The organism is Enterobacter sp. RHBSTW-01064, assembly GCF_014103035.1.
Lineage (GTDB): Bacteria > Pseudomonadota > Gammaproteobacteria > Enterobacterales > Enterobacteriaceae > Enterobacter > Enterobacter mori.
On the sequence record NZ_JABXOU010000002.1, the window covers coordinates 169,379 to 225,639 of the forward strand.

A 56,261-nucleotide genomic window follows, 5' to 3' on the forward strand; every position below is an offset into this window, starting at 1 on the left:
GGAGCATTGCCGGATGCAGGCTGTCATAGATACTCGCGACGCGCGTGTTATTACGATCAACGGCCAGTATGTACTGCGTTAAATCGTTGGTCCCGACGGAGATAAAATCAACGCGGTTTGCCAACTGCGGCAGCATAAAGACCATCGACGGCACTTCGAGCATCACGCCAATACGTGGTTTAGGGATCGCATAGCCGATCATCTCTTCCACTTCGCGGCCCGCGCGTTCGATCAAGCGTTTTGCTTCGTCGATCTCGTCAATGCTGGTGACCATCGGCAATAAAATGCTGAGGTTGCCCGTTGCCGCATTTGCACGCAGCATGGCACGAACCTGGATCAGGAAGATCTCCGGTTGGTCGAGCGTGATGCGGATCCCGCGCCAGCCCAGACACGGGTTTTCTTCACTGATTGGCATGTACGGCAGCTGTTTATCCGCCCCGACGTCAAGCGTGCGCAGCGTGACCGGCTTGTCGTTAAACATCTGCAGCATCCCCTGATACTGCGCCACCTGCTCCTCTTCTGACGGGAAGCCGCTTTGCAGCATGAACGGGATTTCAGTGCGGTATAAGCCGATACCGTCGATGCGGCTGCCGAGCTTCTCTTCGTGCTCGGGGCTTAACCCGGCGTTGAGCATGACTTTGATCCGCTCACCGCTTTTGAGCTGCGCGGGCAGGTTGACGTCATCTTCTGCCAGCTTGCTTAATTCATTCTCTTCACTAATGAGACGCTGGTATTCCTGCAGCAGTACGGGCTCAGGATCGACCAGCAGTTCACCGCGATAGCCATCCACCACCAGCGTGCGGCGGTGTAGCACCGAGGGCTGGATATCGGCCCCCATGACGGTTGGAATACCGAGCGCGCGCACCATGATGGCAGCATGGGAGTTGGCGGCACCATCGCGCACCACTACCCCGGCGAGCCTGTCCTGCGGTAGCTCTGCCAGCGTCGTCGCTGAAAGTTCATCTGCTACCAGCACAAACCGTTTTGGCCAGGCATTCGCGCCCTGAATGGTGTCATCAAGATGGAACAGCAAACGCTGCCCCAACGCGCGTAAATCCCCGGCACGCTCCTTCAAATAACCATCGGTCAGTGCCGCAAACTGCTCGGCAAATTTTTCAATGACTTTTTTAACGGCCCATTCGGCCACCGAACCTTTATCCACTTCCGCGAAAAGCTCACGGCGCAGACGCGCATCAGAAAGCAGGTGTGAATAGAGGTCAAAGATCGCCGCCGTCTCTTTTTGCGCACCCGCAGCAAAGCGTTTGCTGTAGCGGCGAAATTCGTTGGACGCCTCTTCCAGTGCAGCGGTAAGACGCTCTCGCTCAAGCGCTTCATCAAGCGTCGAGGCCTCGTAAACCTGCTCCATCAGCGGCAACGTGGCGTCCATCCAGCCTTCGGCGATTGCCACACCCGGTGACGCAGGGAGCGCACGTATGCGCGTGTGACGATACTGGCCAAACAGGGCAGCAAGCTGAGACTGAGAGAGGATGGCGGCCATCTGCGTGGCAAGCGTCACAAGGAATGACTCTTCGCTTTCATCGTACTGGCGCAGTTCCCGCTGCTGAACAACGAGAACGCCAAGCAACTGACGACGCTGGATAATCGGCACGCCCAGGAAGGCGCGGAAGCGTTCTTCTTTTACGGAAGGAATATATTTGAAGCTAGGGTGTTTTTGCGCATCAGCAAGGTTAATGGGTTCGGCCAGACGACCAACCAGCCCAACAATACCTTCATCAAAAGCGAGCGTAACGGTACGGCCTCGTGGTTTTTTCAAACCACGAGTCGCCATCAGGTAATAGCAACGCCGGTCATGGTCGGCCAGATACACCGAACAAACTTCGGTTTCCATCGCCAGACAGATATCAGTCACCAGAATATTCAGCGCCTCGTTCAGGCGAGGCGCACTGGCGACCTTCTCGACTATTTCGCGCAAGCGGGTGAGCATGATTTGCGTAGCTTAACCTCTTTTACGTCGCCAGGCAGGTGCGCTTTGCGGCTTAGGCGGGATCTCCTGAAGCTGCATGACAACACTTGCGAACTCTTTCATCACCCTACGGTAAACATCGCGCTTAAATGACACGACCTGACGAACAGGATACCAATAGCTCACCCAACGCCAGCCATCAAACTCCGGCGTACTGCTGGTTTGCATATTGATATCTGAATCGTTGCCCACCAACTGCAGAAGAAACCACTTCTGTTTCTGGCCGATACAAACCGGCTTTGTGTCCCAACGCACCAAACGTTTCGGTAACTTGTAACGCAACCAGTTGCGGGTCGAAGCCAGGATGCGAACATCTTTTCGGCTTAAACCGACCTCTTCAAACAGCTCCCGGTACATCGCTTGTTCTGGGGACTCTCCTGGATTGATCCCGCCTTGCGGGAATTGCCAGGAGTGCTGACCATATCGACGGGCCCACATGACCTGACCCAGACGATTACAAATTACTATTCCTACGTTCGGGCGGTAGCCATCGTCATCAATCACCGGACTACCCCAAACTAAACCTTATATATGAATGATTGTTTCACACTACAGGGAGGCGGTAAACCACTCTCTTACAGGCTTGCAACCTAATAACATTTGAATAACTCACAAATATGTGGGGAGTTATAAACAGATGAAGGACCGTAAGGGCAATTTTATTCACCTTTTCTGTGGATATAGTTGTGAAGAAGTATGGAATTACCGATGAACAACCTGAATCGTCGTTTAGAGCCGCTTACACCGCTCATTATAAAAAATGCTATATTTCATTAGGTTATACCTTTAATTATTGATACCAGAACTGATAGTGTGACGATCATCACATCAGCGATCGTTGTACTGATGAAAGATCGAACAGCGTCGGTTTTATCCACAGATTGTGCCAATAAGTTAGGCACAATTTGTCTGAAAATTCGATTTTCGTCGCACGTCAAGGCTGTAAATCGAAACAGTAGTGTGGGTTATTCCCAGTTATCCCACTTTTCTGTGGATAACAGGGTGTAAGATCCTGTTTATTGTCAGTGACCAGATTTGAACAACCTGTTTTTAGCCGCGGACATAATAATTTTTCAGTAGTAAAAAAACCTATAAATCATACACATGGATTATTCGTACAGAAAACGGTAGACTCTATCCACAAGGGATAATTTCTTAGTTTATTTTTTAATCAGAAGGTTACCGTCATGCTTCCGCTTGCTCCCTTGCTTACTCCCCCTTCCAGCGAAACCGAGTTGCTGACTCAGGCGCAGCGCCTGGCAGGCTATTCGCTTGGCGATCTGGCGGCAATGGCGGGTCTACCGATCCCTGACGATCTGAAAAGAGACAAGGGCTGGATCGGCATGCTGCTGGAACTGTGGTTAGGTGCCAGCGCGGGCAGTAAGCCAGAACAAGATTTCGCCGCACTGGGCGTGGAGTTAAAAACGATCCCCATCGACAGACAGGGAAGACCGCTGGAAACCACGTTTGTCTGCGTGGCGCCGTTGACCGGCAATACCGGCGTAACCTGGGAAACCAGCCACGTACGTCATAAACTGAAACGCGTACTGTGGGTTCCGGTGGAAGGTGAACGGCAGATCCCGCTAGCCGAACGGCGGGTGGGCGCGCCGCTGCTCTGGAGCCCTGATGAAGACGAAGAGCAGCAGTTGCGTCTGGACTGGGAAGAGTTAATGGACATGATCGTCCTTGGGCAGGTTGAGCGTATCACCGCCCGTCATGGTGAGGTGTTGCAGCTGCGTCCAAAGGCGGCCAACAGCAAGGCCCTTACCGAAGCGATCGGCGCTCATGGCGAGCCGATCCTGACGTTGCCTCGCGGCTTTTATCTCAAAAAGAATTTCACTGGCACGCTGCTCGCACGCCATTTTTTACTAAAAACGTAGGTTTTTAACGAATTTTGCGAGCTAACAAACATAATCACCTGGTTTTTAAGATTTTACTACTTCCTGCTTTCGTCATATCAGGTTATTACTACACTATGATTTAATACAAGCCAGGTGAGGACGATAACGATGAAAAAATGGGCAGTGTTAATTTCTGCAGTCGGGTTGGCGTTTGCGGTATCGGGCTGTAGCAGTGATTATGTTATGTCTACAAAAGATGGTCGGATGATCCTGACCGATGGTAAACCCGAAGTCGACGACGATACCGGGCTGGTGAGTTACCGCGACCCGGCAGGGAATAAAATGCAGATTAACCGCGACGAAGTCTCGCAAATTATCGAGCGCTAAACCCGTTAAAGGTCAGTCGCTTGCTGGCCTTTTTGATTTTTCCCTTCCCCTTTTGCTTCCCCTCTGCCATGTTTATATTCCTTTGTCGGGAAGTTCCTGACGCGTCTGTATGTTTAATGAAGGAAGCCGGCTATGCATTATCACCGTATCCCCCATAGCGCTCTGGAGATAAGCCAACTGGGGTTGGGCACGATGACATTTGGTGAACAAAACAGCGAAGCCGATGCCCATGCACAACTCGATTACGCCGTCAGCCAGGGTATTAACCTGATTGACGTCGCAGAGATGTACCCTGTTCCTCCCCGCCCGGAAACGCAGGGGCTAACTGAAACTTATGTGGGAAACTGGCTGGCAAAACGCGGCAATCGCGAAAAGCTCGTTATCGCCTCAAAAGTCAGCGGCCCCTCACGTAATAACGATGCCGGGATCCGCCCAAACCAGATCCTCGATCGTAAGAATATTCGCGCCGCACTGGATGCCAGCCTGAAGCGTCTGCAAACCGACTATCTCGATCTCTACCAGGTACACTGGCCGCAGCGTCCGACTAACTGCTTTGGCAAGCTCGGCTACAGCTGGAACGAGAGCGCGCCCGCCGTTACGCTGCTGGAAACGCTGGAAGCGCTGACCGAGTGCCAGCGCGCGGGGAAAATCCGCTACATCGGCGTGTCTAACGAAACGGCATTTGGCGTGATGCGTTATCTGCACCTTGCCGATAAACACGATCTCCCGCGCATCGTCACCATCCAGAACCCGTACAGCCTGCTTAACCGCAGCTATGAGGTCGGTCTGGCGGAAGTGACGCAGTATGAAGAGGTGGAGCTGCTGGCCTATTCCTGTCTCGGCTTCGGCACGCTGACGGGCAAATACCTGAACGGCGCGAAGCCTGCCGGGGCGCGTAACACGCTCTTCAGCCGCTTTACCCGCTACAGCGGTGAGCAAACGCAGAAAGCCGTTGCGGCCTATGTGGATATCGCGAAGCGTCACGGTCTTGACCCTGCGCAAATGGCGCTGGCCTTCGTGCGGCGTCAGCCGTTTGTTGCCAGCACCCTGCTGGGCGCGACCACGATGGAACAGTTGAAAACCAATATTGAGAGTTTCAATCTGAACCTGAGTGAAGAGGTGTTAGCGGAGATTGAAGCGGTGCATCAGGTTTATACTTATCCTGCACCGTAGCCTGATGCTTTTTGCCCGGTGGCGCTACGCTTACCGGGCCTACAGGTACTCAAACGTAGGCCGGGTCAGGCGAAGCCGCCACCCGGCTATATTTATCAACGCCGACGCTGCCAGATCCATAATCCCGTAATCGCCAGCGCAAACAGCGCGCCAAACCCGACGCCAATAGCCACCACCGGCACACCCACTTTAACCGCCAGCGAATAAAGGCCCAGCATCAGCAGCATCGCCACGTTTTCGCCAAGGTTTTGCACGGCAATGGCATTTCCGGCCCCCACGGTCTGCTTTCCGCGCTCCTGCAAAAGCGCATTCAGCGGCACCACAAAGAAACCACCCAGTATACCAATCAGGATAAGCAGCACGTACGCTGGCAACAACGCATGCTGAAGCGAGAAGAACAGCACGCCGACACCGATTAAAATCCCTGCAGGCATACAGCGCGCAACGGTCTCAAGCGTGACCAGTTTCGCCGCCCCCCCTGCCCCGACGACAATCCCAACGGCGACCATTGCATTCAGGTAGGTTGGCGTTGCGTTGTCGGTGATCCCCAGCGCCATCGGTACCCACAGCACCAGCAGGAAACGTAGCGTGACGCCCGCCCCCCAGAACATGCTGGTTCCCATCAATGAGAAACGCGTTTCACCGTTGCGCCACAGTACGCGGCAGGCGTTAAAGAAGCTGCCGGTCATCGGCCCGAAACGCCAGGACTGACCCGGACGCGCCACCGGCAGTCTGGGAATAAACAGGTTCGCGACAACCGCCCCGCCGTACACCACCGCACAAACGCCCAGAGCCGCCAGCACATGCCAGTCCGCCAGTACACCGCCCGCCACGGACCCGAGCAAAATCGCCGCGATGGTAGAGGACTCCATCAGACCGTTGGCTTTCACCAGCTTATCGCCCGTCGTCAGCTCGCCCAGGATGCCATACTTCGCCGGAGAGTAAGATGCCGCGCCAATGCCTACCAGCGTATAGCCGATAAACGGGTTGATACCAAAGCAGATGCTTGCCGCACCCAACAGCTTCAGGCCGTTGGCGAACATCATCACCCGACCTTTAGGGAAGCTGTCCGCCACCTGCCCCACAAACGGCGCGAAAATAATGTAAGCACCCACAAACACCATCTGCAGGATCGGCTGGCTCCAGTCGGGGTAAAACTCGGCCTTGAGCAACGCCAGCGTGGCAAACAGCAACGCGTTATCACCGAACGCAGAGAGAAACTGCGCGGCGATAACCGCCATCATGCCCTTCGACCGGAGTGAGTTGTTAGCCTGTGCTGACTCATGCATTTTGCTGTTCCGCCCCTTCCACCATGCCCTTGAGGGTCACGAAATCGGGCTTACCGCTGCCTAGCACCGGAAGCTGTTTGAGGTAGCGAATATCACGCGGCACGGCCAGTTCAGGGATACCATGCTCGCGCGCATGCTTAAGCAACGCGTCACGCTTAAGCTCACTGTCCGTGGTGAAGAGCACCAGCGCCTCACCTTTATTCGCATCGCTCTTCACAACCGTGGCGTGCAGTTTGTCAGCGGAAACCGCTGTTGCCAGCATCTCCACCATTTCAAGGGAGACCATTTCGCCCGCAATTTTAGCGAAGCGTTTTGCCCGTCCCTGGATCTGCACGAAGCCCTGCTCGTCGAAGCGAACAATATCACCCGTGTCGTACCAGCCGGTCTCAACGTCCCCGTTGACGTTTTCCGCCGTTGGCGCTTCGAGCACGCCTGGGTTTTCTACGCGAAGATAGCCGTTCATCACGTTGGGTCCTTTCAGCTGCAGGCGCCCCCCCTCTTCAATCCCCGGTACGGCCAGCAGGCGCGCATCCATCCCCGGCAGAATGCGGCCAACCGTCCCCGGTTTCGCCGCCATCGGCACGTTGATAGAGACCACCGGCGCGCACTCCGTGACGCCATAGCCTTCCAGAATGCGCAGGCCAAACTTGTCCTGCCAAATCTGCCGCGTGCTGTCCTGCAGTTTTTCCGCACCGGCAACCACATAGCGCACGCGGAAGAAATCATACGGATTGGCAAAGCGCGCATAGTTGCCAAGGAACGTTGACGTGCCGAACAGCACGGTACAGTTACGGTCATAAACCAGCTCCGGCACAATGCGGTAGTGCAGCGGGCTTGGGTAAAGGAACACTTCGGCACCGGTGAGCAGCGGCGTAAAGAGACCGACGGTCAGGCCGAAAGAGTGGAACAGCGGCAGCGCGGACATAAAGCGATCGTTAGCGGTAAAGTCGGCAATCGTTTTGATCTGCTCAACGTTCGCCAGAATGCTTTTGTGGCTGTGGACGACGCCTTTCGGGTTGCCCTCAGATCCGGAGGTGAAAAGGATAATCGCATCATCTTCCGGCTGCTGTTTGACCTGCGCCAGGCGAGGCGCGAGCAGGTGAGCAAAAATCCACAGCTTGTCGAGCGTCGTGACGTCTGCTTTCAGATCTTCCAGGAAGACCCAGCGTACCTGGGTAAGCTGCTCCGGCAGGTGCCAGAGCTTGCCTTTTTCCAGGAACTGACGGGAAGTAAAGACGGTATTAATCTGGGCGGCAGTGATGGCGCTGGTAAGCCCTTTCACACCCGCCGTGTAGTTCATCATCGCCGGAATACGCCCGCGAGAAACGGCACCAAAAATCACCGCCGCGCTGATCCCGGCGTTAGGCAGCATCAGGCCAATTTTTTCGCCCCGATTGCTGTACTTCTCAAGAATACGGCCCACGAACAGGGTTTTGGTCAGCAGTTTGCGATAGGTGTCCGGGGTGAAGTTGATGTCTTCAATGCAGTTTTTCTTCGCGCCGTAGCGGTACTGCGCCGACAGCAGAGATTCGTACAACGTCTCGCGCGGACGGACGGCCATGCGCGCTTCCATCATTATCTGATGGAGCATTTCACCGGCGATTTTACGACGATCGCGCGCGCGCGGCGCTTCCGGCATAGGGAGCGTTGTGGGCGGCAGAATATGCAGGGTAATTTTGGGGAACAGGCGCTGCTTCACTAACCCCTTCAGGCGGCTGAAATAGGTCAGTTCTGCTCCATCAATGCGCAGCGGCACCACGGTGGCCTGTGACTTCGCCGCGACAAAAGCGGCCCCGTCATAAATTTTCATCAGCGAACCGGTCACGGAAATTCTCCCCTCGGGGAAAATGACCACCGGACGCCCCTGCTCAACCAGACGCACCAGATGTTTGATCATCATCGGTTTTGTTGGGTCGAGCGGGACAAAATCAATCAGCGGCGCCAGCCAGCGCATGTACCATTTTTGGTTGATGGAGCTGTAGACCGCAAAGACGGGCCGCACGGGTAAAAACAGCGCCAGCAATATGCCATCAAGAAAAGAAACGTGGTTCGGCGTGATAAGAACACGTTCGCCATAAAGTGCCTGCGCATCGCCCGTGACGCGGAGACGGAAGAGAATACGGAACAGTGTGCGGAAGAACCCAAAAAGCATTTCAACTCCCTTTGCCAGCCAGAATGAAGGGTTGATAGTAAATGGTGGCAGATTACACGAGAAGTGGGGAGGGAGCGACAGCAAAAACGGAGGCGAAAAAAAACCTGCGCATCCGCGCAGGTTGGTGCAAGAGATGAGTACGAAACCGTACTAAGAATTCTCACCAATCAATACCTCTGGGATCTTGATTGTGGCTGTTCACCCGGCGCTTCGCCAGTGAGAAAACGCAAGGGAATGAGCCTAAGTGCAACCAGGTGTGTATATTCTCTTTTGCTGTTACAGGTTGAACTTACAGGCAAAAAAAACCTGCGTATAAACGCAGGTTGGTGTAAATCGTGTTAATCAACCGGAGTTGATTCCACCTATCAATACCTCTGGGATCTCGACTCTATCAACCCCGACATTGTCCTCGCTACCGGACAATCGCAACAGCCTGAGGCAAAGTGTAACTAAAGGTTCGGATTAACATTATTTTGACACGTCTTCCCGTGTAACGATTACACGACCAGGGGTGTTCTGCGTCACGTTTGGCGAGGGTGTTACCCCGCTCCCCTTGAATGCGTGCCGCTTTTCCGTAACACTAGTTAGTGTGTAAACGCTTACCCCTAATAAGAAGGTAATAAATGGCGACAATTAAGGATGTGGCTCGTCTGGCTGGTGTTTCCGTCGCGACCGTCTCCCGCGTGATCAATAACTCTCCTAAAGCCAGTGACGCATCACGCCAGGCCGTGCAGGACGCCATGGAAAACCTGAATTATCACCCCAACGCCAATGCGCGCGCCCTTGCGCAGCAATCTACCGAAACCATCGGGCTGGTCGTGGGCGATGTGTCCGATCCGTTTTTCGGGGCGATGGTGAAAGCAGTTGAGCAGGTTTCTTACCAGACGGGTAATTTTCTGCTGATCGGCAACGGCTATCATAATGAACTCAAAGAGCGCCAGGCCATTGAACAGCTGATTCGTCACCGCTGTGCCGCCCTGGTGGTTCACGCGAAAATGATCCCCGATGCCGAACTCATTCATTTGATGAAGCAAATGCCCGGCATGGTGATCATCAACCGCATCATTCCCAGCTTCGAAAAGCGCTGCGTGGCGCTGGATGACCGCTACGGTGCCTGGCTTGCCACGCGACACCTGATTCAGCAAGGTCATACCCGAATTGGCTACCTGTGCTCAAACCACCCTATTTCCGACGCGGAAGATCGTTTGCAGGGCTATTACGACGCGCTACGTGAAAACGGTTTGCCGTGTAACGACCGGCTGGTGGCGTATGGTGAACCCGATGAAAGCGGTGGCGAGCAGGCCATGACGGAACTGTTAGGTCGCGGACGAAATTTCACGGCGGTGGCCAGCTATAACGACTCGATGGCCGCAGGGGCAATGGGCGTGTTAAATGACAACGGCATTGAGGTTCCGGCAGAAATTTCGCTAATTGGCTTCGATGATGTGCTGGTGTCTCGCTACGTGCGCCCGCGCCTGACGACAGTGCGTTACCCCATTATCACCATGGCGACGCAGGCCGCCGAGCTGGCGTTAGCGCTGGCTGAACAGCGCCAGCCGCCGGATATTACGCATTTGTTCAGCCCGACGCTGGTGCGCCGTCATTCCGTTGCGTCGCTTGCAGAAGCACAGAGCGAATAACGGTAGAGGTGAACCTGCGTATTCGGGTATTCCAGCCCATCGCCAATGTACTGCCAGCCGTAGCGTTCGTAGAAGTCGCGGCAGGCAGACCACAGATGTAGCTCGGTGTACCCGGCCTGCGCGGCATACGCAATAACATGCTCCTGAAGCTTCCCCGCGAGTCCTTTTCCTCGCGCCGCCTCATCCACGTACAGCGCCGCCAGCCAGGGATAAAGATCCTGACGCGTGATGAGATCGCAGCGCCATAATCCGACGGTGCCCAGAAGCCGTTCATCCTCAACGGCAATAAACGTCAGCGGCAGCGCGCCGGGTGTCTGGCTGTGATCGATAACGCTCTGGAAAAATTCACGCGGCAGGCCGTCACCGAAGGCCCGCCAAATCCAGTCGATCGCCTGCTCCGCAAACTGCGGCGCGGCGTACAGCGGCAGGATCGTCATACCAGTTTCCCCTGGAACAGGGGAACAGATTCAAACAGATAGCCGTCGAAATCCGGCGCATCTTCATCCGACAGCTCCAGCAAACTCTTTTTCACGTTTTCCAGATGCTGGAACATGGCCTGCCACGCGCCCATGACGTCGCGACGGCGCAGGGCTGCAAGGATGGTCTGCCGGTCGCCCAGCCATTTAAGTCGATACGCGCGGCTGGCGATGTGGACGTTAAACTGCTGCCACAGCGGGCTGCTGTCCATGTGATGCCAGATGCTCTCGACGGTCGCCAGCAGCATCTGGTTTTGCGTCGCCCCCGCCAGTACCAAGTGGAACATCTTGTTGTTGTCCTGGCTGCGATCATCCGCGGCGATGGCCCGCTGCTCCTGCTCGATAATGCGGCGCAGGTTATCGATATCCGCGCGCGTTGCCATTTTGGCGGCAAAGGCGGCGATGTTGCTTTCGAGGAGCTGGCGCGCCTGTAAGATCTCAAACGGGCCAACGTCGCTATTGAGGAAGCGTTCTTCCTCGTTTTCATGTTCTTCAGGAATACGCATCACGTAGACGCCGGACCCCTGACGAATATCCACCGTGCCCTGTAGCTCCAGCATCAGCAGCGCCTCACGCACGATAGTACGGCTTACGCCGTAGGTCTCGGCAATGTTGCGCTCCGGCGGCAGGCGCGACCCAACGGGATAATGCCCCTGGATAATTTGCGCCCGTAAATCCTCGCCAATTTCCTGGTACTGTTTTTTTTCCGGCAGGATGACAGCCTTATCCACGTTTCCACCTGTGTTTTTCAGTTAAGCGCAGGCCGGGCGTCCTCCCGGCCAGTTTGTGCGCTATTTTATCAGAATGCCTACTTCCATTCATCGTCAACGCTGAGCGTCAGCACGCGCTCATCGCGCAGCTGACGGAACCAGGTGGCCGATGTTTTCGCGCGGCGGGCGCGGTTGTTTTCGAGGTCGATTTCAATTAACCCATAGCGGTTTTTGAAGGCGTTCATCGGCGAGACGTTATCGGTAAAGGCCCAGAGCATATAGCCGTGGCAGTTTGCCCCCTCCTCGCGCGCCAGCAGCGCGTAGTAGAGGTGCTCGCTGATAAAATCGATGCGGTACGTATCGTCGATAACGCCGTCACGATTGCGGAACTGGGCTTCGTTTTCAACCCCCATACCGCTCTCGGCCACGAACCAGTCGATATTGCGGTACTCCTTTTTAATCCGCATCGCCATGTCATAGATAATGCGCGGATAAATCTCCCAGCCGCGGGATCTGTTCATCCGCCGCCCCGGCAGCTCGAACGGCTCGTAGTAGTACGCCGGGTGGAACGGCGTCTCCGGGTGCCAGGCACGGGAAGGCGCTTTCACCCGGTGCGGGTAATAGAGGTTGATGCCCAGCTCGTCCACGGTGTTGTCGGCAATCATCGCCAGCTCTTCCACCGTGTAGTCCCATTCAACCTGATGCTGCTCAAGCAGGGTAACGAGTTCCTGCGGGTAGCGGCCGTGCACCAGCGGGTCGAGGAACACGCGGTTATAAAACAGATCGTAGATCTCCGCCGCCCGCACGTCGTGTGGCGCGCGGGAACGCGGGTAGGTCACTTCCGGGTTGAGAATACAGCCGACGGAGCCGTCATATCCCTTTTCCCGGAATAGCTTCACGACCTTCGCCGTCGCCAGCACCTTATGGTGATTCCACTGCATCCACGTACCGGTGTTCTGCTCGTACGGCCAGCGCAGCGCGTCCAGGTAAACGCGGGTCTGCACCACGATCGGCTCGTTGAAGCTAAACCAGCGGGTGACTTTGCCGTGGTAGCGGTCAAACACCTTTTCCGCGTAGCGGACAAACAGCTCAACCACATGCTTCGACGCCCAGCCGCCGTATTTTTCAAGCAGCGCGCCAGGGAGCTCGTAATGCTCCAGGCAGATCATCGGTTCGATGCCCTGACGAAGCATCTCATCGAACAACGCGTCGTAATACGCGGCGTACTCTTCATCCACCGTCGCGTTTTCATAGTCGGTCAAAAAACGCGACCAGTTGATGGAGGTGCGGTAGTGCGTCAGCCCCGCCTGCTTCATCAGGGCCACGTCCTCGCGAAAGCGGTTGATAAAATCGGTCGCCACCGCCGGGCCGTAGCCGTTATGCCAGACGTGACGATCGTTCTTGTACCAGAGATCGATCCACGAATCCTGACCCGGTTTTTTACCGCTCCAGCCCTCGGTTTGCCAGGCTGATGCCGCTGCGCCCAGAATGAAATCTTGCGGTATCGTAATCTGTTTTGTGCTCATCACGTCCTCATACGTTATCGGTGGCTTGCTTCAACGCGGCCTGCTCCGCACGGCGTGAGGCAATTTTCACAAACGGCAGATAGATAATCACCGCCGTCACAATGCAGATAAGCTGGGTGATCACCGCCCCCATCGAGCCTGCAGTAGAGAGCCAGGCGTTAATCAGCGGCGGCGTGGTCCACGGCACCATCACCACGGCTTTGCCGGCAAAACCGGTCACCGTCGCAAAATAACCGATGGAGCCCGTCACCAGCGGGGTAATAATGAACGGAATGGCAAGGATCGGGTTGAGCATGATTGGCATACCGAAAATCACCGGCTCGTTGATGTTAAACAGGCCAGGACCGATGGAAAGCTTGGCGATCTCCTTCATCTCTTTGCGTTTGGTGGCAATCATCACCGCGATCAGCAGACCGATAGTGAGCCCTGAACCGCCAATGCTCATATACACATCCCAGAACGGCATGGTGATGATGTTTGGCACCTCTTTGCCCTGCTCGAACGCGCTCATGTTGACAGTGATCGCCCCCAGCAGCAGCGGCTCGCGGATCGGCTTGATCATCTGGTTGCCGTGAATGCCGATCACCCAGAACAGCTGGGCGACAAACATCAGCAGCAGAATGCCCGGCAGGCTTTGCACAACGCGCTCAAGCGGCTGCTGCACCACCTGATAAACCGCGTCGTAGAGGTACATGCCGGTAAGCTGGTGGAATACGAAGCCAAAGGTGGCAATGGCGGTGGTGGTGATAATGGCTGGGATCAGCGCGGAGAACGACGCCGCCACGTTAGGCGGCACGGTGTCCGGCATTCTGATTTTCAGCCCCTTACGGTTCTCCAGCCAGCAGTAAATCTCAACCGACAGAATGGCGATAAACATGCCGAGGAACAGGCTGCGCGTATCGGAGAACTGGCGCAGCAGCACGTCTTTCACCACATGCATTTCGCCGTCCACCAGCATCTCTACGGTGGTCGGCGTGACGCAGATAAAGCAAATCACCGCCAGCAGGCCGGGGAACAGCGATTTAATGCCGTTAATGCGCCCCAGCTCAATACCAATCAGGAACACTGCGCCGATATTGAGGAAGTTCAGCGTGGCGTAATTGAGCGCGCTGGTAATCGGTTTTAGCGCAGCGAGAAATGACAAAGACTCAAAGCTCGCCAGGCCATTTTTCGGATCCAGCACCATGTTGGAAATAAGCACAGAAAATGCCCCAACGATGATGACCGGCATTAAGGTAATAAAGGCAGACTTGATCGCCATGATATAGCGATAGCTGTTGAATTTGGTGGCAAAACTGCCCAGAGCGTCGATCAGTTTTTCCTGTAATGCCATAGGGTAATACCTCAGTAAAAGGGCTTTTATTGAATAAGGTGTACAGCCGGATACTATTGGCATACCAAAAATAGCTTCACGCCCCGATTTGTTCTGTGATTAAGCTCTCAACGCGACGTCCGGTATTCCAGATTATGATTTATGACTGATTTGGCATACCACTTACAGCCATTTGTCCTGACCTGATGGATCGTTACTGAAAAGCGTGATCCTGGTGGGCGTTTTGCCCTTCCCGCGTCGCTTATGCGCCGGATGGTCTGTGTTAAACTGCATGCCATTACGTGGAAGCAGGAATTTCGAATGGCAACAATGCTGGATGTCTCACTGCGTGCGGGCGTGTCAAAAGCCACCGTCTCGCGCGTGCTGAACGGCACGGGTCAGGTTAAAGAGAGTACGCGTCAGCAGGTGTTCGCGGCGATGGAAGAGCTGGGCTATCGCCCAAACTTTCTCGCGCGTTCGCTCGCCAACCAGACCAGCAACAGCATTGGTCTGGTGGTCTCCACCTTCGACGGATTTTACTTCGGCCGCCTGCTGCAGCAGGCCTCCCGACAAACAGAAACGCACGGTAAACAGCTGATCGTGACCGACGGTCACGACGCGCCGGAGCAGGAAGAGCAGGCGGTACAGATGCTGGCGGATCGCCAGTGCGATGCCATCGTGCTGTACACCCGCTACATGAGCGAAAAGGCGATCATCAAGCTGATGAACAGAGTGCAGACCCCGCTGGTGGTAATCAACCGGGAGGTCAGCCAGGCGGCGGATCGCTGCGTCTTCTTCGAACAACAGGATGCGGCATTCAAAGCGGTAGATTACCTGATAAGCCAGGGCCACCGGGAGATCGCCTGCATCACCGTTCCTATCCACACCCCAACCGGAAAAGCGCGTCTGATGGGCTACCGCAAGGCGCTGGAAAAGCACGGTATTCGGCTGGACGAGCGGCGGATTAAATACGGCGATGCGGGAATGACGCGGGGATATGAGCTGTGCAAAGCGTTGATTGAGGAAAAGGTACCTTTCAGCGCGCTGTTTGCCTGTAACGATGATATGGCGCTCGGCGCGTCCAAAGCATTACACCAGGCCGGGCTGAAGATCCCGCAGGATATTTCGCTGTTTGGGTTTGACGATGCGCCGAGTGCAAAATGGCTGGAGCCTGCGCTCTCATCGGTGTATCTGCCGATTGACAACATGATCGTCACGGCCATCGATCAGGCGATCCGGCTGGCAAAAAACCAGCCGGTCGAAGCGATCCCGCCGTTTACCGGCACGCTGGTGTTGCGCGACTCGGTGACAACGGGGCCGTATTTTACTCAGACGAGTTCTAACGCCAGCAGTTCCTGAATGGTCTGGCGGCGGCGAATCAGTCGCGCCACGCCGTTATCAAACAGTACTTCCGGCAACAGCGGGCGGCTGTTGTAGTTTGAGGACATCGACGCGCCGTACGCCCCGGTGTCGTGCAGCACCAGATAATCACCCGGCTTCACTTCTGGCAGCGCGCGCGTTTCCACTTTGCCGCCCTCCTGCTGGGTAAACACGTCGCCGGATTCGCACAGCGGCCCCGCCACGACGGTGTCTACACGCGGCGCGTTAATCAGATTGCTACCGTCCGCAGCGAGCGCCGTGATGTGATGATAGCTGCCGTACATAGACGGACGCATCAGATCGTTAAAGCCTGCATCAATCAGCACAAAGTGACGGCTTCCCATCTCTTTCACGCTACGCACCTGTGCCACCAGCACGCCAGCCTCCGCCACCAGGAAACGCCCCGGTTCGATCTCCAGTTTTACCGGATGGCCCAGATGGGCAGCTATTTTGTCGCGCGCCGCACTCCACAGTCCATAATAGTGATCGGTATCGATCGCCTCTTCCCCTTCACGGTAAGGAATGGACAACCCGCCGCCTGCGGAGATCGCCTCCAGATCCTGCCCGAAGTCGAGCACCTGGCGCACCATTGCACCGCACACCTGCTCAAGGTGACCATAATCCACGCCTGACCCGATGTGCATATGGATCCCCACCAGCTTCAGGTTATAACGCTGCAATACCTCAAGCGCGGCGGGCATATCGGCATACCAGATGCCATGCTTGCTGTTTTCGCCGCCGGTATTGGTTTTTTGGCTATGACCGTGGCCAAAACCGGGGTTCACGCGCAGCCAGACGCGGTGGCCGGGAGACACCTTGCCCAGCTGTTCCAGCATATCCACAGAGCCGGCGTTGACCGGGATCTGCAGCTCATGCACGCGGGCCAGCGTCGCCTCGTCGATCACGTCGGCGGTAAAGACGATTGCGTCGCCGTCGGCTTTCGGATCAAACCCAGCCGCCAGCGCGCGCTCAATTTCGCCCAGAGAAACGGAGTCAACCTTTACCCCCTGCTCGCGCATCAGGCGCAGAATATGAATATTCGAGCAGGCTTTCTGGGCAAAACGCACCACGTCGAACTGATGCAGCGCGGCGATCTTCTCGCGAACGATCTGCGCGTCGTAGACCCACACCGGGCAGCCGAATTCGGCAGGCAGGCGCAGCAGGTTATCGGCGTTCAAATCAGTGTCAGTCTGGTTCAGCGGGCGTGGCATGGTTATCTCCGGGGTATGAATCAATTTTTATGATTACGCCACAAAACGAAGGGAATAAAAAATATCGTTTTATCCCGACTCTATGCAAAAATGATATGGAACCCTCACCCGCTTTCAGGTGCCCTATGCCCGCCGTTAACCTACGCCACATCGAGATTTTTCACGCCGTGATGACTGCCGGTAATCTCACGGAAGCCGCACAGATGCTGCATACCTCTCAGCCAACGGTCAGCCGTGAGCTGGCGCGTTTTGAAAAGGTGCTGGGGCTTAAGCTTTTTGAACGCGCGCGCGGCAGGCTCCACCCGACGGTGCAGGGATTACGTCTGTTCGAAGAAGTCCAGCGCTCGTGGTACGGGCTGGACAGGATCGTCAGCGCGGCGGAGAGTTTGCGGGAGTTTCGTCAGGGCGAGCTTTCCATCGTCTGCCTGCCCGTCTTTTCCCAGTCGTTTCTGCCGACGCTGCTGCAGCCGTTTCTGGCCCGCTATCCTGAGGTCAATCTCACCATTGTTCCGCAGGAGTCACCGCTACTTGAAGAGTGGCTTTCCGCCCAGCGCCACGATTTGGGCCTGACGGAAACGCTCGCCACACCCGCAGGCACCGAGCGCACGGAGTTGCTCTCGCTGGATGAAGTTTGCGTCTTGCCCGCCGGGCATCGGCTCGCCGGTAAGGCCGTGCTGACGCCTGCAGATTTTCACGGGGAAAACTACATCAGCCTGTCCCAGACCGACAGCTACCGTCAGCTGCTGGATTCGCTGTTTGCCGAACATCAGGTGAAACGGCGGATGGTAGTGGAAACGCACAGCGCGGCGTCAATATGCGCCATGGTGCGCGCGGGCGTGGGCGTAGCGGTCGTCAATCCCCTCACGGCGCTGGACTATGCCGGAAGCGGGATCGTCATCCGCCGGTTTAGCGTGTCCGTTCCCTTCACCGTGAGCCTTATTCGCCCCCTGCATCGTCCGGCTTCGGCGCTGGTGGACGCTTTCACCGGGCATTTGACCGAGCACGCGCGTCAGGTGGCGCTTCGCTTACCTGACCTACAAAACGCCCTATGACAGCATAAACTCGACGGCATCGGCGGCGTGAATGGCCGCGGTGTCAAACACCGGAATGGCGCTGCGCTCGGCCGGCACCAGCAAACCGATTTCCGTGCAGCCGAAGATCACCCCTTCCGCGCCCTGCTGCGCGAGCCTCTCGATGACGCTGACATAGTAGGCGCGGGACGTTTCGCTGAAGGTGCCGAGACATAGCTCGTCGAAGATGATCTGATTGATGCGCGCCCGGTCAGCCTCGTCCGGGATCAGGCTTTCAATGCCGAACTCACTGCTCAGACGGCCGCGATAAAAATCCTGCTCCATCGTATAGCGTGTGCCCAGCAGCGCCACGCGCGACATCCCGGATGCACGAATCGCGCGCCCGGTCGCATCCGCGATATGCAGGAACGGCAGCGAACTGCGGTCTTCGATATGAGATGCCACTTTATGCATGGTGTTGGTACAGAGCAAAATGCCTTCCGCCCCCGCACGCTCCAGCCCCAGCGCCGCCTGCGCCAGGATCTCCCCGGCTTTATCCCACTCGCCGCTCGACTGGCAGGCTTCGATTTCATGGAAATCGACGCTGTGCAGCAGCAGGCTCGCGGAGTGCAGGCCACCCAGACGCTGTTTCACCCCTTCATTAATCAGGCGGTAATAGGGGATGGTCGATTCCCAGCTCATCCCACCCAACAGGCCGATCGTTTTCATGCATCCCTCCTAATGTGTTTCTGCCAGTGAAGCAAACTTGTGATCCTCTTTCCACTTCTTTGTCGCGTCATTTCTTTTTATCGCAGGGTGAGATAAGTTAAATGAAACATTGTTTCATTACATAACGGAGCGGAGAGATGTTTATTTTCCACAAAGAGACCACGCTTGAGGATCTGGGCAATGGCGTGACGCGGCGTATTCTGGCGCACGATGGAAAGATGATGGCGGTGGAGGTCAATTTTGAGCAGGGTGCGATTGGCCCGATGCACAATCACCCGCATGAACAGCTTACCTATGTGCTCTCCGGGGAGTTCGAGTTTACGATAGGTGCAGAAAAGCAGATCGTGACGGCGGGCGATACGCTCTATAAAGCGCCGCACGTGATGCACGGCTGCGTTTGCCTGAAGCCCGGTACCCTTCTGGATACCTTTACGCCGGTGCGCGACGATTTCCTGAAATAAAAAAAGGCGCTGAATCAGCGCCTTTTTAATATCGTCGTTACTCTGTTGCTGGCGTTACGGCCGTTATCGGTTCTGGCAGCGGATTACGCGAGAGCATTGCCTCACGCAGCAGCACGCTGCCGCAGGCAAACAGGCCGCCCAGAATCCCTGCCAGCAGCACAATCAGGGCTTTGCCCGGACCGTCTTTTTTCACCGGCAGTGACGGTGAAAGCTGATACCTGAAGGGCTCGAGCTTCACGTCTTCCACTGACAGTTTTTGCAGCTGAGCCAGATAAAATTCACGGTTCTGGAAATCCGCATTCAGCTCGGCCACGTCCTTCAGATTCTTTTCAATCTGCAGCTTTTGCGCAATGCCGTCAGCCCCCAGCGCCACGGAGTAGTCAGGATCGTCTTTTACCGCCTGCCCGTTGCTGTAAACCGGCTTCTTAATGCCTGCCGCGTTTGCCACTTCCAGCGAATAGTTAAGGCGCTGCAGGTTGGTGTTGTGGATATTGGTCAGACGCACGCGATCCAGCTCCAGCTGCTGCTGAACGACTTTCGTTTTCAGCGTGATCTGGTTACGGATATTTTCCATGGTCTCCTGCTCAACGATGCGGGAGATATAGTTGATGTAACCTTCCAGAACCGTCTGCGCGTCTCCCGCCGTCGGGGCGGTAAAGCTCAGCGTCCATGAGGTGTACGGCGCTTTGTCTGCGTCTTTAACCTGCGTGTTATCTGTCGCTTTCATTTTCTCAGCAATATTCACCACCGCGCGATGCAGCTCCAGCGGGTCTACCTCGGTGCCTTCCAGCTGAGACATCACGTACGGGGAGGTTTTCATGTACTCTTCGAGCAGCGACTGCGACTGAAACTTTTTGATGAACAGGTTAAACACGTCTCCATGGCTCACCTTCGCGTCGACGTCCAGCACCTGCAGCGTCACCATCATCTGGCGCAGCGTGTTCCACTGCGTCTGCTCGGCCGGCGTGATCACGGCTTTACTGGTCCATTTTTGCGGGATTAAAAACGCAATGGCCAACCCTACCACGGCGAACGCCAGGACGATCGTCACAATACGTTTTTTGGCTGCCAGAAGTACGTCTAACAACCCCAGGAGATCTATCTCTTTAGTGCTTACCGCCGGAGTGGCATAACGGGGAAAATCGAGGTCCGTGTTTTTCTTGAAATCCATCGCTGACATAACCGTTCTTCTTTTTGGAGTGCAGTAAATTTCTGCCTGATTGGTTGCAGTGGTCGGATGATACAAGAAAGTAAGAATAATCTGAACGCCAGATTGATCTATCTGTAGACCGACTATCAGATTTAGTAGGAAGTTTCTAAGCGGTATTGTTCTTATTAATCATTCGGTTTCTTCCCCCTCCTTTCCTTACTGTCGGGTGCGATTGTGTGAAATAGCGCAAAAATGCCACTCTCATCACCTTATTGAAACAGCGTTTCGACGCCGATCACATTTCCATCATTAAGCGAATGACGCAGAAATAAATAGCAATAATATAAAATAAAACGTTGTTTTAGTATTCAAGAACACCGGTTCGTAAGTTTTGAAACCTGACCGTGACGCATTAAGGCAATGCCCATAAAAGGCTTAAAAAACATAATGTAAAAAGAAAAGACCAACACATCACCTGACATATTTCCTCTCATGCTGAGCAGGGCAAGCGCGAGAAAGTTGTAACAAACCAGATTCCGTTTTAACCATTGATCGCCAGGTAGGTATGTATGAATGAAAACAAGCTGCTGGGGTTAGCGTGGATATCTCCCTACATCATCGGGTTGATACTCTTTACCGCCTTCCCCTTTGTTTCATCGTTTTTCCTCAGTTTTACGGATTACGATTTAATGAGTCCGCCGGTGTTTAACGGCATTGAGAACTATCGCTACATGTTTACCGAAGACACGCTCTTCTGGACATCCATGGGCGTGACCTTTGCTTACGTATTTTTGACCATCCCGTTAAAGCTCGCGTTCGCATTAGGGATTGCGTTTGTTCTGAACTTTAAATTACGCGGCATCGGCTTCTTCCGTACGGCCTACTATATTCCGTCCATCCTCGGCAGCTCCGTGGCTATTGCCGTTCTGTGGCGCGCGCTGTTTGCCATTGATGGCCTGCTGAACAGCTTTATCGGCGTGTTTGGTTTCGACCCGGTGAACTGGCTCGGCGAGCCGTCGCTGGCGCTGATGTCCGTTACCCTGCTGCGCGTCTGGCAGTTCGGCTCTGCGATGGTCATCTTCCTGGCCGCGCTGCAAAACGTTCCGCAGTCGCAGTATGAAGCGGCGATGATCGACGGTGCATCCAAATGGCAAATGTTCACAAAAGTGACGGTGCCGCTGATTACGCCGGTGATCTTCTTCAACTTCATCATGCAGACCACCCAGGCGTTCCAGGAATTTACCGGACCGTACGTGATCACCGGCGGCGGGCCAACCTACTCGACCTATCTGTTCTCGCTCTACATCTACGACACCGCGTTCAAATACTTCGATATGGGCTATGGCGCGGCGCTGGCGTGGATCCTGTTCCTGGTGGTGGCCGTCTTTGCCGGTATCGCCTTTAAGTCGTCGAAATACTGGGTGTTCTACTCCGCCGATAAAGGAGGCAAAAATGGCTGATATTCAGGAACTCTCCACGGCAAGAAGCGTTGCAGAGCGCGGAGTCGCCCGTACGCTGCGCAGAGAGAAAATCAACGCCAGCATTCGCTACGCGATCCTGCTGATTGTCGGCCTGCTGATGCTCTACCCGCTGGTGTGGATGTTCTCGGCCTCGTTCAAACCGAACCACGAGATCTTCACCACCCTGAGCCTGTGGCCTGCCCATGCCACCTGGGACGGCTTTGTGAACGGCTGGAAAACCGGGACCGAATACAACTTCGGCCATTACATGCTCAACACCTTTAAGTATGTGATCCCGAAAGTGATCCTGACCATTATCTCGTCCACCATCGTGGCGTACGGCTTTGCCCGCTTCGAGATCCCGTGGAAGAAATTCTGGTTCGCCACGCTCATCACCACCATGCTGCTGCCCAGCACCGTGCTGCTGATCCCGCAGTACCTGATGTTCCGTGAAATGGGCATGCTCAACAGCTATATGCCGCTGTACCTGCCGCTGGCCTTCGCCACGCAGGGGTTCTTCGTCTTTATGCTGATCCAGTTCCTGCGCGGCGTGCCGCGTGACATGGAGGAAGCGGCGCAAATTGACGGCTGTAACTCCTTCCAGGTGCTGTGGTACGTGGTGGTGCCGATCCTGAAACCGGCCATTATCTCCGTCGCCCTGTTCCAGTTCATGTGGTCGATGAACGACTTTATTGGGCCGCTGATTTACGTCTACAGCGTGGATAAATACCCGATTGCACTGGCGCTGAAAATGTCCATCGACGTCACCGAAGGTGCGCCGTGGAACGAAATTCTGGCAATGGCGAGCATCTCCATTCTGCCATCCATCATTGTCTTCTTCCTGGCACAGCGCTACTTCGTTCAGGGCGTCACCAGCAGCGGAATTAAAGGTTAAGAGGGAAATATCATGGCTGAAGTAATCTTCAACAAACTGGAAAAGGTCTACTCCAACGGCTTCAAAGCGGTACATGCTATCGACCTTTCCATCTCCGAAGGGGAGTTTATGGTGATTGTCGGGCCGTCCGGCTGCGCCAAATCCACTACCCTGCGCATGCTGGCCGGACTGGAAACCATCAGCGGCGGCGAAGTGCGTATTGGCAATAAAATTGTGAACAACCTTGCGCCAAAGGAGCGCGGGATTGCGATGGTGTTCCAGAACTACGCGCTCTATCCGCATATGACGGTGCGCGAGAACCTGGCCTTCGGCCTGAAGCTGAGCAAGCTGCCGAAAGATCAGATTGAGTCTCAGGTGAACGAAGCCGCGAAAATCCTGGAGCTGGAAGAGCTGCTCGACCGCCTGCCGCGCCAGCTTTCCGGCGGCCAGGCGCAGCGCGTGGCGGTAGGCCGCGCGATTGTGAAAAAGCCGGACGTGTTCCTGTTCGACGAGCCGTTATCTAACCTCGACGCCAAGCTGCGCGCCTCGATGCGCATCCGTATTTCTGACCTGCACAAGCAGCTGAAAGCCTCCGGCAAACCGGCCACCACCGTCTACGTCACCCACGACCAGACCGAAGCCATGACCATGGGCGACCGCATCTGCGTGATGAAGCTCGGCCACATCATGCAGGTGGATACGCCGGATAACCTCTACCACAAGCCGAAGAACATGTTCGTGGCGGGCTTTATCGGCGCGCCTGAAATGAACATTCGTAAAAGCCTGCTGGTGGAAAAAGCAGGGAAGCTGCACATCGCCATCGGCAATGAAACCATGCCGCTGAACGCGGAAAAGCAGGTGAAGGTTTCCGCTTACGCCGGTCAGGAGGTCTTCTACGGCGTGCGCCCGGAGTTCGTGTCCCTCTCTGACGAGCCGTTCCAGGACGGCGGCTGCAGCGGCGATATGGTGCGCGTCGAGAACATGGGCCACGAATTCTTTGTATATCTGAAAGTCGCGGACTACGAACTGACCGCCCGAATTCCTTCCGATGAAGCTAAACCAATGATTGATAAGGGACTTCACCGTAAGGTGTATTTCACGTTTGATATGAACAAGTGTCATATTTTTGACGCAAAAACTGAACAGAACCTCTCTCTCTGATGGAGTGATAAAAATGAAAAAAGTGCTTTTAAGCGCAGCAATCTCCGCGACTCTGGGCCTTACCGCTTTGCCATCGATGGCGCAAGATGTTGATTTACGTATGTCCTGGTGGGGCGGCAACGGTCGTCACCAGGTCACCCTGAAAGCCCTGGAGGCGTTCCACAAGCAGAACCCGGACATCAACGTGAAGGCGGAGTACACCGGCTGGGACGGTCATCTCTCCCGCCTCACCACCCAGATTGCGGGCGGTACCGAGCCGGACGTGATGCAGACCAACTGGAACTGGCTGCCGATCTTCTCCAAAACCGGCGACGGCTTTTACGATCTGAATAAGATGAAGGACGTCATCGACCTGACGCAGTTTGATCCGAAAGAGCTACAGTCCACCACCGTTAACGGCAAGCTGAACGGCATTCCGATTTCCGTAACCGCGCGCGTGTTCTACTTCAACGACGAGACCTGGAAAAAAGCAGGCGTTGAATACCCGAAAACCTGGGACGAGCTGATGGCGGCGGGCAAAACATTCGAGAGCAAGCTCGGCAAGCAGTATTACCCGGTCGTGCTGGAGCATCAGGACACGCTGGCGCTGCTGAACTCGTACATGATCCAGAAGTACAACATCCCTGCGGTGGACGAGAAAACCAAAAAATTCAGCTACTCCAAAGAGCAGTGGGTGGAGTTCTTCCAGACCTACAAAATGCTGGTGGATAGCCACGTGATGCCGGATACCAAATACTACGCGTCGTTTGGTAAGAGCAACATGTATGAGATGAAGCCGTGGATCCAGGGCGAATGGGGCGGCACTTACATGTGGAACTCGACCATCAACAAGTATTCCGACAACCTGAAGCCACCGGCGAAGCTGGAACTGGGGAGCTACCCTATGCTGCCGGGCGCCACCGATGCGGGACTGTTCTTCAAACCGGCGCAGATGCTGTCGATTGGTAAATCCACCAAAAACCCGGAAGCGGCGGCGAAGCTGATTAACTTCCTGCTGAACAGCAAAGAGGGAGTGGATACGCTGGGTCTGGAGCGCGGCGTGCCGCTGAGCAAAGCGGCGGTGCAGTTCCTGACCGAAGACGGCACCATCAAGGAGAACGACCCGTCCGTTGCGGGCCTGCGCCTCGCGCAGTCGCTGCCAGCGAAGCTTACCGTGTCGCCTTACTTTGACGACCCGCAGATTGTGGCTCAGTTCGGGACGTCGCTGCAGTATATCGATTACGGTCAGAAAACCGTGGAAGAGACAGCGGCTGATTTCCAGCGTCAGGCTGAGCGTATTTTGAAACGCGCGATGCGGTAATAGTCTCCTCCTTGCCCGTCCTGCGCTTAGCAGGGCGGCAAACTGTGCCTTTCCGCGATCCGGAAAGGCACAGCAGTATTAGAGATTACTCAAGTTGCCAGGCACCAGCCTCGGTTAAAACGGCCAAACCGCTCCAGGCGAATAACGCTAAATCCCGATGGTCGGCATCCGGATAAATACGGCTGCTCAGGCAAGCCTCACCGTCGTTAACAAAAACTTCCACTGACGAACTGTCGAAGAAAAGCCGTAGCGTCAGCGCCTTCCCGGCGGTTAATGGCACGCTGCGCACGCCGCACAGTCCATACTGCGGATAATGACGCTCCAGCACCAGCCGCTGCATCTGCGCATCAACATACACGCGCAGGCCATTACCGAAACGGAGTCCATACTGTTCTGCACTGCTGTTTGCGCAGTCCCAATGAAGGATAACCTCCAGCGCCTCGCCGTTTTCCATCATTACGCTTTGCTGGTTTTTAACGGTGGTGATCGGCCACGGGAACCAGGCACCGCGCATCCCCTCGACCTCTTTGGCTGGACGCATTTGCAGGCGGTTGTCCGCACTCAGACTCAGCTCGCGCGGCAGTGAAAGCATGCCCGCCCACCCGTCCCGTTGCTCCGGCAATGGCGATTCCCACATGTCCAGCCAGCCAATGACAATGCGTCGGCCATCTGGCGTCAGGAAACTTTGCGGCGCATAAAAGTCGTGACCGTGATCCATTTCAACAAAGTCGCCCTCGCGGGCAAACGCCTGCCCTGGCTGCCATTCGCCGAGCAGATACCCGCTCTGAAAAAGATTGCGGTTCTGGTAGCCGTTTGCCTCCAGTCCCTGGGGAGAGAACATCAGAACGCGCTTGCCGTTGAGGGTGAAAAAATCCGGGCACTCCCACATATAGCCCATCTCTTTTTCCGCTTCATCAAGCACACCCGCGTCCTGCCACTGGCGGAGATCGGCCGATCGATATAGCCGCACCTGCCCGGTATCACCGTCGCGAGCGCCAACGATCATGTACCAGTCATCCCCTTCACGCCACACTTTCGGATCGCGGAAATGATGTATCCCTGCCGGGGTGTCCACCACAATACCCTGACGTTCAAAGTGAATACCGTCGCGACTGGTCGCCAGACACTGGACCTGATAGAGGTTAGACTCATCACTGGGATCGCCATGAAATTTATGCCCGGTGTAAATCAGCGCCAGCGTATCGCCATCGACCACCGCCGAACCGGAGAAGCAACCGTCTTTGTCCTCCGGGCCTTCCGGGGCCAGCGCCACCGGCAAATGTTCCCAGTGCACCAGATCTTTACTGCGCGCATGCCCCCAGTGCATTGGTCCCCATTCGGTTGAATACGGGTGATGCTGGTAAAACGCGTGATACCAGCCATCGAACCAAACCAGCCCATTCGGGTCATTCATCCAGCCCGCACGGGCGGCCAGGTGGTAGCGCGGATACCAGCGCAGGTTCAGCGCCTCGCGTTTAGCCTGGAGTTCCTGTTCTGCGTTAGAAATGGTGTACATCATAGTCTTCACTCTTTTTGATTCAGATAGCGGAGGGTTGCGAGACCAGCGGGTCTGAGGACGACCGCGAGGAGCGCAGCAAGAAAATGGAGATAAAGGTGGTGCTAAACACCAGCAGCCCCATAATCAGATAGGACTGGGCGAAGCCGTACTTCTCGTAGCTATAGCCTGCCAGCGGCGAAAGTACCGTGGCGATGACCGAACTGGTGCACGCAAAGCCCACCAGATACAGCGTGGATGAGAGTCGTTTATCGAAGTTAAGGCTGTTGTATTTGAAGATGGCCACCAGCAGAACCGGCAGCTCCAGCGCGTGCAGCAGCTTGGTGATAGAGATAAGCTGCGGGCCTTCCACCAGCCCGGAGGCGACCATGCGGCTCGCCATCACCATTCCGGCGAAGATGAGGCCGTTTTTCGCGCCGATACGGTTAACCAGCCATGGTGCGCAAAACATGCCAGCCGCCTCAAGGAAAACCTGGAATGAATTCAGATAGCCATACATGGCGTTCCCTTCCTGGAGAGTCGGGAACTGAGAAGAGAAGTAGACCGGAAACTGCTGGTCGTAAACGCCGTAAATGCAGGTGCCGATCACGAAGAACACGAGCGCCCAAAAGCGCGGTAGGGTTAGCAGGCGCAGCGCATCTTCCAGCGTCACCTTACCGCCCGCCACCGCTTCTTCCATCGCCTGCGAGGCGGAGAAAACCCGCAGCCGCGCCAGCAAAATGAAAAATACCAGCCCTGAGCAACTGGCCACCGCAAAGTTGAGTTTTGGGTTGATGTTGAAGAGTAAACCGGCAAAGAACGTCGCGACTGCCCAGCCCAGCGAGCCCCACATCCGCGCCTTGCCAAACTCAAACTGGCTCTGTCGTGCCACACGCTCGGTATAGGACTCTAAAACACCGATACCGCCGTTAAAGGTCAAGCCGATGTAAATCCCACCGAAAATGCTGCCAAGCAACACGTTAATCTTCAGCAGATAGCCAAACAGTAAAAAGGCCGGGCCAGAGAGGATCAGCAGGACGGTGATGTACCAGAGTAGGTTTTTACGCAGGCCGAGCTTGTCCTGAATAAAACCGTAGCAGACCTGTGCAAACAGCGCGGAGACGGAGAGCACCGCGTAGATAATGCCGGTATCCCCCGGCTTGAGCCCTACCTCCTGGTGCAGCCAGATAGAGAGCAGCGATCCGGAAGAGGACCAGCAGACAAAAAAGAAAAACAGTAACGCACTGAGTAACGGGTAGCTGTGAGAGTGATGTTTCTTCATCATGACATTCTCATCGTGGAGGAATGCCGAAAATGGTAACGTTAACAAATGGGTTAACTCATGTCATTTTGCTGAGATTCATGATGTTAATCACAAAAGTTAACGTTAACATTAATGGAGTGCGATCGCGATCAACTATTTCTTACCTGCGCGCGCGTCACGCGTAAGATAGAATATCGAACGATCTTTTACATCAGCAGCTTAGCAAGGGCGGGGTAATCAACATGGCATCGCTTAAGGATGTGGCAAAGCTGGCCAATGTGTCACTGATGACGGTATCCCGCGCGCTAAACAGCCCGGAAAGGCTAAAACCGGAGACTCTGGCCCGGGTTCAGGCCGCTATTGAACAGACCCATTACGTGCCCGACCTGTCAGCGAAAAAAATTCGCGGGGCTCACGCCATGCCGAACACCATCGGGGTGCTGGCGCTGGATACGGTGACCACGCCCTTTTCGGTAGACATCACGCTGTCGATTGAAGAAACCGCGCGGGCGCACGGCTGGAACAGCTTTGTGGTTAACATGTTTACCGACGATAGCCCGGAGACCATGGTAGATCTTCTGCTCTCTCATCGCCCGGACGGGATCATCTACACGACCATGGGGCTGCGCAAGGTGCCGCTCCCGTCCAAGCTGCTAACCCTTCCCTGCGTGCTGGCAAACTGCGAAAGTTTGCACGATCCGGTGGCCAGCTACATACCCGATGACGAGCAGGGCCAGTTCTCTGCGGTTCAGGCTCTGCTGGCTGCGGGCTACCGCCGCCCCCTTTGCCTGCATCTGCCGGCTAACCATCTGGCTACCCTTCGCCGTCGCCAGGGGCTGGAGCGCGCCTGTCAGGAAGCGGGAATCGACCCAAACACCCTGGTTCACTGCTATATGGAATATGGCGATGAGCACTATCGCGATATTCCGGCACGCGTTCTGGCGCATATTCAGCAGCAAACGCCGCTGTTCGACTCCGTGATTTGCGGCAACGACCGCATTGCGTTTATGGTTTATCAAACGCTGCTGGGACATGGGTTGCGCATTCCGCAGGATGTGGCCGTGGTGGGGTACGATAACATGGTGGGGATCGGCGATTTGTTCTTACCGCCCCTCTCAACGGTGCAGTTACCTCATTATGAAATCGGGCGCCTGAGCGCCCTGCATATTATCAACGGTGACAGCCATCGTGAGACGGTTCGGGTCGCCAGCCCGTGGCTCCCCCGGGAGTCGCTATAATTAGATGCCGATGTTCCGCAATTTCTCCCCCGCCATCAGCTTGCGTTCAATATGCTCCAGCGTCACGCCTTTGGTTTCAGGGATCAGCCAGAAGGTGACACCGATAAACGCCACGTTCAGCACCGTATAGAGCCAGAAGGTTCCCGCTGCGCCAATCGCATCCAGCAGCGTCAGGAAGGTCGCGCCAATGATCATGTTCGACACCCAGTTGGTGGTGGTGGAACAGGTGATACCAAAGTCACGGCACTTCAGCGGCTGAATTTCAGAGCACAGGATCCACACCACCGGTGCGGCGCTCATCGCATAACCGGCGATGCACATCATGGTCATGCCGACGGAGAGCCAGGACAGCCCGCTTGAGGCCGTGCCGTTATCAAACTGCATCAGGCAGTAGCCGAGGATCAGCGTACCGAGGGCCATCACGCTAAAGCCAATCTTCAGCGCCGGTTTACGTCCGGCTTTATCCACGGTGAATACCGCAATAAAGGTCGCGAACATAAAGGTCAGCCCCACCACCAGCGTGGCAATCATCTGCTGTTCGGTGGTCGTGAACCCGGCCATTTTGAAAATGCGCGGCGCGTAATACATGATGATGTTCATCCCGGTGAACTGCTGCATCGCCTGGAGCAGCATGCCGAGGAACACCGCACGACGCACGTTGCGGTTGACCTTAAACAGCGCCCAGCCGCCCTGCTTCAGCTTCAGGCTTTCGCGGATTTCATTCAGCTCCTCACGGGCTTTTTCCGAGGTGTCGCGCAGCATACGCAGCACCTCTTCCGCCTCCACGTGACGCCCTTTTTGCGCCAGCCAGCGCGGGCTGTTCGGCAGGAAAATCACCAGCACGATCAGCAGCAGCGCAGGCAGTGCCAGTACGCCCAGCATCGCGCGCCAGTTGCCGCTGTAGCTGAAGTACGTATCGGACAGGAACGCCAGCACGATGCCGAGCGTCACCATCAACTGGTACATGCTGATCATCTTCCCGCGCACGTTCTCGCTCGCCATTTCGGAGAGGTACAGCGGCGCGGTATAAGACGCAATCCCCACCGCCACGCCCAGCAGCACGCGGGAGAGCAGCAGCACCTCCACGTTCGTGGCAAACGCCGAGCCAATCGACCCCGCGACGAACAGGATCGCCCCGACCATCAGGCTGTATTTGCGCCCGAGGCGGAACGAGAGCCAGCCGTTAAACAGCGCCCCGATAGCCGCGCCGAGCATCATGCTGCTCACCACCCACTCCTGCAGGCGGTTACTCAGCGTAAAGTGATCGGTAATAAACGGTAGCGCCCCGGCAATGACGCCGATATCCAGACCAAACAGCAAACCGGCCACGGCTGCCGCAATAGAGACGAACTGATTCATGCGTCGGGTATCGCGCAACGCGGCGGGCATCAGGGTAGAGTCATTTATAGATGTCATATTTTTCCTGCCTCAACAGCAAAATTCGTTAAGTGAAATTACGAGATAGTGAAGAAAAGTGTCAGGCGGGAATTCGTGAAGATATGGATTATTTCGCTATGGCATAGCGTTCTGTGATGGACATTACAATTTCAACTAATGCTGAAATAGCACCGTTTTTTATTAATCACCTAATATTTAAGCAATAAAACTGTGATGCGCATCATTTATGAATTTTCAGTATGGATTTTTCATCTTATGCCATATGGATAATGGCAATTTTTAGCCAAAAAAAACCTCCACCCGGGGGCAGAGGTTCGTCATGCAGGCGGAATTAACGCGCCAGCCAGCCGCCGTCGACGGCCACGGTGTAGCCGTTGATATAGTCAGAAGCCGGGGATGCCAGGAATACAACCGGTCCCATCAAATCGCTCGGCAGACCCCAACGTCCCGCTGGGATACGCTCCAGGATTGCCGCGCTGCGCTCTTCATCCGCACGCAGCTGCTGGGTGTTATTGGTGGCCATATAGCCTGGCGCAATCGCGTTAACGTTGATGTTGTGCTGCGCCCACTCGTTGGCCAGCAGACGGGTAACGCCCATCACCGCACTTTTCGACGCGGTATAAGACGGCACGCGGATACCGCCCTGGAAGGAGAGCATGGAGGCGATGTTGATGATCTTGCCGCCTTTGCCCTGGGCGATAAAGTGCTTCGCCGCTGCCTGAGACATAAAGAACACGCTCTTAATGTTCAGGTTCATGACGTCGTCCCAGTCGCGCTCGCTGAAGTTGATCGCGTCTTCACGACGGATCAGACCCGCGTTGTTCACCAGGATATCGATATGACCGAACTCCGCCACCGCGCGATCCAGCAGTTCAGGGATCGCATCGATTTTACGCAGGTCAGCCGTCAGGCTCAGAAAACGGCGGCCCAGCGCGGTGACGCGCTCGATGGTTTCCGTTGGCTCAACAATGTTGATACCGACAATGTCGCAGCCCGCTTCCGCCAGACCCAGCGCCATACCCTGACCCAGCCCGGTGTCACACCCGGAAACCACAGCCACTTTACCCTGCAGAGAAAATGCATCCAGAATCATGTTTGTTCCTTAATCGTTCAGCGCCTGTCACCAACAGGCAGGTTTATGCTTCACTGCCTGCGACTAGCGCAGATCCTTAACAGCGACATGGTCCATGTCATCAAAGACCTGGTTTTCACCGACCATTCCCCAGATGAAGGTATAGGCTTTCGTCCCCACGCCTGAGTGAATGGACCAGCTTGGCGAAATTACCGCCTGCTCGTTGTGCATCACGATATGGCGGGTTTCCTGAGGCTGTCCCATCATGTGGAATACGCAGGCATCTTCATCCATGTTGAAGTAGAAATAGACTTCCATGCGGCGCTCGTGGGTATGGCACGGCATGGTGTTCCACAGGTTTCCCGGCGCGAGCTCGGTCAGCCCCATGCTGAGCTGGCAGGTTTCCAGCACGTCCGGAACGAAGTATTTGTTGATGGTGCGGCGGTTGCTGGTGAGGTTATCGCCCAGCGTGACCGGCGCGACGTCCGCTGGCGTCACTTTTTTGGTTGGGTAGGTTGTATGCGCCGGAGCGCAATTGTAGTAGAACTTCGCAGGCTTACCGCCGTCAATGCTGGCAAAGACCACCTCTTTCGCCCCTTTTCCGACGTACAGCGCGTCGCGGTGGCCAATCTCATAGCACTGGCCGTCGACGGTAACGGTGCCCGGCCCGCCGATGTTGATCACGCCCAGCTCACGACGCTCAAGGAAATAGCTCACGCCCAGCTGTTTACCCACTTCTCCACCCACGGAGACGGTTTTCGCCACGGGCATAATCCCACCCACAATGATGCGGTCGATGTGGCTGTAGACCATGGTGTACTTGTCGGCTTCAAAAACCTGTTCCACCAAAAATTCATTACGCAATCCCTGCGTATCCAGCGCCTTAGCATGCGCACTGTGGATGCTTTGTCTGATGTCCACGTTGACCTCCAGAAATGATCGTGCCCAAGGGCAAAGATGATTAACGAAACGACGTTCCGTTTTCTTGATGAGCACATAGTATCCGTTGAGATTTGGCTTTTCAATTGCATTTAAAACAACGTTTCACTTTTTCTGCATCTTAATACCGAAAATGATGTTTCGATCACGATAATGTCAGAACATCCTTATCTATCCCGATGATTCTTACGAATTGCGCCACCAGTCACACATAATGAAACAACGTTTTGATAATTTAACACCCAGTTTTTAACTCAACGTCATTCAAAGGAGTGCATTATGGCTAAAGGTATGCGGGTCAAGCTGAACTACGAGGTCAGCCGCGATCCGGATACAGGCGTGGAAGTCACCCGCCTGACCCCCCCGGAAGTCACCTGTCATCGCAACTACTTTTACCAGAAGTGCTTCTTCAACGACGGCAGCCATCTGCTGTTTGCAGGGGCGTTCGACGGTCACTGGAACTACTATCTGCTGGATCTGAAAAAGGCTGAAGCGGTGCAGCTGACGGAAGGCGCGGGGGATAACACCTTTGGTGGTTTCCTTTCGCCGGATGACAGCGCTTTCTACTATGTGAAGAACGATCGCACCCTGCTGGAAGTGGATTTGCAGACGCTGGAAGAACGCGAAGTGTATCGCGTCTCTGACGACTGGGTCGGTTACGGCACCTGGGTTGCCAACAGCGACTGCACCAAACTGGTGGGTATTGAGATCGCCAAAAGCGACTGGACGCCGCTGAACGACTGGAAGATTTTCCACGATTTCTTCCACAAGGGGCCGCACTGCCGCCTGCTGCGCGTGGATCTGAAAACGGGCGCAAGCGCCACTATCCATGAAGAGAAGAACTGGCTGGGCCATCCTATTTATCGTCCGTTCGACGACAACACGGTGGCCTTCTGCCACGAAGGCCCGCACGACCTGGTCGACGCGCGTATGTGGCTGGTTAACGAAGACGGCAGCAACGTGCGTAAGGTGAAAACGCATGCAGAAGGCGAAAGCTGCACGCACGAATTCTGGGTGCCGAACGGATCTGCGCTGGTGTACGTCTCGTATCTGAAGGGTCAGCAGGGTCGCACCATCTCCCGTTTTAACCCGGAAACCGGCGTTAACGAGGAAGTGATGCAGATGCCCGCCTGCTCGCATCTGATGAGTAATTTTGACGGCACGCTGCTGGTAGGCGACGGTTCCGGCACGCCGGTCGACGTGAAGGACACGGGGGGTTACACCATCGATAACGACCCGTACCTGTATGCCTTCGACGTCGCGAAAAAAGCGTATTTCCGCGTCGCGCGTCACGACACCTCCTGGGCGACGGTGGCAAACAGCCGCCAGGTCACCCACCCGCATCCATCCTTTACCCCGGATGATAAAGCGGTGCTGTACAGTTCCGATAAAGACGGCAAACCGGCGCTCTATATCGCGAAACTCCCCGAGCAACCTGAAATGTTGCATGCATGATTTGAGTTAGTGTTTCTGTAACTGGCCTTGCCCTCCCCTAAGGAGGGCTTTTTTTTGGGCCTGGTGCGCGCGTTTTGCCCGGTGGCGCTAACGCTTACCGGGCCTACAGAGTGAAATGGGAGGGATCAAAGTAGGCCGGGTCAGCGCAGCGCCACCCGGCGGTTTTTAGAAAAGGAGCAGGATTATCAGAAGGAGTACGCCACGCCTAAACGGAAGCGGGTCTGGCGCTCGTCGGTGTCTTTTACGCCCACGTTGCCCACCTCAACATACGGTGCCCAGTTTTGATCCCATTTATAGGCCAGCTTGGCGTTATATTCGTTAGAATAATCTTTATTATTATTACGAATCATACCCTCGGTGCTTTTCGCATAAACGTAATTCAGCTCGGTACGCCAGTCTCCCATGACCCAACCCACCCAGGCATCGCCACGGTTAACTTTATCATCGTCTTTATTTGAGCTGGATGGATAACGGGTATATTCGTAGCGGTAACGTGCCGCCACGTAAAAACCATTATCGAAGCTGTATTGCAGGTGCAGGTTCGGTTTATAAATGGTACGGCTGTCATTACTCTCAATGGTGAATGCAGGCGTCAGCGCAATATTGTCGGTTGCTTTCCAGCGCCAGCTAATTTGGTCTTCATGACCGTTACCCACAACATCGGCAAACGGCTGGTCGGCCTTGTCGCCACCGGATTTCCATTTCGCTTCAACAGAGAAGCCGAAGCCGTTAGCAAAGCGATGCGAGACCGCAACCCGGTCTGCGTTCGCGCCGTTATCAATATATTCATGGCGCAGATCGACGGTAACCGCCTGAGCCGCAAAAGACGCACCAATAAGAGAGGCAAGGACCAGAGATTTATTAAACATGAAAAAACCCTCAAATAAAATAGCGTTTCGTTTTTATGGAACTGCAGTTTATTTTTTAATAAACGTTATTTTAGTGATCGGGATCGTAATTATTTGTTTCATTTTTTTTGGCAAAGATGGACGTGATGTCAGTCAACAAAAGGGGATTATTAACCTTAAATTTCAGGGGAGAGATCACAGTAAGACCTTAGCGGGGAGAATAATACAGCGCGTAATTATTCCACTCTGCATTGAGATTGAACTGATAATCGTAAAAACGTCACGCTATGTGTAAAAAAAAACCTCCCAAGGGGAGGTTTGCTTTTTGAAAGGAAAGGATCACCGCTCAATCGCCAGCGCCACCCCTTGCCCACCGCCAATACAGAGCGTGGCAATGCCTTTACGGGCGTTACGCTTTTTCATTTCATGCACTAAGGAGACCAGTATACGGCAGCCGGACGCGCCGATAGGGTGGCCCAGCGCGATAGCGCCACCGTTGACGTTGACCCGCAGCGGATCCCACTCCAGCATTTTGCCCACCGAGATCGCCTGCGCGGCAAAGGCTTCGTTGACTTCAATCAGATCCACGTCGCTAAGCTGCCAGCCTGCGCGCTCCAGACAGCGGCGTGTCGCATAGACGGGGGCGATCCCCATCAACGCCGGATCCACCCCCACGCTGGCAAAGGCTTTAATACGTGCGAGCACGGGAAGATCCAGCTCCTGCGCTTTGCTTTCGCTCATCATCATCACGGCCGCAGCGCCATCGTTAATGGAAGAGGCATTCCCTGCGGTCACCGACCCCAGCGTTTCAAAGGCCGGGTTAAGCTTCGCCAGCCCTTCTGCGCTGGCATCGGTGCGCGGCTGCTCGTCGGTATCCACCATCACGGCTTCACCGTTCTGACGCTGGGTGCTGACCGGGACGATCTCATCGCGAAACCGTCCGGAATCAATTGCGGCGCGGGCTTTTTGCTGCGAGCTCAGCGCGTAGGCGTCCTGAAGCTCGCGGCTGATGCCATATTCACGCGCCAGGTTTTCCGCCGTGACGCCCATATGATAATCGTTGAACGCATCCCACAGGCCGTCATGCACCAGGCTGTCGAGCAACTGGCTGTTTCCAAGCTGCGCGCCGGTACGGCTGTCGGTCAGAACGTGTGGCGCGCGACTCATGTTCTCCTGCCCACCGGCAATCACCACATCCGCCTCGCCGCACTGAATGGCCTGCGTGGCGAGATGCAGCGCTTTTAAACCGGAACCACAGACGTCGTTGATGGTAATGGCGGAAACCGTGTTGGGCAGCCCGCCTTTCAGTGCCGCCTGTCGGGCAGGGTTTTGCCCGGCTCCGGCGGTCAGCACCTGGCCGAGGATCACCTCATCGACTTCATGGGCGGCAATCCCGCTGCGTTCCACCAGCGCTTTCACCACCACGCTACCCAGATCGACAGCCGAGTGGCGCGCTAATGCCCCCTGAAAACAGCCGATAGCTGTACGCAACGCACCCACTATAACGACATCTTTCATCACGACCTCAGTGTTAAATGACCTGACGATAGTAGAGTATTGTTATCAACAATTATCGCGATTGTTTAAAATTAGTGAGTTAAATCACAAGGATCAGCGCGCGTCCTGCAAATACTGTCGCAGCCAGCTTCCGGCGACGCCAGGGGGAGATCGTTTGTTCCAGAGCAGATCGACACCAATCGCGCGTGGCCAGCCGGGGACATTGAGTTGCACCAGCGATTTCGCCGCTGCAAATTCATCGACCAGCGCACAGGGCAGTACACACCAGCCAAATCCCTGAACCGCCATACTCAAGAGTAACAGGTAATTCGGTGCTGACCAGACCGGCCCCCGGGCAAGGGTGGCTTCGCGTTCAAGATAGGTGCTCAGGCGCAGCTCGCGCCAGCCTTGTAGCTCATCAGCCTTAGTTTCGTGTTGCCCGGCAAGCGGGTGTTCCGCGCTGACGTAAATCGCCATCCGGGTCTGCAGGGGAAGCCGGGTCACGCCAATATCGGTAGGATAACTGCCGCGCGCTTCCGTCAGGCCAATTTGCGCCCTCTCCTTCTGCAGCAGATCGATGACATCCTCTTCTTCGCCAATCAGACATTCGAATTCCGTATGTGGAAAACGCTGGTCGAACTGTTTCATCAGGTTTTCAAGCACGTCCGGGTTGAGCGTATCGGAGAGCACAAACGTCAGCCGCGCCTCGGTCTGCGCGGTTAACGACACCGCCAGTTCGTCCAGCCGCGCGCTGGCGGCCAGGATCGACTGCACATAGCCCAGCACCTGCTCGCCCTGGACGGTTAACACCGGCTGACGCGCCGAGCGGTCAAACAGATCAAACCCGAGATCGGCTTCCAGGTTGGCTATGGACGTGCTGATCGTGGACTGGCTTTTACGCAGGCGGCGGGCGGCGGCGGAAAAGGAACCTGCGGCAACGGTCTCGACAAACGCGGTGAGGGCTTCAGGGGAATAGCGCATGAACTATCTACTTTATCGATGGATACCATCTTTAATATATCAGCTTTAGCGATAAAAATAGGCCCCATCGACGCCCATCCTGGCGAATGAATGAGGTCACTATGCAACATCAAGATGCACTCCACCGTAAACTGCCGGAGCGGATCTTCCATGCCGTCTGCTTTGAAGGGATTGCCACGGCGATCCTCGCCCCAACCGCAGCCTGGCTCATGCAGCGCTCCGTGGTGGAAATGGGTGGGTTAACCATTATCCTGGCGACCACGGCGATGCTGTGGAACATTATCTATAACTTTGGCTTTGACCGTTTCTGGCCCGTTCAGCGGGTCAAACGCACGGCGAAAGTGCGCGCCCTGCACGCCCTGGGCTTCGAATGCGGGTTTATTGTGATTGGCGTGTCAATTGTCGCCGCCGTTCTCGGCGTGACGTTGCTTCAGGCATTCACGCTGGAAATAGGTTTCTTCCTGTTCTTCCTGCCGTACACCATGTTCTATAACTGGGCGTACGATACCCTGCGCGAAAAATTCCTTAAGCGTCGCCAGCAACGACGCGCCCTGGCTGGCTAAACGCCCTCTGGCCGGACGTCCGTTCCGGCCAAACTCCTTCGAAGCAACTGCGCTCTCCACGCATAATTATGGTAAATTGCACGCCATTCTGATGGTTTGATAGTTGAAACGTTGCTCTAATGTCGAAAATTTGGTCAAAAGATGAGACTCTCTGGAGTTTCGCTCTCTATGGCACGGCCGTGGGCGCAGGAACGCTGTTCTTGCCCATTCAGCTGGGCTCCGCAGGCGCCATTGTCCTGTTTATTACCGCCCTCGTGGCCTACCCATTAACCTACTGGCCGCACAGAGCGCTGGCGCAGTTTATTCTGTCGTCGAAGACAAAAGGTAATGAGGGGATCACCGGTGCCGTTTCCCACTACTACGGCAGAAAGATTGGGAATCTGATCACCACGCTCTATTTCATCGCCTTTTTTGTGGTGGTGCAGATTTATGCCGTGGCTATCACCAACTCGTTAACCGAGCAGCTGGCAAAACAGATGACCGTGGATACCGCCGTTCGCGTGCTGGTCAGTTTTGGCGTGGTGCTGGTACTGAATCTGATCTTCCTGATGGGACGGCACATCACCATCAAAGTGATGGGATTCCTTGTGTTCCCGCTGATTGCCTATTTTCTGTTTGTCTCGCTGTACCTGACGGGAAGCTGGCAGCCCTCGCTGCTCACCAGCCAGATGGCGTTCGATCGGCATACGTTGCATCAGGTGTGGATCTCGATCCCGGTGATGGTTTTCGCCTTTAGCCATACCCCGATTATCTCGACGTTCGCGGTTGACCGTCGTGAGAAGTTCGGTGATGAGGCCATGGGTAAATGCAAGAAAATCATGAAGGTAGCGTATCTGATTATCTGCCTGAGCGTGCTGTTCTTCGTGTTTAGCTGCCTGCTCTCTATCCCGCCGTCGTACATTGTGTCGGCGAAAGAGCAAGGAGTCACGATCCTGTCAGCACTGTCGATGATGCCCTCTTCACCTGCATGGTTGGGCATTTCCGGGATTATTGTGGCCATTATCGCGATGTCGAAATCGTTCCTCGGCACCTATTTCGGGGTGATTGAAGGGGCGACGGAGATTGTCAAATCGTCGCTGAATCAGGTGGGGGTTAAAAAGAGCCGCGCCTTTAACCGCGCGATTTCAATTCTTGGCGTGTCATTGATCACCTTCGCGGTCTGCTGCATCAATCCGAACGCCATTTCGATGATTTATGCCATTAGCGGCCCGCTTATCGCGATGATCCTGTTTATTATGCCGACGCTGTCGACGTACCTGATCCCGTCGTTGAAGCAGTATCGTTCCATCGGCAACCTGCTGACGCTAATCGTCGGCGTGCTGTGCGTGTCGGTGATGTTTGTAGGATAAGCCCGCGGTGCCCGGCGCAATGCCGGGCACCTCTCTCACGCCCGAATATCGTCATATTCCCGCGTATTATCAAATTCATGTTTGGCAAACGGGCACAGCGGGATAATTTTACGGTTTTCACCGCGCATCTTCTCCACCACTTTCGCCACCAGCTGCTTACCCACGCCCTGCCCTTTCAGGCTCTCGTCCACGTCGGTATGTTCAATAATGCTGAGGTGTTCACCGGTCGGAACAAAGACAATCTCCGCCACCTGGTTCCCGTCTGCATCATTCACATAAAATTTGTTATGGCCTTCCAGAATATCCATGGTTCCTCGCTTATTTTTGGCGATACTTCAGCGCGCCGCTCGGGCAGGTATCAATCACGCGTATGACGGTCTCAACATCGACTTCATCCGGTACGATCCACGGTTTACGTTTCAGGTTGAACAGCTTCGCGCTGCCGCGTACGCAGTTTCCTGAATGTTTGCAGATCCCGGTATTGAAGTAGACGTCGATCTTCTCACCGGTGTAGGCCCGGTATCCCGCTTCCAGTAGCTCTTTATCCACGACATAGCCTCTGTTGTTATTATGTTGGTGAATGGGTTATAGCACAGGAAAGCGGGAGGCGGTTAGCGTCGGTAAGCGAGCGATCGTACCAGTCTGTCGCCGAGTTTCTGGATAGTCTGCACCAGCAGCAGTAATACGATGACCGTGCCGGCAATCAGGGTGTTATCGAAGCGTTGATAGCCATAGCGAATGGCCAGGTCTCCCAACCCGCCGCCGCCGACGACGCCCGCCATGGCGGAAAAGCCGATCAACATCACAATGGTCAGCGTAATTCCCGCCACCAGCGCGGGCAGCGCTTCGGGCAAGAGCACCCGGCTAACAATATGCCAGTGGCTGCCCCCCATCGACTCCACCGCCTCAATGCGCCCCCTATCCACCTCATCCAGCGCGCTTTCAACAATGCGTGCGAAAAAGGGAAAGGCACCAAGCGTAATGGGTACCACGGCGGCGGTGCTGCCAAGCGTGGTGCCGACAATCCACCGGGTGACCGGAATAAGGGCAATGAGCAAAATAACAAAGGGCAAGGCTCGACCAATATTCACGAGGCTATTGAGCACGACAGCCACCGCCCGGTTGGGTAACACACCGTCCCGACGCGTGATAAACAGCAGCACGCCAACGGGTAATCCAATGGCTACCGTAAAGAGCGTCGCCAGCGCCACCATGTAGAGGGTTTCCAGGGTGGCGTTAATCATTAAGTCCTGAAAGCGATCCCAGTTCACGCTACGCATCTCGCCCCCGTCTCTGACGCATATTTTGCCAGGAAAGCACGATCGGTTTCGCCATCCTGCAGCAGCATTTGACGCAGCCGCCCTTCCCGACGCGACATAATTTGCGAAAGCGACCCGCTCTCAATGAGCGCCCCCTGCTCCAGCAGGGCCGCTGCATGGCAGATCTGCTTCACGACCGTCATTTCGTGGGTGATTAGCACAATGGTGATATTGAGCTGCTGTTGAATATCAGCCAGCAGATCGAGAATAGCGCGAGTCGTTTCCGGGTCGAGCGCGCTGGTCGCTTCATCGCACAGCAGGTAGCGAGGCTGTACCGCCAGCGCACGGGCAATGCCCACCCGCTGCTTCTGACCACCTGAGAGCTGCGAGGGCCACGCGTGACCAAAATTTCCCAGCCCCACCAGTTCGAGCAGGGCGGCAACCCGCTGCTGACGCAACGGGCGCGGGACACCGGCAATCTCCAGCGGCAGATCGATATTGTCGTTGACGGTACGCGAGTGCAGCAGATTGAAGTGCTGGAAGATCATGCCCATCTGCTGACGCTGCTGGCGAAGCTGCGCCACGCCCAGCGTGGCGATGTCCTGGCCGTCGATGAGTACGCGACCCGACGTCGGCTGTTCAAGGCGATTCAGACAGCGCAGCAGGGTGCTTTTTCCCGCCCCGCTGCGCCCGAGAATGCCAAAGATCGTTCCTTCTTCTATCGACAGCGAAATGTCCGTCAAGGCCGGCGCGGTTGCGCCGGGATACTGTTTACTGATGTGCTCGAGTTTAATCATGCTGTGGCGCCGTAACGGGGATCACCGAGCCGTTGTATTTCTCGCGGATAAAGGCTGCCACCTTCGGGGAGGTTAAGTCTTTCGCGAGTTCGGCAATACGCGGGTCTTTCAGTAATTCAGGCGTGGTGACCAGCAGGTTGGCATAAGGGTTGTTGCTGGCGGATTCCAGCCCTAAAGCGTCTTTCGCCGGAACCAGCCCCGCCTCAAGGGCATAGTTGCCGTTGATCACCGCAGCGTCCACATCGTCTAACGCACGCGGGATTTGCGGCGATTCAATCTCCACAATCTTGATTTTCTTCGGGTTGTCGCTGATGTCAGCAGGCGTCACCAGCGTAGAGGCCGCGTCGCCGCTGGCCTTCAGTTTCAGCACGCCTTTGCTCTGCAACAGCCACAATGAACGGCTGAGGTTAGTGGCGTTATTCGGCACGGCAATGCTTGCCCCTTCCGGTAATTCATCCAGTGATTTCACCTTACGGGAATAGATACCCAGGGGTTCAATATGAACTTCAGCAGCCACGCTGAAGGTTTTTCCCAGCGCTTTTTCCTGATCTTTCAGGTACGGCAGATGCTGGAAATAGTTGGCATCCACCTCTCCGGAAGCCAGTAACTCATTCGGGTTTATCCCGCCGCTGCTCATCTCGATAATTTTCAGATCGAGTTTAGGATCGATTTTTTTCACATACTCCAGGATTTCCGCATGGGGAATAGGATCGGCGGCGATACGTAACGGTGCGGCGTGCAGCGTTTGTGAAACCAGTAAAGCAAGCCCAGCCAGCGTAAAGAATGCAGATTTCATCATCGTCTTATCTCTTATTGTTTATTAAAACTGTGGTTCGCCGTTGAGGTGATCCGCGTAAAAACGGTTTGCCACATCAGGATGCGAGCGCAGTCGGCCTTTTAAATAATTCCAGCCCACTTCGCGTAACAGGGGGTTGAGCGGATCGCTGGTTGGTCCGTGTGCCAACCGCGCGAGGGAGTCGGGCAGTTGAAAGACCGGCACGACCGCATTCAGCTGTGCGCCGAGGAAGAAAGCGTATGACAGGCGCTCCCGGCCAGCCTGCGGGGAGACGACGCGGTGTACGGTAGCGCGCAGATAACCATTGGTTGCCAGTTCGAGCAGTTCGCCGATATTAACCACGAATGCGCCAGGCAGCGACACCGCGTCCACCCATTCATTCGGCGAGACCTCAACCTGCAAACCGCCCTGCTCGTCCTGCAATAACAACGTCAGGAAACCCGAATCTTTATGCGCGCCAACGCCCTGGCGGGATTCATTTTCACTGCGCCCCGGATAGCGGATCAGCTTGATATGCTCGTTGGGATAGTCGCCGTAAAGGTCATCGAAGGCGTTTCTCGGCAGGGACAGCGCTTCGGCAAAAGCCCGCAGAAGTTCAAGCGCCACGTCGGTCATTTTCTGCTGCCAGAGAGTGATCACATCACGCATGTCCGGCAGCGCTTCGGGCCACTGATTGGGTCCCTGCATACGTTGCCACACCGGGCCAGTGCTGCTTTCGATGGCAGAGCGTTCAGCGCCAATATCAAATTGCTCGCGGTAGTCCGGTTGGCTGCGGGTAATTTCCGATCCCGCGCGGTTATAGCCGCGAAAATGCGGTGAATTGGCCATCCTGACCTTCAGCTTCTCCTGCTCCGGGAGGGCAAAAAATTCACGCGAGACGCGCTGCACGTCGTCCAGCAACGCCTGAGAAATACCGTGCCCGGTAAGGTAAAAGAAACCCACATCGCGGGCTGCTTTCCCCAGGTCTTCAAGAAAGGCTTTACGCTGTTGAGGATCGCCCTGCAACCGGGAGAGTTCAATAACAGGTAAGGAGAGTTTATGCGCTGTGCTCATCGTTTTTTTCCAGCTTATGACAATGCGCTCACCTTGCCATTTCGCCACATAGTGCACTACGAAGTTTTCTGTCTATCGATATCAAAAAGCCAGCAATGGGCTTGCAAGAATAAGGGTTAAATTTTATTTCACTGGTTCTTTCATCAATGACCAATTTTATTTATAAATAACGCACGCACCTACCCCCAAATTATTACCTCCATATATTTATCACCTTGAGACTATTCTCATTGCGCACGTTGCCGTTTCATTCTCTTTCACGCAATTTGTAAACTCATGTAATTCATTTCCGCGGCGGGTTTACGGTAAAAAAACCTGCACCTGGCGGCAGACACCGAAGAATCGAACCTGTAAGCAACAGATATCGTAACCATTTATAGGCACAGTCCTGTAAAATAACGAAGCGGTATATTTCGCAGCGGCAACCACCTCGTCCCAAAATAAAGCGAAACTGTAATTTGACTCTTCCAGCATAACGACTAATGTTAATTGCTGAACGACAAATGATACGAATTAAAAATCGTATCTCCTGACATAAACGCAACAAGAGGGTTGATATATGGCAGAACATCGTGGTGGTTCCGGTAATTTCGCTGAAGACCGTGATAAAGCATCAGAAGCTGGACGTAAAGGCGGCCAGCACAGCGGTGGTAATTTCAAAAACGATCCGCAACGCGCGTCTGAAGCAGGTAAGAAAGGGGGACAGAACAGTCACGGCGGAGGCCGTAAATCTGATAATTCCTGATCTTATTTAAGTCTCTTATAAATAACCGAGAGCATGCTGCGGGCCTGGTGGCTCGCAGTACCCTTTACTTATTTAACGGGAACATAAATATGAACATGAAAAGTATCGAAGACGTCTTTATTCACCTCCTGTCGGATACCTACAGCGCTGAGAAGCAGCTGACTCGTGCGCTAAGCAAACTTTCCCGCGCAGCATCAAGCGAACAGCTCAGCGCCGCATTTACGGCACACCTTGAAGAGACGCAGGGACAAATTGAGCGCATAGACCAAATTATTGAGCAGGAATCCGGCATTAAATTAAAGCGCATGAAATGCGTGGCAATGGAAGGCCTGATTGAAGAAGCAAACGAAGTCATTGAGAGCACAGAGAAAAATGAAGTGCGCGATGCGGCATTAATCGCTGCTGCGCAAAAAGTCGAGCATTATGAAATAGCGAGCTACGGTACCCTGGCGACATTAGCAGAACAGCTTGGCTATAAAAAAGCCGTTAAACTTCTCGCCGAAACACTGGAAGAAGAGAAAGAAACCGATCTTAAATTAACCGATCTGGCCGTTGGTAATATTAATCAAAAGGCCCAAAAAGGTTAACCCCGGGAATAAATGAGCATCAGCATTTAATTAAATCAAATAACTCACAGGAGTTTATTATGAATCATGTAGAACACTACCATGATTGGCTGCGCGATGCCCATGCGATGGAAAAGCAAGCCGAATCGATGCTGGAATCCATGGCCAGCCGTATTGAAAATTATCCCGATTTACGCGCTCGTATCGAACAACATATTAATGAGACAAAACGCCAAATTACATTGCTGGAAGAAATACTCGACCGCAATGATATTTCACGTTCGGTTTTAAAAGATTCAATGAGCAAAATGGCGGCCCTGGGACAGTCCATTGGCGGCATGTTCCCCTCCGATGAGATCGTAAAAGGCTCAATCAGCGGCTACGTTTTCGAGCAGTTTGAAATTGCCTGTTATACCTCCCTGCTGGCAGCCGCCAAAAAAGCGGGTGATACCGCCTCGATACCCGCCATTGAGACCATCCTGGCGGAAGAGCGCGAAATGGCCGACTGGCTGATTCGCCATATTCCGCAAACGACGGAACAGTTCCTGCTGCGCTCGGACGCGGACGGCGTTGAAGCGAAAAAATAACGGGAGAGGGAGAGTCTATGTTCCGACACGTAAAACAGCTGCAGTATACGGTTCGCGTTGCCGAACCCAATCCGGGCCTGGCCAATCTGTTACTGGAACAGTTTGGCGGGCCGCAGGGCGAACTTGCCGCCGCCTGTCGTTACTTCACTCAGGGACTGAGCGATGACGATCCTGGCCGCAAAGATATGCTGATGGATATCGCGACCGAGGAGCTGAGCCACCTCGAAATTATCGGCACCCTGGTCGGTATGCTTAACAAAGGGGCCAAAGGTGAACTGGCGGAAGGTGTTGAAAGCGAAGCGGAACTGTATCGGTCAATGACCGAAAACGGCAACGACAGCCACATCACGTCGCTGCTATACGGCGGGGGGACGCCGCTGACCAACTCGGCGGGCGTGCCGTGGACTGCAGCCTACATTGACACCATCGGCGAACCCACCGCCGACCTGCGCTCAAACGTGGCGGCGGAAGCCAGAGCCAAGATCATTTATGAACGACTGATCAACGTGACGGACGATCCGGGGGTTAAGGATGCGCTGGCGTTTCTGATGACGCGTGAGGCGGCGCATCAGCTCTCCTTTGAAAAGGCGCTGCAGTCCATCCGCAATAATTTTCCGCCCGGAAAATTGCCGCCAATCGAGGAGTACACCAACAAGTACTACAATATGTCTGAAGGTGGAGAAGTTCGCGGAAGCTGGAACAGCGATAAGCATTTCGACTACGTCGAATCTCCCCAGCCAGCGGTTGACGGAGGAGACGGCAGTGCAAGCGTAACGCTTACGACCGAGCAGGCCACGCTGGTCAAAGCAATGTCTGCACGCACGAAGTCCGATCCCAACGCCGATCCGCTAACCGGCGCCGAGCTTGGCGCAGGGAAGAAAAAACCGTAATCGGTTTTGCCAGGTAGCCTGACGCTGCCTGGCAATTCTCGTTAGCCCTCCGTTCCAGAGGTACGGCCCATGTTCGAACTCGATGCGTTTCATCTGGCCAGAATACAATTCGCCTTTACCGTCTCGTTTCACATCCTTTTTCCCGCCATCACCATCGGGCTTGCCAGCTATCTGGTGGTGCTCGAAGGCATGTGGCTGCGCACCAAAAACGACGTCTGGCGCTCGCTGTACCATTTCTGGCTAAAGATTTTTGCCGTCAACTTTGGCATGGGCGTGGTGTCCGGGCTGGTGATGGCTTACCAGTTCGGGACTAACTGGAGCGGCTTTTCCCAGTTCGCAGGCAGTATCACCGGCCCGCTGCTAACCTATGAGGTGCTCACCGCCTTCTTCCTTGAAGCCGGTTTTTTGGGCGTGATGCTGTTCGGCTGGAACAAGGTCGGCCCTGGCCTGCACTTCTTCGCGACCTGCATGGTGGCACTGGGTACCCTGATGTCTACCTTCTGGATCCTCGCCTCCAACAGCTGGATGCACACTCCGCAGGGCTTCAGTATTCAGAACGGCCAGGTGATCCCTGAGGACTGGCTGGCAATTATCTTTAACCCCTCCTTCCCGTATCGGCTGATCCACATGTCTATCGCCGCCTTCCTGAGCAGCGCGCTGTTTGTGGGCGCGTCGGGCGCGTGGCACCTGCTGCGCGGCAACGACACGCCCGCCGTGCGTAAAATGTTCTCAATGGCGATGTGGATGGCGCTGCTGGTCGCCCCCATCCAGGCGGTGGTCGGCGATATGCACGGCCTGAACACGCTGGAACACCAGCCCGCCAAGATTGCCGCCATCGAAGGGCACTGGGAGAACCCGCCGGGCGAAGCCACGCCGCTGCTGCTGTTTGGCGTACCTGATATGGACGAAGAGCGCACTAAATACGGTCTTGAGATCCCCGCGCTCGGCAGCCTGATCCTGACCCACAGCCTGGATAAACAGGTTCCCGCCCTGAAGGACTTCCCGAAAGAAGATCGCCCGAACTCCCTGATTGTCTTCTGGTCGTTCCGCGTTATGGTCGGGATGGGGCTGCTGATGATTGCGCTCGGCGCGCTCAGCGTCTGGCTGCGCTACCGGCACCGGCTGTACCACTCGCGTCCGTTCCACTGGTTTGCCCTCTGCATGGGGCCCGCTGGGCTGCTCGCACTGCTGGCCGGCTGGGTGACCACCGAAGTGGGCCGCCAGCCGTGGGTAGTCTACGGCTACCTGCGCACCATCGACGCCGTATCGCTGCACAGCACGCTGCAGATGAGCATCAGCCTGCTGGCCTTTATCGTGGTCTACTGTTCGGTATTTGGCGTGGGCTATGTCTATCTCGTTCGGCTAATTAAGAAAGGGCCGCAGCCTGTTGGCACGCTAACCTCTAACACCTCGGGCACCCCTGCCCGTCCGCTGTCTGCCGCTGAATCTGTTCCTGAAGAGGAGAGAAGCTGATGGGCGTTGATATCTCGGTTATCTGGTTTGCAATCATCGTCTTCGCCACGCTGATGTACATCATCATGGACGGCTTCGATCTCGGAATTGGGATGCTCTTCACCTTTGTGGGTGATGCCAAAGAGCGCGACGTGATGGTAAACAGCGTGGCCCCGGTCTGGGACGGAAATGAAACCTGGCTGGTGCTGGGCGGTGCGGGGCTGTTTGGTGCGTTTCCCCTGGCCTATGCGGTGATCATTGATGCGCTGACCATTCCGCTTACCGCCATGCTGATTGGCCTGATCTTTCGCGGCGTGGCGTTCGAATTTCGCTTCAAGGCGACGCCGTCGCACCGCAAATTCTGGGACTACGCCTTTGCTGGCGGATCCTTGCTCGCCACGTTCAGTCAGGGGATCGTCGTCGGGGCGATGATCAACGGTTTCGATGTGGAAGGACGACGTTTTGTCGGCTCATCGCTGGACTGGCTGACGCCGTTCAACCTGTTCTGCGGGCTGGGGCTGATCGTCGCTTATACCCTGCTGGCGACGACCTGGCTCATCATGAAAAGCGAGGGCGCGCTGCAAACCCGCATGCGCGAGTTGACCCGCCACGTGCTGCTGGCGCTGATGGTGGTCATCGCGGTGGTCAGCATCTGGACGCCCCTTGGCTGGCAGTACGTGGCCGACCGCTGGTTCACCCTGCCGAATTTCTTCTGGTTCCTGCCGGTCCCCCTTCTGGTGGCGGTATTTAGCCTGTGGATCTGGCGCCTGACTCGCAATCCGAACAGCCATGCCCGCCCGTTCCTGCTGACGCTCGGGTTGATCTTTCTCGGCTTTAGCGGGCTGGGCATCAGCCTGTGGCCGCATATTATTCCGCCGCGTATTACCCTGTGGGAGGCCGCCGCGCCGCCTGCCAGCCAGCTGTTTATGCTGGTCGGGACGCTGCTGATTATTCCGGTGATTCTGGTGTACACCGCCTGGAGCTACTACGTCTTCCGGGGCAAAGTGTCTGATACGGAAGGCTATCACTGAGGGACGTTATGGCTGGCTGGCATACACGAGCGATTATCTACCAGATTGATACCGCCCTGTTTTACGATCTGAACGGCGATGGCTGCGGGGACATCGCCGGAATTGGGGCCAAGCTGCGCTACATCCGCCGGATGGGGGCAACGGTTATCTGGATCACCCCGTTTTATCTGACGCCGTTTCTGGATGAAGGCTACGACGTAAGCGACCACCTGCAGGTCGACCCGCGCTTTGGGAAACTGAAGGATATCATCGCGTTTATCGAGCAGGCCCGCGAGCTGGGCATGCAGGTGATTATCGAGCTGCTGATCCAGCACACCTCGGACGCGCATCCCTGGTTTCAACAGGCGCGCCGCAACCCGCAGTCCCCCTTTCGCGATTATTACCTGTGGTCCGATAACGACGATGACGACACGCCGCCCATGTTTCCCGGCGTGGAGAAAAGCATCTGGTCATGGGACGAGGAAGCCGGACAATACTACCGGCATATGTTCTATCGCCATGAGCCGGATCTGAATCTGGCCTCGCCTGCGGTGCTCAAAGAGATCGACAACATCATCCTCTTCTGGCTCAAGCTCGGCGTGTCGGGCTTTCGCCTGGATGCGGCGTCTCATCTGACAAAACAGGCCGGGCGTGGGGATGAGAAAAAGGGGCTGTGGATCCTCGAACATATGCGTCAGCTGATTGAGCAACACAACCCGGAGGCGATCCTGCTCGGGGAAGTGGACGTCGAGGTCGAGGAATATAAAGACTACTTTGGTGATAACGATCGCCTGAATCTGGTGCTGAACTTCTGGCTCAACAAGTATTTTTACGTCAGCCTGGCCGAGAAAAGCGCCCGCCCGCTGCGCAAGGCGGTGAAGAAAATGATCGTGCCGCCGGATTCCTGCTGTTTCGCCAACTGGCTGCGCAATCATGACGAGCTGGATCTGGAGGGGATCGGCAAAAAAGAGAAGCAGACCGTTCTTGATACCTTTGCCCCGGATGACGACATGAACGTGTATCAGCGCGGCATTCGCCGCCGCCTGGCGCCGATGCTGAATGGCGATCAAAAACGGCTGGCGTTCTGTCACGCAGTGCTGTTCTCTCTGCCGGGCGTACCGGTGATGCGCTACGGGGATGAAATCGGCATGGGTGACGATCTGGCGCTGGAAGAGCGTTACGCCGTCCGCACCCCCATGCAGTGGGCGGGCTCGCAGGGCGGCGGTTTTTCGGATGCCGACCCCGACACCTTTATCGCCCCTGTCATCGATCGCGGTCCTTTCCGCTATCAAAAAATCAACGTGGCGGATTCCCTTCTGCACCGCAGCTCGCTTCTGCATCGCATCATTGATATTGCCAATACGCGTTCAGAGTTCCCGGAAATTGGTATGGCGCCGTTTCGACTCATCAACATCGACAACGATGCAGTCCTGGGGCTCTATTATGAAACCGACGAGCGCAGCATTCTGACCTTCGTGAACTTCAGCGACAAGGCGGTTCAGTTCACCGCGAAAGGGATCCGCCACGCCACCTGGACCGCCTGTCTGGCCGACAAACGGTACCAGGATGCGCTACTGCCCGGTAAAACGGTGGAGCTCAATATCGGCGGATACGGCTACCGCTGGTTCTGGACCAACCGCACCGCGCTGCGCTGACTATTTTTTCCGGGTCGACAGCAGGCGAGCCACGACCAGCCCCGCGACCGCGAGCGAACCGAGCAACACTTTCCCCGGCATGCCGGAGGAGACGGTCGTGGCACGATCCTTCGCTTCGGCAGAAAAGCGTCCATGGATTTTGTGCAGATCGTTGACCGGTTGATCCAGATAGTCCCGGCGGTCTTCGGCGTTCAGCTTATCGGTCATCTGCCCTTCCCACGCCTTTTTTACCATCAGCCTGTCAAGAAAACCGGGGAAGAGAAACTGCCCGACAATCGACTGAACGGTACTGCTGCCCACCCAGAGTTCACGTACTGGTTTCTGCACGACCTTAAAAATGGCGCTGGCCGCCACGTCGGGCTGGAAGACGGGCGGAACGGGGCGCATCGCCCAGGCAAATTTGTTTCTCGCCCAGTCAAACTGCGGCGTATTGAGACCCGGCATTTGCACCATTGAAAGCTGAACCCGGCTGTTTTCGTGCATCAGTTCGGTACGCACCGCGTCGGTGAATCCGCGGATCGCCGCTTTTGCGCCGCAGTAGGCAGACTGCAGCGGGATGGATCGATAGGCCAGCGCGGAGCCAACCTGAACGATGATCCCGCGATCTCGCGGCACCATCAGTTCCAGCGCGGCGCGGGTGCCGTTCACGTAGCCCAGATAGGTGACCTCCGTAACGCGGCGAAATTCACCGGGCGTCATCGTGCGAAACGGTGCCAGCACGGCCCCCATTGCGTTATTGACCCATACGTCAATGGCACCCAGGCGGTACTCAATCTCGTTGGCGGCATCGACGACGGCCTGGCTGTCCGCCACGTCGGCCTGTACGGCATACGCATTGACGCCAAAACGACGTAGCTCCTCTTGCGTGGAGTGCAGGCTCTCTTCCTCGCGGGCAATAATACTCACATCGTAACCCGCTTTCGCAAAGTGCAGCGCCGTCGCTTTCCCCACGCCCGCCGTCCCGCCGGTAATGACAATTACAGCCATACAACCTCCGCCTTTATTTCAAGCCTGGTAGCTTCTCGATCAGTTCAGATAAGGCATAGCGGACCGCTTTTTCCACCACATCCTGGCATTCACCGGAAAAGTGCACGGTACTCGTTTCCGTACGCTCGCCTAAATTCCAGGCGAAGCAGACGGTTCCGGCTGCCGTACCGTCATCCCCGCCTTCTGGCCCCGCATAACCGCTGATAGCGATACTGATATCGGCCTGCGCAATATCGCGAATTTTCGCTGCCATTTCGGTGACCGTTCGTTCACTGACGGCGGTGAAGCGCGCGAGGGTTTCATGACGAACGCCCAGGATCCTCTCTTTCGCCTCATCGCTGAACACCACCATCCCGACATCATAGAATTCTGCCGTGTTCTCCTCGGCGCAGAGCGCAACCGCCAGATTGCCGCCCGTGCAGGATTCCGCCGTGGTCAAACGCAGCCCTAAATCCGTGAGTTTTGTCGCCAGCTTTTTCGTTAACTCCCCGACGGTTTCATTTTTATCATGCATCAGATTATGCATACCGGTGCCTCTTAATTTTCAAAAGGAATGATTGAAATATGACCATTCCTTTCCAGAATAGCGTATTTAATTTCTTTCAACTCCGTCACGCCGTTATTTTGACGCGCTGAAACCAGAATATCATCGCAAGAAACATCCACTTTTTTAAGCTTATCCATGAGTGGAATACCGTTTTCCACTAATATAACCGGCGTGCCGTCCAGAATATTCTCAACGGGAGAGAAATACTTTTTCATTAAGCCAAATATAATATCTACCACCACCAGCGTAGTGATCGTAATCATCGCACCGGTGACCGAAAAATCTTGTCCCAACAGCGCCTGTTGCGTTGCTTCACTGATGATGAGCAACAGGATCAGGTCGAAACTGGTCATTTGCAGCAGCGCGCGCCGTCCAGCCACTTTGAATACCACGACCAGAAAAAGATAAATGGCCAGGGCTCGAAAGACCATATCCATATTCGCCTCCTAAGGGTAAATGAACTGCCAGAAGCGAATTTCTGGCTCGTTGTTTACACGAATTGCATTTGCCCACTTCCCCGCCTTCGATGGCGTCAGAAAGAGTCTGACAGTGAATTTTTCATTATATTTTAGGTTGTTATAGACGAAAAACAGCGTATCTCCCCGGCTGTACATGCTGTCAGGCTGCGGCCAGATGCTGCCCGGCTCATAGACATCACCGCTCTCGCTCGCCATGCTGATGACGTATTCCCCCTGGGTTTTTACCGGGAAGGCGATCTGCAGCGGAAACTCTGTTTCCCGGCGACCAAAACGCTCATAGTTGAGAGTGAGCGTTTTTGCCGAATTCATTTTTTCAGTATCACTGACCGCCCCGCTCGAAAACAGACCGGCAATCGCCGCGATAATAATAGCCAGCAACAGGATAAAACCGACCTGCCGAAATGCATACTCGAACGTCAGCAAACGATAACTTTCATTTATCCCGGGCAGCTTTTCATTTTTACGATTCATCGTCGCCCTCACCGCTTCGCTTATTTGTCGAAATTTATGATTTCTATAAGCAAATGCTTTTAGGACTTATCACATTTGCCACATAAAGGAATAGCAACAATACTTAATAAGTCAAGACAGCCAAAATGAAGGATATCGGATGAAATTATCAGTCATTTCAGCCTTATTAATATTACTGGTTCCCTCCGCTTGGGCAGATAATAACGGCGGGTTACAAAAAGGCGAAGCGCCTCCTCCGCCTCATGCGCTGGACGACGGTTATCGGGGCACGGATGACGCGCGGATTATGACCATTAACCAGGCAAAAGGAATGCATGACGGCGCAACCATCTCACTGCGCGGAAACCTGATTGACGGAAGCGGCGACAAATATGTTTTCCAGGATAAAACGGGAAAAATAGACGTCATTATCCCTAAAGCGGTGTTTGACGACAGAATCGTCAAACCCGATCAGATGATCAGTATTAACGGCTCACTGGACAAGAAATCATCACCTCCTGTCGTACGCGTCGATCATCTGCAGAAATAAATTCAGCGAAGCGTTAACGCTGTCACTATCCATCAAATCTCACCCCTTGGCCTGTAAGGAGTCAGCAATGAGTGATACCACACAACGTACCAACGCTTTCCCAAAACCGCCGTTCCCTGAGCAGCCGCAAACGCCGCCGGGTCTGGCGTCCGAGATGCAACCCGTGCCCGATCACGGGGAAAAGAGCTATAAAGGGCATGGCCGACTGGCCGGTAAGAAGGCGTTGATCACCGGCGGCGATTCAGGGATTGGCCGCGCCGTGGCGATTGCCTATGCCCGCGAAGGTGCCGATGTCGCCATCAACTATCTGCCCGAAGAGGAGCAGGACGCCGCTGAGGTGATTGCGCTGATCGAAGCCGAGGGAAGGAAAGCCGTCGCGCTTCCCGGCGACGTGCGTGACGAGGCCTTTTGCCAGAACCTGGTGGAAGAAGCCGTAGCTAAACTTGGCGGGCTGGATATTCTGGTCAATAACGCCGGTCGCCAGCAGTATCGAGAAACGCTGGAAGAACTCACCACCGAAGATTTTGACGCCACCTTCAAAACCAACGTCTACGCGCCCTTCTGGATCACCAAAGCGGCGCTGCGTCACCTGAAAGCGCCTGCGTCGATCATCAATACCTCCTCCGTGCAGGCGGTACAGCCGAGCGCCGTGCTGCTCGATTACGCGCAGACGAAAGCCTGTCTGGCGGTATTTACTAAGGCCTTAGCGAAACAGCTGGGATCTAAAGGGATACGCGTCAACGCCGTTGCGCCGGGGCCTTACTGGACGGTTCTTCAGTCGAGCGGCGGGCAGCCGATGGAGAAAGTGAAACACTTTGGCGAGAGTTCCCCGCTGGGACGTCCGGGCCAGCCCGTTGAAATCGCGCCGCTGTACGTGACGTTAGCCTCTGACGAATGTTCGTTTACCTCCGGGCAAGTGTGGTGCTCGGACGGGGGCGACGGGACTATCTAAAAATAAAAAGGCTGCGTGAGCAGCCTTTTTTTCGTCTACGGGGTAACGATGTTGAACCAGAAATCAAAGCTATCCATATAGCTGAGCAGCTCATCAAGCTTCGCCTGATTGCCTGCCACCGTCACATCCCCCTTCTCCTGCGCCTGTTTCAGCGTAGTCTCCTTGAGGATGATTTTGTTCAGCGTATCGCGGCTGAGTGTGATTGAGGCATCCGCCTCTTTTGCGACCGCATTCGCGCTGTGATTCAGCACGCCGTTCTCAAGTTCCAGCTTGTACTGACCGCCATCTTTACCCAGGTCAACGTTGAACACCGCTTTTGCATTCGCCGCTCTCATGCCGTTGATGTGCACCCCGAGGAAGTCAAAGAACATCTCCGGGGACATGGCGCGAACCGTATCCGGGCTGGCGGTATTCGGCGTCGGCAATTTCTGTACGCCGTTACGAAGTTCCTGCGCGCCGGTCAGATAGAAGTTACGCCATGGGCCCGACTCCGCCTGATAGCCCAGCTGTTCGAGCGCGTCCGCTTCCAGATTACGCGCCGCTTTGTTTGATGGATCGGCAAACACAACCTTACTTACCACCTGCGCGACCCAGCGGTAGTTACCCTGAGCATAATCGGCTTTGGCTTTTTCAAGGATGGCGCTGGCACCGCCCATATAATGGACATATTTCTTCGCGGCGTCGACCGGCGGAAGTTCGTCGAGCGTTGCCGGATTACCGTTGAACCAGCCAAGGTAAAACACATAGGTCGCTTTCACGTCATGGCTTACCGAGCCGTAATAGCCGCGGCCCGCCCAGGATTTGGCTAATCCGTCCGGCAGCGCAAAATTGGCCGCGATTTCATCTCGCGTCAGCCCTTTGTTCGCCAGTCTCAGCGTCTGGTCATTGATATACCGGTACATATCGCGCTGGCTTTTCATCAGCTTCACCACGTTGTCGTTGCCCCACGTCGGCCAGTGGTGCTGCGCCATGATGATTTCAGCCTTATCGCCCCAACGCTCAATGGCGCTGTTAATGTATTTCGACCAGGCCAGCGGGTCGCGGATCTTCGCCCCGCGTAATGAGTAGGTGTTATGCAGCGTGTGGGTCACATCTTCCGCCGCCTCAATCATCTTCTTCTCTTCAACGTACCACAGCATTTCAGACGGCGCTTCTGACCCCGGCGCCATCATAAAGTCATACGTCAGACCGTCGATAACCTCTTTCTGACCATCTTCGGTGATGTAATGAGTCGGCTCGATCAGCGTCACCGTCCCGGCAGACGTGGTCGTCCCGAGACCCGCGCCAACCTGGCCTTTTGCGTCCGGCTTCAGCAGGTTGCCGTACATGTAGCTGGCCCGGCGGCTCATCGCATTCCCGGCCATGATGTTCTCGGAGACCGCTTCTTTCATAAAGCCTGCCGGGGCATAGACTTTCACTTTGCCCGATTTCACATCGGCTTCGTCAACCACGCCGCGCACGCCGCCATAGTGGTCAACGTGGCTATGGGTATAAATCACCGCCACCACCGGACGTTTACCGCGGTTTTTATAATAGAGATCCATCCCCACTTTGGCGGTTTCGGCAGAGACCAGCGGATCGATAACCGTGATCCCCTCTTTGCCTTCCATGATGGTCATGTTTGACAGGTCGAGGTTACGGATCTGGTAAACGCCGTCCGTCACTTCAAACAGACCGCTGATGTTAATCAGCTGCGCCTGTCGCCACAGGCTTGGGTTTACCGTATCCGGCGCTTTTTGCCCTTCTTTGATAAAAGCGTATTGCTGCGGGTTCCAGATAACATTGCCCTTTTCACCCTTAATAACATCCTGTGGCAGCGGAGCAATAAAGCCTTTATGGGCGTTGCTGAAATCGGTTTTATCAAAAAATGGCAGCTGGCCATACAGCGCATCATTATTTGCTTTGGTATGGGTGGTAGCTTCTTTTGCCGTTGACTGCGCCATGGCAGGAGTGGCCACCAGCGAGGTGGATAACAGACCGGCAACGGTCATTGCGTTAACAAGAATTTTCAGTTTCATAAATCCCCTACACGTCATCATTACGTTCGGATATGTGTTTAGGAAATAAGGTTACCAGCCAATTATTTCTTTCCCCATTCAAATAACGTTTAAAAATAAACAAACTTAACCTGTTGTCGTCATTGCCAGGCAGGATAATGTTC

Annotated in this window: 54 protein-coding genes and 1 pseudogene (1 of these 55 cut by a window edge); 25 read left to right on the forward strand and 30 right to left on the reverse strand. The window is 55.2% G+C overall.

Annotation, left to right across the window (positions count from 1 at the left end; translation table 11 throughout):
• On the reverse strand, positions 1 to 1,945 hold the 5' portion of the coding sequence (ptsP, locus tag HV355_RS06715) for a phosphoenolpyruvate--protein phosphotransferase (RefSeq protein WP_108416347.1). It extends 302 nt beyond the left edge of the window; the window shows 1,945 of its 2,247 coding nt (coding positions 1-1,945); it begins with the start codon at positions 1,943 to 1,945; its stop codon lies beyond the left edge, outside the window.
• A gap of 12 nt (positions 1,946 to 1,957) precedes the next feature.
• Positions 1,958 to 2,488 (reverse strand): RNA pyrophosphohydrolase, encoded by a 531-nt coding sequence (rppH, locus tag HV355_RS06720; protein WP_089601146.1) that lies wholly within the window; start codon positions 2,486 to 2,488, stop codon positions 1,958 to 1,960.
• A gap of 454 nt (positions 2,489 to 2,942) precedes the next feature.
• Between rppH and HV355_RS24170 the strand changes: the two are divergent.
• From HV355_RS24170 to HV355_RS06735, 4 genes and pseudogenes are all read left to right on the forward strand, one after another.
• Positions 2,943 to 3,017 (forward strand): annotated as a pseudogene (locus tag HV355_RS24170) (hypothetical protein); the annotation flags it as partial.
• A gap of 154 nt (positions 3,018 to 3,171) precedes the next feature.
• Positions 3,172 to 3,864 carry a DNA mismatch repair endonuclease MutH gene (mutH, locus tag HV355_RS06725; protein WP_109081807.1) on the forward strand — a complete coding sequence of 231 codons (693 nt, stop codon included), beginning with the start codon at positions 3,172 to 3,174 and terminating at the stop codon, positions 3,862 to 3,864.
• Between the two features lie 129 nt (positions 3,865 to 3,993).
• Positions 3,994 to 4,212 (forward strand): YgdI/YgdR family lipoprotein, encoded by a 219-nt coding sequence (locus HV355_RS06730; protein ID WP_010435144.1) that lies wholly within the window; start codon positions 3,994 to 3,996, stop codon positions 4,210 to 4,212.
• Between the two features lie 132 nt (positions 4,213 to 4,344).
• Positions 4,345 to 5,385, forward strand: a complete 1,041-nt coding sequence (locus HV355_RS06735; RefSeq protein WP_010435145.1) for an NADP(H)-dependent aldo-keto reductase — start codon at positions 4,345 to 4,347, stop codon at positions 5,383 to 5,385.
• Between the two features lie 95 nt (positions 5,386 to 5,480).
• On the opposite strand, the gene lplT is transcribed toward HV355_RS06735, so the two are convergent.
• Both lplT and aas read right to left on the reverse strand, forming a co-directional pair.
• Entirely contained in the window at positions 5,481 to 6,674 is a 1,194-nt protein-coding gene (gene lplT, locus HV355_RS06740) for a lysophospholipid transporter LplT (RefSeq protein ID WP_182401374.1), read from the reverse strand.
• Entirely contained in the window at positions 6,667 to 8,826 is a 2,160-nt protein-coding gene (gene aas / locus HV355_RS06745) for a bifunctional acyl-ACP--phospholipid O-acyltransferase/long-chain-fatty-acid--ACP ligase (RefSeq protein ID WP_182401376.1), read from the reverse strand. Before aas ends, lplT begins: the two co-directional genes overlap by 8 nt.
• Before the next feature lie 623 nt (positions 8,827 to 9,449).
• Between aas and galR the strand changes: the two genes are divergently transcribed.
• Positions 9,450 to 10,466 (forward strand): HTH-type transcriptional regulator GalR, encoded by a 1,017-nt coding sequence (galR, locus tag HV355_RS06750; protein ID WP_182401378.1) that lies wholly within the window; start codon positions 9,450 to 9,452, stop codon positions 10,464 to 10,466.
• On the opposite strand, the gene HV355_RS06755 is transcribed toward galR, so the two are convergent.
• The 4 genes from HV355_RS06755 to HV355_RS06770 form a co-directional block, all read right to left on the reverse strand.
• Positions 10,427 to 10,903 carry a GNAT family N-acetyltransferase gene (locus HV355_RS06755; RefSeq protein WP_108416343.1) on the reverse strand — a complete coding sequence of 159 codons (477 nt, stop codon included), beginning with the start codon at positions 10,901 to 10,903 and terminating at the stop codon, positions 10,427 to 10,429. The genes galR and HV355_RS06755 overlap by 40 nt on opposite strands.
• Positions 10,900 to 11,673: a GntR family transcriptional regulator gene (locus tag HV355_RS06760; protein ID WP_010435154.1), complete on the reverse strand. Its 774-nt coding sequence runs from the start codon at positions 11,671 to 11,673 to the stop codon at positions 10,900 to 10,902. Before HV355_RS06760 ends, HV355_RS06755 begins: the two co-directional genes overlap by 4 nt.
• A gap of 77 nt (positions 11,674 to 11,750) precedes the next feature.
• The gene (locus HV355_RS06765; RefSeq protein WP_182401379.1) at positions 11,751 to 13,178 is read right to left on the reverse strand and encodes a glycoside hydrolase family 1 protein; all 1,428 of its coding nucleotides are present in this window, start codon (positions 13,176 to 13,178) and stop codon (positions 11,751 to 11,753) included.
• A 7-nt stretch (positions 13,179 to 13,185) separates the two neighbouring features.
• On the reverse strand, positions 13,186 to 14,511 hold the full coding sequence (locus tag HV355_RS06770) for a PTS transporter subunit EIIC (RefSeq protein WP_010435159.1): 1,326 nt from the start codon (positions 14,509 to 14,511) through the stop codon (positions 13,186 to 13,188).
• A 300-nt stretch (positions 14,512 to 14,811) separates the two neighbouring features.
• Between HV355_RS06770 and HV355_RS06775 the strand changes: the two genes are divergently transcribed.
• Entirely contained in the window at positions 14,812 to 15,849 is a 1,038-nt protein-coding gene (locus tag HV355_RS06775; protein WP_089601134.1) for a LacI family DNA-binding transcriptional regulator, read from the forward strand.
• Here the strand turns inward: HV355_RS06775 and lysA are convergent.
• Entirely contained in the window at positions 15,819 to 17,081 is a 1,263-nt protein-coding gene (gene lysA, locus HV355_RS06780) for a diaminopimelate decarboxylase (protein ID WP_182401381.1), read from the reverse strand. The two genes, HV355_RS06775 and lysA, sit on opposite strands and share 31 nt — an antisense overlap.
• Before the next feature lie 125 nt (positions 17,082 to 17,206).
• On the opposite strand from lysA, the gene HV355_RS06785 reads away from it, so the two are divergent.
• Positions 17,207 to 18,133 (forward strand): LysR family transcriptional regulator, encoded by a 927-nt coding sequence (locus tag HV355_RS06785; protein WP_010435167.1) that lies wholly within the window; start codon positions 17,207 to 17,209, stop codon positions 18,131 to 18,133.
• On the opposite strand, the gene HV355_RS06790 is transcribed toward HV355_RS06785, so the two are convergent.
• The gene (locus HV355_RS06790) at positions 18,128 to 18,820 is read right to left on the reverse strand and encodes an aspartate/glutamate racemase (protein ID WP_182401383.1); all 693 of its coding nucleotides are present in this window, start codon (positions 18,818 to 18,820) and stop codon (positions 18,128 to 18,130) included. The genes HV355_RS06785 and HV355_RS06790 overlap by 6 nt on opposite strands.
• Positions 18,821 to 18,957: 137 nt before the next feature.
• On the opposite strand from HV355_RS06790, the gene HV355_RS06795 reads away from it, so the two are divergent.
• A complete protein-coding gene (locus HV355_RS06795; protein ID WP_108416339.1) occupies positions 18,958 to 19,281 on the forward strand; it encodes a cupin domain-containing protein in 324 nt (107 codons plus the stop codon).
• Between the two features lie 37 nt (positions 19,282 to 19,318).
• On the opposite strand, the gene wzz(fepE) is transcribed toward HV355_RS06795, so the two are convergent.
• Entirely contained in the window at positions 19,319 to 20,461 is a 1,143-nt protein-coding gene (gene wzz(fepE) / locus HV355_RS06800) for an LPS O-antigen length regulator Wzz(fepE) (RefSeq protein ID WP_108416338.1), read from the reverse strand.
• A 539-nt stretch (positions 20,462 to 21,000) separates the two neighbouring features.
• Here wzz(fepE) and HV355_RS06805 point away from each other — a divergent pair.
• From HV355_RS06805 to HV355_RS06820, 4 genes are read left to right on the forward strand one after another with little or no spacing between them, the layout of a single operon-like run.
• Entirely contained in the window at positions 21,001 to 21,891 is an 891-nt protein-coding gene (locus tag HV355_RS06805) for a sugar ABC transporter permease (protein WP_010435175.1), read from the forward strand.
• On the forward strand, positions 21,884 to 22,786 hold the full coding sequence (locus HV355_RS06810; RefSeq protein ID WP_182401385.1) for a carbohydrate ABC transporter permease: 903 nt from the start codon (positions 21,884 to 21,886) through the stop codon (positions 22,784 to 22,786). Before HV355_RS06805 ends, HV355_RS06810 begins: the two co-directional genes overlap by 8 nt.
• Positions 22,787 to 22,798: 12 nt before the next feature.
• The gene (locus HV355_RS06815) at positions 22,799 to 23,926 is read left to right on the forward strand and encodes an ABC transporter ATP-binding protein (RefSeq protein ID WP_182401387.1); all 1,128 of its coding nucleotides are present in this window, start codon (positions 22,799 to 22,801) and stop codon (positions 23,924 to 23,926) included.
• A 13-nt stretch (positions 23,927 to 23,939) separates the two neighbouring features.
• Positions 23,940 to 25,226 (forward strand): ABC transporter substrate-binding protein, encoded by a 1,287-nt coding sequence (locus tag HV355_RS06820; protein ID WP_126815939.1) that lies wholly within the window; start codon positions 23,940 to 23,942, stop codon positions 25,224 to 25,226.
• An 85-nt stretch (positions 25,227 to 25,311) separates the two neighbouring features.
• Here the strand turns inward: HV355_RS06820 and HV355_RS06825 are convergent, their stop codons facing one another.
• Both HV355_RS06825 and HV355_RS06830 read right to left on the reverse strand, forming a co-directional pair.
• Positions 25,312 to 26,745 carry a glycoside hydrolase family 32 protein gene (locus HV355_RS06825; protein WP_126815938.1) on the reverse strand — a complete coding sequence of 478 codons (1,434 nt, stop codon included), beginning with the start codon at positions 26,743 to 26,745 and terminating at the stop codon, positions 25,312 to 25,314.
• A 19-nt stretch (positions 26,746 to 26,764) separates the two neighbouring features.
• Positions 26,765 to 28,006 (reverse strand): MFS transporter, encoded by a 1,242-nt coding sequence (locus HV355_RS06830; protein WP_182401389.1) that lies wholly within the window; start codon positions 28,004 to 28,006, stop codon positions 26,765 to 26,767.
• Between the two features lie 221 nt (positions 28,007 to 28,227).
• Here HV355_RS06830 and HV355_RS06835 point away from each other — a divergent pair, with 221 nt between their 5' ends.
• Positions 28,228 to 29,223, forward strand: a complete 996-nt coding sequence (locus HV355_RS06835; RefSeq protein ID WP_126815937.1) for a LacI family DNA-binding transcriptional regulator — start codon at positions 28,228 to 28,230, stop codon at positions 29,221 to 29,223.
• On the opposite strand, the gene HV355_RS06840 is transcribed toward HV355_RS06835, so the two are convergent.
• From HV355_RS06840 to kduI, 3 genes are all read right to left on the reverse strand, one after another.
• Entirely contained in the window at positions 29,224 to 30,639 is a 1,416-nt protein-coding gene (locus tag HV355_RS06840; protein ID WP_010435187.1) for a sugar porter family MFS transporter, read from the reverse strand.
• 313 nt (positions 30,640 to 30,952) lie between these two features.
• On the reverse strand, positions 30,953 to 31,714 hold the full coding sequence (gene kduD, locus HV355_RS06845) for a 2-dehydro-3-deoxy-D-gluconate 5-dehydrogenase KduD (protein WP_126815936.1): 762 nt from the start codon (positions 31,712 to 31,714) through the stop codon (positions 30,953 to 30,955).
• A 63-nt stretch (positions 31,715 to 31,777) separates the two neighbouring features.
• On the reverse strand, positions 31,778 to 32,614 hold the full coding sequence (kduI, locus tag HV355_RS06850; protein WP_089600936.1) for a 5-dehydro-4-deoxy-D-glucuronate isomerase: 837 nt from the start codon (positions 32,612 to 32,614) through the stop codon (positions 31,778 to 31,780).
• Between the two features lie 297 nt (positions 32,615 to 32,911).
• Here kduI and HV355_RS06855 point away from each other — a divergent pair, with 297 nt between their 5' ends.
• Positions 32,912 to 34,087: an oligogalacturonate lyase family protein gene (locus HV355_RS06855; RefSeq protein WP_182401391.1), complete on the forward strand. Its 1,176-nt coding sequence runs from the start codon at positions 32,912 to 32,914 to the stop codon at positions 34,085 to 34,087.
• 185 nt (positions 34,088 to 34,272) lie between these two features.
• Here the strand turns inward: HV355_RS06855 and HV355_RS06860 are convergent, their stop codons facing one another.
• The 3 genes from HV355_RS06860 to HV355_RS06870 all read right to left on the reverse strand — a co-directional run bounded on the left by HV355_RS06860 (position 34,273) and on the right by HV355_RS06870 (position 37,413).
• Entirely contained in the window at positions 34,273 to 34,956 is a 684-nt protein-coding gene (locus tag HV355_RS06860) for an oligogalacturonate-specific porin KdgM family protein (RefSeq protein WP_010435198.1), read from the reverse strand.
• 318 nt (positions 34,957 to 35,274) lie between these two features.
• A complete protein-coding gene (locus HV355_RS06865) occupies positions 35,275 to 36,453 on the reverse strand; it encodes an acetyl-CoA C-acetyltransferase (protein WP_089600353.1) in 1,179 nt (392 codons plus the stop codon).
• A gap of 93 nt (positions 36,454 to 36,546) precedes the next feature.
• Positions 36,547 to 37,413, reverse strand: coding sequence for a LysR family transcriptional regulator (locus HV355_RS06870; protein WP_089600351.1), 867 nt, complete (start codon positions 37,411 to 37,413; stop codon positions 36,547 to 36,549).
• 101 nt (positions 37,414 to 37,514) lie between these two features.
• On the opposite strand from HV355_RS06870, the gene HV355_RS06875 reads away from it, so the two are divergent.
• Both HV355_RS06875 and HV355_RS06880 read left to right on the forward strand, forming a co-directional pair.
• Positions 37,515 to 37,976, forward strand: a complete 462-nt coding sequence (locus HV355_RS06875) for a multidrug/biocide efflux PACE transporter (RefSeq protein ID WP_042718447.1) — start codon at positions 37,515 to 37,517, stop codon at positions 37,974 to 37,976.
• Positions 37,977 to 38,095: 119 nt separating this feature from the next.
• Positions 38,096 to 39,325: an amino acid permease gene (locus tag HV355_RS06880; protein WP_010435209.1), complete on the forward strand. Its 1,230-nt coding sequence runs from the start codon at positions 38,096 to 38,098 to the stop codon at positions 39,323 to 39,325.
• 35 nt (positions 39,326 to 39,360) lie between these two features.
• On the opposite strand, the gene HV355_RS06885 is transcribed toward HV355_RS06880, so the two are convergent.
• The 6 genes from HV355_RS06885 to HV355_RS06910 all read right to left on the reverse strand — a co-directional run bounded on the left by HV355_RS06885 (position 39,361) and on the right by HV355_RS06910 (position 43,230).
• Complete coding sequence (locus tag HV355_RS06885; protein ID WP_010435212.1) at positions 39,361 to 39,633, reverse strand: GNAT family N-acetyltransferase; 273 nt, start codon at positions 39,631 to 39,633, stop codon at positions 39,361 to 39,363.
• 10 nt (positions 39,634 to 39,643) lie between these two features.
• Positions 39,644 to 39,874 carry a 4Fe-4S mono-cluster protein YjdI gene (gene yjdI, locus HV355_RS06890; protein ID WP_010435213.1) on the reverse strand — a complete coding sequence of 77 codons (231 nt, stop codon included), beginning with the start codon at positions 39,872 to 39,874 and terminating at the stop codon, positions 39,644 to 39,646.
• 62 nt (positions 39,875 to 39,936) lie between these two features.
• On the reverse strand, positions 39,937 to 40,605 hold the full coding sequence (locus HV355_RS06895) for a methionine ABC transporter permease (protein ID WP_108416329.1): 669 nt from the start codon (positions 40,603 to 40,605) through the stop codon (positions 39,937 to 39,939).
• Complete coding sequence (locus HV355_RS06900) at positions 40,593 to 41,381, reverse strand: ATP-binding cassette domain-containing protein (RefSeq protein ID WP_120158710.1); 789 nt, start codon at positions 41,379 to 41,381, stop codon at positions 40,593 to 40,595. Before HV355_RS06900 ends, HV355_RS06895 begins: the two co-directional genes overlap by 13 nt.
• Positions 41,374 to 42,180 (reverse strand): MetQ/NlpA family ABC transporter substrate-binding protein, encoded by an 807-nt coding sequence (locus HV355_RS06905; protein ID WP_089600347.1) that lies wholly within the window; start codon positions 42,178 to 42,180, stop codon positions 41,374 to 41,376. The genes HV355_RS06900 and HV355_RS06905 overlap by 8 nt, the downstream gene beginning before the upstream one ends.
• 21 nt (positions 42,181 to 42,201) lie before the next feature.
• Positions 42,202 to 43,230 carry an isopenicillin N synthase family oxygenase gene (locus tag HV355_RS06910; RefSeq protein ID WP_182401393.1) on the reverse strand — a complete coding sequence of 343 codons (1,029 nt, stop codon included), beginning with the start codon at positions 43,228 to 43,230 and terminating at the stop codon, positions 42,202 to 42,204.
• 559 nt (positions 43,231 to 43,789) lie between these two features.
• Between HV355_RS06910 and HV355_RS06915 the strand changes: the two genes are divergently transcribed.
• The 7 genes from HV355_RS06915 (at position 43,790) to HV355_RS06945 (ending at position 50,135) form a co-directional block, all read left to right on the forward strand.
• Positions 43,790 to 43,975 (forward strand): general stress protein, encoded by a 186-nt coding sequence (locus HV355_RS06915; RefSeq protein WP_004136767.1) that lies wholly within the window; start codon positions 43,790 to 43,792, stop codon positions 43,973 to 43,975.
• Positions 43,976 to 44,064: 89 nt separating this feature from the next.
• The gene (locus HV355_RS06920) at positions 44,065 to 44,562 is read left to right on the forward strand and encodes a ferritin-like domain-containing protein (RefSeq protein ID WP_108416327.1); all 498 of its coding nucleotides are present in this window, start codon (positions 44,065 to 44,067) and stop codon (positions 44,560 to 44,562) included.
• 59 nt (positions 44,563 to 44,621) lie between these two features.
• Entirely contained in the window at positions 44,622 to 45,128 is a 507-nt protein-coding gene (locus HV355_RS06925; RefSeq protein WP_010435238.1) for a ferritin-like domain-containing protein, read from the forward strand.
• A 17-nt stretch (positions 45,129 to 45,145) separates the two neighbouring features.
• The gene (locus tag HV355_RS06930) at positions 45,146 to 46,018 is read left to right on the forward strand and encodes a manganese catalase family protein (protein ID WP_010435239.1); all 873 of its coding nucleotides are present in this window, start codon (positions 45,146 to 45,148) and stop codon (positions 46,016 to 46,018) included.
• 69 nt (positions 46,019 to 46,087) lie between these two features.
• On the forward strand, positions 46,088 to 47,491 hold the full coding sequence (locus HV355_RS06935; protein WP_010435240.1) for a cytochrome ubiquinol oxidase subunit I: 1,404 nt from the start codon (positions 46,088 to 46,090) through the stop codon (positions 47,489 to 47,491).
• Positions 47,491 to 48,501: a cytochrome d ubiquinol oxidase subunit II gene (gene cydB / locus HV355_RS06940; RefSeq protein WP_182401394.1), complete on the forward strand. Its 1,011-nt coding sequence runs from the start codon at positions 47,491 to 47,493 to the stop codon at positions 48,499 to 48,501. The genes HV355_RS06935 and cydB overlap by 1 nt, the downstream gene beginning before the upstream one ends.
• Before the next feature lie 8 nt (positions 48,502 to 48,509).
• Complete coding sequence (locus HV355_RS06945; protein WP_182401396.1) at positions 48,510 to 50,135, forward strand: alpha-amylase family protein; 1,626 nt, start codon at positions 48,510 to 48,512, stop codon at positions 50,133 to 50,135.
• Here the strand turns inward: HV355_RS06945 and HV355_RS06950 are convergent, their stop codons facing one another.
• Genes HV355_RS06950 through HV355_RS06965 form a run of 4 tightly spaced genes read right to left on the reverse strand, consistent with a single transcriptional unit; the run spans position 50,136 to position 52,619 of the window.
• A complete protein-coding gene (locus tag HV355_RS06950) occupies positions 50,136 to 51,122 on the reverse strand; it encodes an SDR family oxidoreductase (protein WP_182401398.1) in 987 nt (328 codons plus the stop codon).
• A gap of 13 nt (positions 51,123 to 51,135) precedes the next feature.
• Positions 51,136 to 51,648: a 2-oxo-tetronate isomerase gene (locus HV355_RS06955; RefSeq protein ID WP_182401400.1), complete on the reverse strand. Its 513-nt coding sequence runs from the start codon at positions 51,646 to 51,648 to the stop codon at positions 51,136 to 51,138.
• An 11-nt stretch (positions 51,649 to 51,659) separates the two neighbouring features.
• Entirely contained in the window at positions 51,660 to 52,106 is a 447-nt protein-coding gene (locus HV355_RS06960) for a YetF domain-containing protein (protein ID WP_010435249.1), read from the reverse strand.
• Positions 52,107 to 52,115: 9 nt separating this feature from the next.
• Positions 52,116 to 52,619 carry a hypothetical protein gene (locus tag HV355_RS06965; RefSeq protein ID WP_120158704.1) on the reverse strand — a complete coding sequence of 168 codons (504 nt, stop codon included), beginning with the start codon at positions 52,617 to 52,619 and terminating at the stop codon, positions 52,116 to 52,118.
• Between the two features lie 139 nt (positions 52,620 to 52,758).
• Between HV355_RS06965 and HV355_RS06970 the strand changes: the two genes are divergently transcribed.
• Together HV355_RS06970 and HV355_RS06975 are read left to right on the forward strand one after the other, a co-directional pair.
• Positions 52,759 to 53,148, forward strand: a complete 390-nt coding sequence (locus tag HV355_RS06970) for a YdeI family stress tolerance OB fold protein (RefSeq protein ID WP_182401402.1) — start codon at positions 52,759 to 52,761, stop codon at positions 53,146 to 53,148.
• A gap of 67 nt (positions 53,149 to 53,215) precedes the next feature.
• A complete protein-coding gene (locus HV355_RS06975) occupies positions 53,216 to 54,100 on the forward strand; it encodes an SDR family oxidoreductase (protein ID WP_182401404.1) in 885 nt (294 codons plus the stop codon).
• Between the two features lie 35 nt (positions 54,101 to 54,135).
• Here the strand turns inward: HV355_RS06975 and HV355_RS06980 are convergent, their stop codons facing one another.
• Entirely contained in the window at positions 54,136 to 56,118 is a 1,983-nt protein-coding gene (locus HV355_RS06980) for an alkyl sulfatase dimerization domain-containing protein (RefSeq protein ID WP_182401406.1), read from the reverse strand.
• Positions 56,119 to 56,261 lie beyond the last annotated feature (143 nt).

What these genes read in the sequence shown, in the direction of transcription:
- mutH (WP_109081807.1), top strand. Translation starts at nt 3,172, where the DNA reads ATGCTTCCGCTTGCTCCCTTGCTTACTCCCCCTTCCAGCGAAACCGAG.
- HV355_RS06730 (WP_010435144.1), top strand. Translation starts at nt 3,994, where the DNA reads ATGAAAAAATGGGCAGTGTTAATTTCTGCAGTCGGGTTGGCGTTTGCG.
- HV355_RS06735 (WP_010435145.1), top strand. Translation starts at nt 4,345, where the DNA reads ATGCATTATCACCGTATCCCCCATAGCGCTCTGGAGATAAGCCAACTG.
- lplT (WP_182401374.1), bottom strand. Translation starts at nt 6,674, where the DNA reads ATGCATGAGTCAGCACAGGCTAACAACTCACTCCGGTCGAAGGGCATG.
- aas (WP_182401376.1), bottom strand. Translation starts at nt 8,826, where the DNA reads ATGCTTTTTGGGTTCTTCCGCACACTGTTCCGTATTCTCTTCCGTCTC.
- galR (WP_182401378.1), top strand. Translation starts at nt 9,450, where the DNA reads ATGGCGACAATTAAGGATGTGGCTCGTCTGGCTGGTGTTTCCGTCGCG.
- HV355_RS06755 (WP_108416343.1), bottom strand. Translation starts at nt 10,903, where the DNA reads ATGACGATCCTGCCGCTGTACGCCGCGCCGCAGTTTGCGGAGCAGGCG.
- HV355_RS06765 (WP_182401379.1), bottom strand. Translation starts at nt 13,178, where the DNA reads ATGAGCACAAAACAGATTACGATACCGCAAGATTTCATTCTGGGCGCA.
- HV355_RS06770 (WP_010435159.1), bottom strand. Translation starts at nt 14,511, where the DNA reads ATGGCATTACAGGAAAAACTGATCGACGCTCTGGGCAGTTTTGCCACC.
- HV355_RS06775 (WP_089601134.1), top strand. Translation starts at nt 14,812, where the DNA reads ATGGCAACAATGCTGGATGTCTCACTGCGTGCGGGCGTGTCAAAAGCC.
- lysA (WP_182401381.1), bottom strand. Translation starts at nt 17,081, where the DNA reads ATGCCACGCCCGCTGAACCAGACTGACACTGATTTGAACGCCGATAAC.
- HV355_RS06785 (WP_010435167.1), top strand. Translation starts at nt 17,207, where the DNA reads ATGCCCGCCGTTAACCTACGCCACATCGAGATTTTTCACGCCGTGATG.
- HV355_RS06790 (WP_182401383.1), bottom strand. Translation starts at nt 18,820, where the DNA reads ATGAAAACGATCGGCCTGTTGGGTGGGATGAGCTGGGAATCGACCATC.
- HV355_RS06795 (WP_108416339.1), top strand. Translation starts at nt 18,958, where the DNA reads ATGTTTATTTTCCACAAAGAGACCACGCTTGAGGATCTGGGCAATGGC.
- HV355_RS06805 (WP_010435175.1), top strand. Translation starts at nt 21,001, where the DNA reads ATGAATGAAAACAAGCTGCTGGGGTTAGCGTGGATATCTCCCTACATC.
- HV355_RS06810 (WP_182401385.1), top strand. Translation starts at nt 21,884, where the DNA reads ATGGCTGATATTCAGGAACTCTCCACGGCAAGAAGCGTTGCAGAGCGC.
- HV355_RS06815 (WP_182401387.1), top strand. Translation starts at nt 22,799, where the DNA reads ATGGCTGAAGTAATCTTCAACAAACTGGAAAAGGTCTACTCCAACGGC.
- HV355_RS06820 (WP_126815939.1), top strand. Translation starts at nt 23,940, where the DNA reads ATGAAAAAAGTGCTTTTAAGCGCAGCAATCTCCGCGACTCTGGGCCTT.
- HV355_RS06825 (WP_126815938.1), bottom strand. Translation starts at nt 26,745, where the DNA reads ATGATGTACACCATTTCTAACGCAGAACAGGAACTCCAGGCTAAACGC.
- HV355_RS06830 (WP_182401389.1), bottom strand. Translation starts at nt 28,006, where the DNA reads ATGATGAAGAAACATCACTCTCACAGCTACCCGTTACTCAGTGCGTTA.
- HV355_RS06835 (WP_126815937.1), top strand. Translation starts at nt 28,228, where the DNA reads ATGGCATCGCTTAAGGATGTGGCAAAGCTGGCCAATGTGTCACTGATG.
- HV355_RS06840 (WP_010435187.1), bottom strand. Translation starts at nt 30,639, where the DNA reads ATGACATCTATAAATGACTCTACCCTGATGCCCGCCGCGTTGCGCGAT.
- kduD (WP_126815936.1), bottom strand. Translation starts at nt 31,714, where the DNA reads ATGATTCTGGATGCATTTTCTCTGCAGGGTAAAGTGGCTGTGGTTTCC.
- HV355_RS06855 (WP_182401391.1), top strand. Translation starts at nt 32,912, where the DNA reads ATGGCTAAAGGTATGCGGGTCAAGCTGAACTACGAGGTCAGCCGCGAT.
- HV355_RS06860 (WP_010435198.1), bottom strand. Translation starts at nt 34,956, where the DNA reads ATGTTTAATAAATCTCTGGTCCTTGCCTCTCTTATTGGTGCGTCTTTT.
- HV355_RS06865 (WP_089600353.1), bottom strand. Translation starts at nt 36,453, where the DNA reads ATGAAAGATGTCGTTATAGTGGGTGCGTTGCGTACAGCTATCGGCTGT.
- HV355_RS06870 (WP_089600351.1), bottom strand. Translation starts at nt 37,413, where the DNA reads ATGCGCTATTCCCCTGAAGCCCTCACCGCGTTTGTCGAGACCGTTGCC.
- HV355_RS06875 (WP_042718447.1), top strand. Translation starts at nt 37,515, where the DNA reads ATGCAACATCAAGATGCACTCCACCGTAAACTGCCGGAGCGGATCTTC.
- HV355_RS06880 (WP_010435209.1), top strand. Translation starts at nt 38,096, where the DNA reads ATGTCGAAAATTTGGTCAAAAGATGAGACTCTCTGGAGTTTCGCTCTC.
- HV355_RS06885 (WP_010435212.1), bottom strand. Translation starts at nt 39,633, where the DNA reads ATGGATATTCTGGAAGGCCATAACAAATTTTATGTGAATGATGCAGAC.
- HV355_RS06895 (WP_108416329.1), bottom strand. Translation starts at nt 40,605, where the DNA reads ATGCGTAGCGTGAACTGGGATCGCTTTCAGGACTTAATGATTAACGCC.
- HV355_RS06900 (WP_120158710.1), bottom strand. Translation starts at nt 41,381, where the DNA reads ATGATTAAACTCGAGCACATCAGTAAACAGTATCCCGGCGCAACCGCG.
- HV355_RS06905 (WP_089600347.1), bottom strand. Translation starts at nt 42,180, where the DNA reads ATGATGAAATCTGCATTCTTTACGCTGGCTGGGCTTGCTTTACTGGTT.
- HV355_RS06910 (WP_182401393.1), bottom strand. Translation starts at nt 43,230, where the DNA reads ATGAGCACAGCGCATAAACTCTCCTTACCTGTTATTGAACTCTCCCGG.
- HV355_RS06915 (WP_004136767.1), top strand. Translation starts at nt 43,790, where the DNA reads ATGGCAGAACATCGTGGTGGTTCCGGTAATTTCGCTGAAGACCGTGAT.
- HV355_RS06920 (WP_108416327.1), top strand. Translation starts at nt 44,065, where the DNA reads ATGAACATGAAAAGTATCGAAGACGTCTTTATTCACCTCCTGTCGGAT.
- HV355_RS06925 (WP_010435238.1), top strand. Translation starts at nt 44,622, where the DNA reads ATGAATCATGTAGAACACTACCATGATTGGCTGCGCGATGCCCATGCG.
- HV355_RS06930 (WP_010435239.1), top strand. Translation starts at nt 45,146, where the DNA reads ATGTTCCGACACGTAAAACAGCTGCAGTATACGGTTCGCGTTGCCGAA.
- HV355_RS06935 (WP_010435240.1), top strand. Translation starts at nt 46,088, where the DNA reads ATGTTCGAACTCGATGCGTTTCATCTGGCCAGAATACAATTCGCCTTT.
- cydB (WP_182401394.1), top strand. Translation starts at nt 47,491, where the DNA reads ATGGGCGTTGATATCTCGGTTATCTGGTTTGCAATCATCGTCTTCGCC.
- HV355_RS06945 (WP_182401396.1), top strand. Translation starts at nt 48,510, where the DNA reads ATGGCTGGCTGGCATACACGAGCGATTATCTACCAGATTGATACCGCC.
- HV355_RS06950 (WP_182401398.1), bottom strand. Translation starts at nt 51,122, where the DNA reads ATGGCTGTAATTGTCATTACCGGCGGGACGGCGGGCGTGGGGAAAGCG.
- HV355_RS06955 (WP_182401400.1), bottom strand. Translation starts at nt 51,648, where the DNA reads ATGCATAATCTGATGCATGATAAAAATGAAACCGTCGGGGAGTTAACG.
- HV355_RS06960 (WP_010435249.1), bottom strand. Translation starts at nt 52,106, where the DNA reads ATGGATATGGTCTTTCGAGCCCTGGCCATTTATCTTTTTCTGGTCGTG.
- HV355_RS06965 (WP_120158704.1), bottom strand. Translation starts at nt 52,619, where the DNA reads ATGAATCGTAAAAATGAAAAGCTGCCCGGGATAAATGAAAGTTATCGT.
- HV355_RS06970 (WP_182401402.1), top strand. Translation starts at nt 52,759, where the DNA reads ATGAAATTATCAGTCATTTCAGCCTTATTAATATTACTGGTTCCCTCC.
- HV355_RS06975 (WP_182401404.1), top strand. Translation starts at nt 53,216, where the DNA reads ATGAGTGATACCACACAACGTACCAACGCTTTCCCAAAACCGCCGTTC.
- HV355_RS06980 (WP_182401406.1), bottom strand. Translation starts at nt 56,118, where the DNA reads ATGAAACTGAAAATTCTTGTTAACGCAATGACCGTTGCCGGTCTGTTA.